The sequence below is a fragment of the Bradyrhizobium sp. WSM1253 genome (assembly GCF_000244935.1).
GTDB lineage: Bacteria > Pseudomonadota > Alphaproteobacteria > Rhizobiales > Xanthobacteraceae > Bradyrhizobium > Bradyrhizobium canariense.
In genome coordinates this window covers 5,467,053-5,524,723 of the sequence record NZ_JH600073.1, presented here as the reverse complement: position 1 = coordinate 5,524,723, position 57,671 = coordinate 5,467,053, and the positions used below count along the sequence as shown (strand labels likewise).

Genomic DNA, 57,671 nt, shown 5'->3' with positions numbered 1-57,671 from the left:
GGCGATCGAGAGCCAGCCCGTCGTCTCGATCCCGTTCGAGCCGCAGATCTTCGGCTCGGCGGCCAATAACGGCCAGATGATCGCGGAAATCTCGGCCAACCATAAGTCGATCGAGATGTTCCTTCAGATCGCCCAGCGCCTGACCGGCCGCAGCGAAACGAAGAAGCAAAAATCGTCCCTGCTTTCACCCCTGATTGACAAGTTGCGGGGAAAATAGGTCGCCGCATGGAGTTTTTAAGTGTTCGGTAAGCGTAGCGGAACAGACGCCGACGCCCGGGCCCCGAAGCCCGGTGCCGTGTCGCCAGAGCCTGCCCAGGCTCCGGCGCCCGCCGTGTCGCGCTTGCCGCAGCCGACAGTCTCGTCGCCGCCGCTTGCCCCGGCGAAGCCTGCGCCGACCATGGAAGCCCGCCGCTCGGACAATTATTACGAGGTCAAGGCGACCATCTTCGGCGCGCTGATCGAAGCCATCGACCTCGCCCAGCTCGCCAAGCTCGATTCGGAGTCCGCGCGCGAGGAAATCCGGGACATCGTCAACGAGATCATCGCGATCAAGAACATCGTGATGTCGATCGCCGAGCAGGAAGAGCTACTCGACGACATCTGCAACGACGTCCTCGGCTACGGTCCGCTGGAGCCGCTGTTGTCGCGCGACGACATCGCCGACATCATGGTCAACGGCGCCGACACCGTCTACATCGAGGTCGCCGGCAAGATCCAACGCACCGGTATCCGCTTCCGCGACAATCAGCAGCTCCTCAACATCTGCCAGCGTATCGTCAGCCAGGTCGGCCGGCGCGTCGACGAATCCTCGCCGATCTGCGACGCGCGCCTGGCCGACGGCTCCCGCGTCAACGCCATCGTGCCCCCGCTGTCGATCGACGGCCCCACGCTCACCATCCGCAAGTTCAAGAAGGACAAGCTGACGCTCGATCAGCTCGTCAAGTTCGGCGCAATCTCGCCGGAAGGCGCGGAAATCCTCCAGATCATCGGCCGCGTCCGCTGCAACGTGCTGATCTCCGGCGGTACCGGCTCGGGCAAGACCACGTTGCTCAACTGCCTGACCAACTACATCGAGCACGACGAGCGCGTCATCACCTGCGAAGACGCCGCCGAACTCCAGCTCCAGCAGCCGCACGTAGTGCGACTGGAAACCCGCCCGCCCAACATCGAGGGCGAAGGCCAGGTCACCATGCGCGAACTGGTGCGCAACTGCTTGCGTATGCGTCCCGAGCGCATCATCGTGGGCGAAGTCCGCGGACCCGAGGCGTTCGACCTGCTCCAGGCCATGAACACCGGCCATGACGGCTCGATGGGCACGCTGCACGCCAACAATCCGCGCGAGGCGCTATCGCGCTGCGAATCCATGATCACGATGGGCGGCTTCTCCCTGCCTTCACGCACCATCCGCGAGATGATCTGCGCCTCGATCGACATCATCGTCCAGGCAGCGCGGCTGCGCGACGGTTCGCGCCGCATTACCCACATCACCGAAGTGATGGGCATGGAAGGCGACACCATCATCACCCAGGACGTCTTCCTCTACGACATGGTCGGCGAGGACGCCAACGGCAAGATCATCGGCCGGCACCGGTCGACCGGAATCGGCCGCCCGAAATTCTGGGAACGCGCCCGCTATTACGGCGAAGAGAAGCGCCTTGCCGCGGCGCTCGACGCCGCGGAAGTGGCGCCGCCGACGTGAGCAGGTCAGCACAGCCATGAACATGCAAGTCCTTGCCCTCGCCTTCCTTGCCACCGCGACCGTCGGCGGCCTGGCCTGGGTCTTCCTTTATCCGATGCTGTCCGGGGAACGGAAGGCCGAGAGCCGCCGCGCCTCGATCTCGCGCGCCGAGGCGCCCACGGCCCGCGCCGCCGAGAAGACACAGCGCTCGCGCCGCGAGCAGGTCGAAACCTCGCTCAAGGATCTCGAGGCGCGGCGCCAGCAGGAGAAGAGCGTATCGCTCAGTGTTCGCCTGTCGCAGGCCGGCCTCGACTGGACGCCGCAGAAATTCTGGATCGCATCCGCCGTCGTGGCGGGCGTGCTGTTCGCAGTCGCCTTGTTCATCGGCGGCGGCCTGCTCGGTGCCGCCGGCTTCGCTTTTGCCGGCGGGCTCGGTCTGCCCCGCTGGGCGCTCGGCTTCCTGAAGAAGCGCCGCGAAAACAAGTTCCTGGCCGCCTTGCCCGATGCCGTCGACGTCATCGTCCGCGGCATCAAGGCGGGCCTGCCGCTGTTCGAATCGATCAAGGTGGTCGCCGCCGACGCGCCAGAGCCGCTACGCTCCGAGTTTCTGTCCATCATCGAGACGCAGGCGATCGGCATGCCGCTCGGCGAGGCCTGCACGCGACTCTACAATCGGATGCCGCTGCCCGAGGCCAATTTCTTCGGCATCGTCATCTCGATCCAGCAGAAATCGGGCGGCAACCTCTCCGAAGCGCTCGGCAACCTCTCCAAGGTGCTGCGCGACCGCAAGAAGATGAAAGAGAAGATCCAGGCGATGTCGATGGAAGCCAAGGCCTCGGCCGGCATCATCGGCTCGCTGCCGCCGATCGTGATGTTTCTCGTCTACCTCACGACGCCGGGATACATCTCGATGCTTTGGACTCATCCCACCGGCCAGCTCATGCTGGTCGGCTGCGTCGTCTGGATGTCGATCGGCATCATGGTGATGAAGAAGATGATCAATTTCGACTTCTGATGGTGCCTTATGGTAGAGTTCCTCGTTGCGAAACTTCACGACGTTCACTTCATGACGATGCTGCTGGCGGCCATCGCCGCCAGCGCCACCGTCTATACGCTGGTGATGCCGCTGTTCGCCGGCGAGGGCCTTTCCAAGCGCATGAAGGCGGTTGCGAACGAACGTGAGCGCATCCGGCAGCGCGAGCGCGAGCGCCTCCACAAGAGTGAAAAAGTCTCGCTGCGACAGACGCCGAAGCAGCTCGTCTCGAAGGTCGTCGATGACTTCAACCTGACCAAATGGCTCGCGCAGGAAGCTGCGCGGGACAAGCTCATCATGGCGGGCTATCGAGGCCAGGCGCCCTACATCACCTTCCTGTTCGCCCGCCTGGTTGCCCCGATCGTGCTATTCGTCGGTTCGGTCATCTACGTGTTCCTGATCGCGCACATGCAGCAGTCGTTGCCGATCAAGATCGGCATCTGCGTCGGTGCGGCCTATCTCGGACTTCAGGCGCCAATGCTGTTCCTCAGGAACGCGATCTCCAAGCGCCAGCTCTCGATCAAGCGCGCCTTTCCCGATGCGCTCGACCTGCTCCTGATCTGCATCGAATCCGGCATGTCGGTCGAGATGGCGTTCCGGAAGGTCGCGGTCGAAATCGTGAGCCAGTCGATCGCGCTGTCCGAGGAGTTCACCCTGACCACGGCCGAGCTGTCATATCTGCAGGATCGCAAGGTCGCCTACGAGAACCTCGCGCGGCGCACCGGGCTCGAGGGCGTCAAGTCGGTATGTCTCGCGCTCCAGCAGGCCGAGCGTTACGGCACCCCGCTCGGTCAATCCTTGCGAGTGATGGCGCAGGAAAATCGCGACATGCGCATGAACGAAGCCGAGAAAAAGGCCGCAGCACTGCCGCCGAAGCTGACGGTACCGATGATCCTGTTCTTCCTGCCGGTGCTGTTCGTCGTCATCCTCGGGCCGACGGGGATCAAGGTCACCGAGATGCAATGACGTTAGACGCGGACCGCGCACGGTCCGCGGGCGCCTTCAAGATTGGAAGATCAAGACTCGAAGATCACGTCTGATCAGTCGGGCTGGCCGAGCGAGGCGACCGGAATCCGCTTCGGCGCACCCCGCCGGACGTCGTTGCGGGTCAGCATTTCCTTGAGATAGGCGACGTTGGCCACAGCCTGGTCCGGCGGCAGGTCCGCTTTCACGATGGTCTCGGCTTCGGCGAAGCGGCCCTGGAGACCGACGACCAGACCGAGATTCTGCCGCACCCGCGCGTTTGCGCGCGGCGAGGCATAGGCTTGCCGCAGGGCGTCTTCGGCCTTCGGCAGGTCTCTCGACAACATATAGGACAGGCCGAGATTGGAGAGCACACCGGGATCGCCAGGCGCGATCTTGAGCGCGCTCGCATAATAGGAGCGCGCTTCCTCGTGACGGCCCATCTGATCGAGCGCCGTCCCCTGTACCGAGAGCAGGCGCCAATCCGGGTTATCGGGCGAATGCGCCTTCGACAACACGTCGAAGGCTTGCTGGAAATTGCCGTTGTCGGAGAGCGCGCGGCCGTATTGGGCCATCAGCGCCTTGTTGCCGGGATTGGCGATGGTCGCCTGCTCGAGCACGGCGGCGGCCTGGGCGTGCTGGCCGTTGGCGCGCAAGGCCTGACCGTAGGCGAGCGCCGCATCGGCGTCTTTGGGATTGGCACGATAGCGCTCGCCATAGACTTCGGCAGCACGCGCGGGATCGGTGGGAGCGGCTTCCGCTCGCGGCCCGACCGAGCCCGTGACGTCGGAGAGTTTCGACATCGCCGTGCAGCCGCCGAGGCCCATGGCCACCGCCGCGACCAGCGAGGTGGACGCGAAAAGCCGGGCAAGACTGAGCCGTCCAAGACTGAACCGTTCAAGACCGAACCGTTGACGCATGACGCTTTGACTCTCGAGCCGATTGATCGAGCCGAACGCGCCAGCAATAGACTGTTAACCCTAACGGCCGGTTAATTCCCCGGACCCGCGTCCCTCACTGCGGCGCCGGCGGCGGGACCTTGCCGCCGAGACCCGGATCGAGACCGAGCGCCTTTGCCTGCTCGTTCAGGTCTCGCAGCAATTGCAATCGTTGCCGCGTCTCGATCTCGAGATCGATACCCGGGCGCGCCACCCTCGGCAATTCGCGCCGAAGGTCGTCACGATTGACCAGACGCCTCGCGCGGAGCTCGTCGAGCTGAAAATCGTCGATGCCGAGCACATTTGCAGATTGTTCGATCAACCGACGCAGCAGCGATGTCACCGTGGCCGCGGCGTCGACCTCATGCTTGCGTGCGGATCTCGATAACTTGCTTTCGAGATCTGCCCAGACGTGGGAGGTGACGAGATAGACGTGGAGCAAATCGGCCCAATCCGCCTCGCCATCGGCATAGAAGGCGCGGCGCAGCAGGAGCCGGCGGGCGAATGCCGCGACCTGATCCCGTTTCAGCGTCGTGCATGCGTCGATCTCGATGCCCGACTGGACGGCCGGATCTCGGGAAAAATCCCGCCCGGCCGGCAGCCCGACGACGCCGTGCGGCAGGTTGGAATCGAGGAGCCTGAAGACACCATCCTTGCGCGGACGTGAGTAGCGGGCGATCGCGAAGCGATACTCGGTGCGGCCGCCATGGGACATCGGATGGGACATCGGGCCGAAATGGATGACGTTGAAGCCGGCGTCGTCACCGGCCTGCCCGGTCGATGACGGACAGGACAAGACGTAGATCGTGCGCCAGAATGCTTCATCGCTCTCGCTCGACATGGCGCGCGGATCGGGAATCGAATAGCGCGTCAACCCTTCGACATGCCGGTGTCCGTGCAGAACCAGATCGACGTTGAGCGATGTCGCCGCTTCGAGGAAGGTCGCGGGCGCGGCGAGATACATCAGCGGTTCGTCGGGCACGCCGAGAAACCGCTTTCCTTCTCCGGTCGCCTGCGGCAGTGGATGATGGTGCAGCGCCAGCACGCGCACGAGGTTTTCCACCGGCTCGGCATAATCGGCGCGGCCGCCCGAGCCGAGGCTGCCCGCGAGCTCGACGCTCAGCCGCGCGGAATCCGAAACCATGGCGTGATAGGCGCTCTGGTCGACGTTGCCGCTCGCGAGCGTCGTGAGGCTCGCGCGGTTGGAATCCAGCAGCACCAGATCGAGGCCGGCCTGACGGTAGTAGACGCTCTTCGAGGTCCGCGGCAAATGCAGGTAATCATAGACGTCGTAGCGGCCTGCACGCTGGCTCGAGCGCTTGACGTCGTGATTGCCGGCGATTGCCTGGATGTCGGTGAACAGCCCGGTCTGTCGGAAGGACGCGATGACTGCGAGCGCTTCGTCGAGCGCAGGCGGCGTCGGGTCGTCCACGATATCGCCAGTGATCAGCAGGATGCGATCGGGAATGTCCGCGAAGTCCGCCATCCTCTCGCGAATTGCGGCATTGAGCGTCTCGATCGTCGCAAGCAGTCGACCAGACCCGTCCAGATGCAGGTCGGAAATCTGTACGATGACGAACGATCTATCCATTTTGCGTCGCTCATTTGCGAATGTCGCGCCGCGCAAACGATGAGAGAAATGCCTTCGACGATCAGATTCAGGCCGGTTTCAACCCAGGCCGTGATGAGCCAGGTAGCAATGACTTTCGCCACGTGCAGAACCCGCACGACACAATCTAAAATATTGGCCAATAATGCCACAACCGCAGCGCTAGTAAAGCCCCGCGGCCGCTCGCGCGAACCGCGGATCTTGGCATGAGATACGGGGCCCGCCCGATGATGGTTTCGCACACTTGATCAATATTCGATGGCGAGCCGCTTGCGGATTTCGTCAATGCGCTTGTCCAGTGCATCGAACCGCGCGTGAACGGAGCGGTCGTGGAGATAGAAGGCGTAACCGCCGGCAAGGAACGCGAATATCCAATGATGATGCTCGACATAGCCAAAAATCGCCTCGACCGCCTGGCCGATGAATGTGACCACGCTCCACACAAATTCCATTGCATTTCCTCCCGGCCGGCTTTGTCGTCGGCCGCCGGAGATCTCCGCACCCGACGGCCGTTGCCGGAACCTAGCATGGCCCCCTTGCTGCGAGTAGCGGATCGCTGAACGGTGGCAGCAAAGCTGATTGCGGCGGCGGCAAAACTCTGCGAAATCTCGTCCGTTCGTATGACCCGCTCGATCTGGATCCGGACCCGCCAATGCCTTCTGTCTTCGAGACGTCGCCTACCGCCATCCCGATCACCTTCGTCACCAAGTCGAGCTGGGATCAGGTCGCCGAGGGGCTACCGGCGGCGCAACGCCAGTTCGCCATTGCGAGCGCCTTTACCGCAAAGCCGGGCGGCTATCTCGCGCTGCCCGCGCTCGATGGCGCGATCGCGCAAGTGCTGTTCGGGCTCGAGGACGAAGGTGCAAGATCGCGCGACCTGTTCCGACCGGGCGCCCTGCCCGGCCTGCTGCCGCCGGGCATCTATCGCTTCGCCAATGCACCGCACGATGCACGGCTCGCCGCACTCGCCTTCGCGCTCGGCAGCTACCGCTTCGCCCGGTACCGCAAGGCGGATCGCCCCGAGGTCCGCCTCGTGCCGCCCGACGGCGTCGACGCGACCGAGATCAACCGCATGGCGGACGCCGCAACACTGGCGCGCGACCTCATCAACACGCCGGCCAATGACATGGGGCCGGAGGAGCTGGCCGCGGCCGCGCAGGATCTCGCCGCCGAATTCGGTGCAAGCTTTGCCTGCACCATCGGTGACGACTTGAAGACGAATTTTCCGCTGATCCACGCCGTCGGCATGGCATCTAGCCGCGCGCCGCGGCTGATCGACATCGGCTGGGGCGACCCGGCCCATCCCAAGGTGACGCTGGTCGGCAAGGGCGTCTGCTTCGACACCGGCGGGCTCGACTTGAAACCGTCGAGCGGCATGCTGATCATGAAGAAGGACATGGGCGGCGCCGCCAACGTGCTGGCGCTGGCGCGCATGGTGATGGATGCGAAGCTGAAGGTGCGACTGCGCGTGCTGATTCCGGCCGTGGAGAACGCGGTCGCGGGCAATGCCTTCCGCCCGCTCGATATCTTCACCTCGCGCAAGCGCATCACGGTCGAGATCGGAAATACGGACGCGGAGGGACGGCTGGTGCTCGCCGACGCGCTGGCGCTGGCGGACGAGGAAAAGCCGGACCTGCTGATCGATCTCGGCACGTTGACGGGAGCGGCACGCGTCGCGCTGGGGCCGGATTTGCCGCCCTTTTACACCAATGATGAGGCGCTGGCCGCCGACGTCGCACGATGCGCGGCGAGGGAGAACGATCCGTTGTGGCGCATGCCACTGTGGCCGCCTTACGATGCGTGGCTGGACTCCAAGACGGCCACCATCACCAACGCACCGTCAGGCGGCTTTGCCGGCTCGATCATCTGCGCGCTGTTCCTGCAACGCTTCGTCGAACAGGCCAAGAGCTGGCTGCATGTCGACATCTACGGCTGGACGCCGTCGGCGAAGCCCGCACGCCCCGAGGGCGGCGAGTGCCAGGCCGCGCGCGCGATCTACACATTGTTGAGCGAGCGCTATGCGTGATCCGGGACGAGATCCAAGGCTGACACCGTCGCGAGGCGACCTCGCCGCGAAGTATCTCGAAGGCACGGTGCAGGCGGATCGCTTCGTCACGGGCGAGGAATTCGAGATGATCGAGGCGATCGCGCCCGTGCGCGAGCAGCCGTCGCCGAACGCGATGCTGATGACGCAAGCGTTGCGCGGCGAGCGCGTCACGGTCTACGACCGCAACAGCGAAGGCTGGGCATGGGGTCAGCTTTCCGGTGACGGCTATGTCGGCTGGCTGCCGGACGCAGCGCTCTTGAAGCCTGCGGCCGCGCCGACCCACATAGTCAGGGCTTTACGAACCTTTGCCTTCCCCGGCCCCTCGATCAAGCTGCCGCCGGCGGACACGCTGGTGATGGGATCGAAGATCGCGGTTGCACGCGAGGACGGCAGCTTCGCCGTGACGGGCGACCGACAATATCTGCCCAAGGCCCATCTCGCCCCGCTTGGCCATCGCGAGCCGGATTTCGTCGCAGTCGCCGAGCGTTTCGTCGGCACGCCCTATCTCTGGGGTGGCAAGAGCAGCCTCGGCGTCGATTGCTCCGGCCTCGTCCAGATCTCGCTGACATCAGCGGGCATCGGCTGCCCGCGCGACAGCGACATGCAGCAGGCCGGCCTCGGCCGCGCGCTGGAGCCGCATGAGCGGAGCAGCTTGCTGCGCGGCGATCTCATTTTCTGGAAGGGTCATGTCGCCATCGTCCGCGACGCCGACACTATGGTCCACGCCAATGCGCATCACATGGCAACGGCGATCGAGCCGATCGAGCCGGCCATCGCAAGGATCAAGCAAGCCGGCAGCGAGGTCACCGCGATCAAGCGGCTCTGACGGACGCTAAGTCGCCGCAGACCCATTCCCCGCCGTCTCCAGCCGGAACGCCGCCGCAAACAGCGCGCGCGTGTAATCCGTCTTCGGGTTCTTGAAGAGCTCGGCGGCCTGGCCTTCCTCGACCACCTTGCCGCCGCGCATCACGATCAGATGGCTGGCGAGCGAGGCGACGACGCGCAGATCGTGCGAGATGAACATGTAGGTGAGATCGCGCCGGCGCTGCAATTCACGTAGCAGATCGACCATTTGCGCCTGAATCAGCATGTCGAGCGCACTGGTCGGCTCGTCCAGCACGACGAAATCCGGCTCCAGCACCACCGCCCGGGCGATGCTGATGCGCTGGCGCTGGCCGCCGGAGAATTCATGCGGATAACGGTGGCGGGTATCCGGCTTCAGTCCGACGTCCTCGAGCGCCTTGACGACGCGCTCCTCACGCTCGCCGCGCGAGAGCTGCGGCTGATGCACGGTGAGGCCTTCGGCAACGATGTCGGCGACCGACATGCGCGGGCTGAGCGAGCCGAACGGATCCTGGAACACGATCTGCATGTCGCGCCGGAACGGCCGCATCTCCTTGAAGCGCAGGCCCTGGATATCCTTTCCCAGGAACACAATGCGTCCGTTCGACGAGATCAGCCGCAGCAATGCGAGCCCCAGCGTGGTCTTGCCCGAGCCGGACTCGCCGACGACGCCAAGCGTCTCGCCCTTGCGCACGGCGATGCTGACACCGTCGACCGCCTTGATGTGACCGACCGTCTTGCGCATCAACCCGCGTTTGATCGGAAACCAGACTTTCAGGTCGTCGGCCGACATCACCACCGGCGCATCCGGCTGCGGCGGCGCCGGATCCGGCTTCGGCTCCGCGGCAAGCAGGTCGCGCGTGTAAGGATGCTTCGGGGTCTTGAACACTTGCTCGACCGGCCCCTGCTCGACGATCTCGCCGCCCTTCATGACGCAGACCTGGTCGGCGATGCGGCGCACGATGCCGAGATCGTGGGTGATGAAGAGCAGGCTCATGCCGAGGCGACTGCGGATCTCCGCGAGCAGCGTCAGGATCTGCGCCTGCACGGTGACGTCGAGCGCCGTGGTCGGCTCGTCCGCGATCAAGAGGTCAGGCTCGTTGGCGAGCGCCATCGCGATCATCACGCGCTGACGCTGGCCGCCGGAGAGCTGGTGTGGATAGCTCTTCAGCCGCGTTTCAGGCTCGGGAATGCCGACCTGCGTCAGCAATTCCAGCGTCCGCCTGCGCGCCTCGGCATTGCTGGTCGGATTGTGCAGCTGGATGATCTCGCCGATCTGCGCCTCGATCGTGTGCAGTGGGTTGAGCGAGGTCATCGGCTCCTGGAAGATGATGGAGATGTCGCTGCCGCGAATCTCCCGCATCTCCTGCTCCGACCGGTCGATCAGTTCCTGGCCCTTGAAGTGGATGCTGCCCGAAGGATGCGAGGCGTTCGGATAGGGCAAGAGCTTGAGGATCGAGAGCGCGCTGACCGACTTGCCGGAGCCGGACTCGCCGACCAGCGCCACGCACTCGCCGCGCCTGATCTGGAACGAGATCTTGTCGACCGCGAGCGTGGTGACGCCGCCCTGGTGGAAGGCCACCGAGAGCTCGCGCACGCTGAGCAGGGGCTGGTTGATCGCGTCCATTGGCTTACCTGAACGTCTTGCGCGGATCGAACGCGTCGCGCACGGCCTCGCCGATGAAAATCAAGAGCGACAGCATGATGGCGACCGAGAAGAAGCCGGAGAAACCGAGCCAGGGCGCCTGCACGTTGGACTTGCCCTGCGACAGCAGCTCGCCGAGCGACGGCGAGCCGGGCGGCAGTCCGAACCCGAGGAAGTCGAGCGCCGTTAGCGTCATCACCGAACTCGACACGATGAACGGCAGGAACGTCATGGTCGCGACCATCGCGTTCGGCAACAGATGCCGGAACATGATGACCTTGTTCGACACGCCGAGCGCCCGCGCCGCCTGGATATACTCGAAATTGCGCCCGCGCAGGAATTCCGCGCGCACGAGTCCGACCAGCGACACCCAGGAAAACAACAGCAGGATGCCGAGAAGCACGAAGAAGCCGGGCACGAGCACCGACGACAGGATCAGCAGTAGATAGAGCGAAGGAATCGCAGTCCATATCTCGATGAAACGCTGGAACAACAGGTCGATCCAGCCGCCGAAATAGCCCTGCACCGCGCCGGCCGCGATACCGACGATGGAGGAGACGATGGTCAGGCAGAGGCCGAACAGCACCGAGATGCGGAAGCCGTAGATCAGCCGCGCCACCACGTCGCGGCCCTGATCGTCGGTGCCGAGCCAGTTGTATTCGAGATCGCGGCAGCTCTTGAGGCCTTTCTTCTCGACGACAGGCTTGCATTGCGCTTCCGTCAGCATCCAGGTCGGCTTCGACGGCGCCGGCGTCGGCAGATCGAGATTGTGGGTGTCGTAGGAATAGCGGATCAGCGGCCAGACGATGCTGCCACCCTTGTCCTTGATCAACTTCTGCAGATAGGGATCGCGATAGTCGGCCGCCGTTTCGAAATCGCCGCCGAAAGTGGTTTCCGAATAGGTGACGACGGAGGGCCAATAAAGGTGGCCATCATATTTGATCAGGAACGGCCGATCATTGGCGATCAGCTCGGCGAACAGCGACACCACAAACAGGATCAGGAAGATCCAGAACGACCAATAGCCGCGCCGGTTCGCCTTGAAATTCTGCCAGCGGCGCCTGTTGAGCGGCGACGGCACGAACGGTTTGCGCGTGATCGGCACGGCATTGCCGAGCGGCGACTTCGCAGTGGTTTCGATCGGCGTGGTGGGGGCGGCCAGCGTCATCAGACCTCCCGCGCCTCGAAATCGATTCGCGGATCGATCCACATATAGGTCAGGTCAGAGATCAGGTTGATCACGAGGCCGACGAGCGAAAAGATGAAGAGCGTGCCGAACACCACGGGGTAGTCGCGGTTGAGAACGCTCTCGAAACTGAGCAGTCCCAGTCCGTCCAGCGAGAAGATGGTCTCGATCAGAAGCGAGCCCGAGAAGAAAGCGTGAATGAAGGTCGAGGGAAAGCCGGCGATGACGATCAGCATCGCGTTGCGGAAGACGTGGCCATAGAGCACCCTATTCTCGCTGCAGCCTTTCGCGCGCGCGGTCATCACGTATTGCTTGCGGATCTCGTCCAGAAACGAATTCTTTGTCAGGAACGTCATGGTGGTGAACGCACCGAGCCCCATGGCGATCAGCGGCAGCGTCAAATGCCAGAAATAATCGATGATCTTCCAGTACCACGGAAATTGCGACCAGGCGTCTGACGTCAGTCCGCGCAGCGGGAACCAGTTGAAGAACGAGCCACCGGCAAACAGGATGATCAAGAGGATCGCGAACAGGAACCCGGGTATGGCGTAGCCGAGCACGAGCACGCTCGACGTCCAGGTGTCGAAGCGCGTCCCGTCCCTGACCGCCTTGCGGATGCCGAGCGGAATCGAGATCAGGTAGGTCAGCAGCGTCAGCCATATGCCGAGCGAGATCGAGACCGGCAACTTCTCCTTGACGAGTTGCAGCACGCTGACATCGCGAAAATAGCTCTTGCCAAAATCGAAGCGGGCGAAATTCCAGACCATCAGTGCGAAGCGCTCCGGGGCCGGCTTGTCGAAGCCGAACTGCACTTCCAGCTTTTTGATGAAATCGGGATCGAGGCCTTGCGCGCCGCGATATTTCGAATTGATAGCGTCGCCGCCAGCGCCTAACTGCCCCGGGGCGCGTTGCGCAAAGTCGCTGCCGCCCGAAATGCGCGAGGTCCCGCCGGTATCGGCGCCCGAGAGCTGCGCGATCACGCGCTCGACCGGCCCGCCCGGCGCGAACTGCACGACGATGAAGGAGACGAAGAGGATCCCGAGCAAGGTCGGGATCATCAGCAGGATGCGGCGGGCGATATAGGCGCTCATGGCTGTTTCGCCTGCTCGAGCCTGGCGGCTTTGCCGCCCTCGTACCACCAGATGTCGGGGGCACCGACGCCGTTGGCATAACGCGGCGGCTTCTGCGGATGACCGAATTGGTCCCAATAAGCAAGCCGGTGCGTCTTGTTGTACCATTGCGGCACCCAATAACGGCCGGCGCGGAACAGCCGATCGAAGGCCCGGCAGGCGACGGTCAAGTCCTCGCGATTGTCCGCCGCCATGATCTTCTCGATCATGGCGTCGATGGCCGGACTGGCGACGCCCGCGAGATTATAGGAGCCCTTGGTCGCCGCGACCTGCGAGGAAAAGAACGCGCGCATAGCATCGCCCGGTGTCGCCGACATGCTGAAGCGCTGGATCGTGATGTCGAAGTCGAAATCTTCCTGGCGCGCCTTGTATTGCACGGCATCGACGAGGCGCACGCTCGCTTCGATGCCAAGCGTCGCGAGATTCTTGATGTAGGGCGCATGGTGCGGCTGGAACGAAGCCTCGTCCAACAGGAATTCGATCCTGAAGATCTCGCCGTTTGGCAGCACCCTCTTGCCGTCCTTGATCGGCAGGCCGGCGTCGCTGAGCAGTTGCTGCGCCTTGCGCAGCAGGCTGCGGTCCTGCCCGGAGCCGTCCGAGACCGGCGGCGTGAACGGCGCAGCGAACACCTCGTCGGGAATCTGGCCGCGAAACGGCTCCAGCAGCTTCAGCTCTTCCGGCGGCGGAGGCCCGTCGCTCGCCATGAGGTCCGAGTTCTGAAATGGCGACACCGTGCGGGCATAAGCACCGTACATGATGGTCTTGTTGGTCCACTCGAAGTCGAAGGCGTCGATCAGTGCCTCGCGCACGCGGGGATCCCTGAACTTGTCGCGCCGCGTGTTGATGAACCATCCTTGCGCGCCGGAGGGCGTGTCGTCGGGCACGACCTCCATCTTGACGCGACCGTCCTTCACCGCAGGGAAGTCATAGCGGGTCGCCCAGATCCGAGAGGTGAACTCCTCGCGATAGAGATAGTTCTTACCGGTGAAACCTTCGAAGGCGACATCGCGGTCGCGGTAGAATTCGTAGCGCACGACGTCAAAATTGTAGCTGCCGCGACAGGGGGGCAGATCGGCAGCCCACCAATCCTTGACGCGCTCGTATTCGATGTAGCGGTTGACCTCGAACTTGCCGACCTTGTACGGCCCCGAACCCAACGGGATCTCCAGAGACGTTTCGTCGAACGAACGGGAGGCATAGTAGGCTTTCGAGAAGATCGGCAGACTCGCCACATAGAGTGGCACGTCGCGCGCGCGTCCCTTGGCGAAGGTCACAACAAGCGTCGCATCGTCAACAGCTTCCGCGCTGACCATATCGCGCATCTGCACGATGATCAGGGGATGGCCCTTCGTCTTCAGCGACGTCAGCGAAAACGCCGCGTCGTGCGCGGTCAGCTTGGTGCCGTCGTGGAACTTCGCCTCGGGCCGCATCGTGAAGCGATAAACCAGCCTGTCTGCCGATATATTTACAGACTTGGCGGCAAGCCCGTACATCCCGTCCGGTTCGTCATTGGCTCGCACCATCAGCGGCGCAAACGTCATGTCCATGCCCTGCGCGCCATCGCCTTTGAGGATGAAGGCATTGAGCGAGTTGAAGGTTTGGTAGGACTGGTTGTAGGCGCGCACCGACGGAATCAGCGAGAAGGTGCCGCCCTTCGGCGCGTCGACATTGACGTACTCGAAGTGATGGAAGTCGGCGGGATATTTGAGGTCGCCGAAGGCCGACATGCCGTGGGCCTCGGCGGGCATCTCGGACGCTGTCGCGCCCCGGAGCCAGGAGACGCCGAACGCGCCACCGGCACCCAAGGCCAGCACATGCCGGCGTGAAAGCTGCGCCATGCGGAGAATGTCCTTCACGACTTCTTTGCGATCCGCGCCGCCTTGTCCGCGTCGTACCACCAGATGAACGGAAAGCCGGACTGACCGTATTTGGGTAATTCCGCCGGCCGGCCGAACCGATCCCAGCGCGCGGTGCGGACCTTCGTATAAGTCCACTGCGGCACGACGTAGTGATTCCACAGGAGCACGCGGTCGAGTGCCTTGGTTGCCGCGACGAGATCGTCGCGACCCTTGGCGTAGATCACCCGCTCGATGAGCTTGTCGACAGCTGGATTCTTGATGCCGGTAATATTGCGTGAACCGGCGATGTCGGCCGTCTTCGAGGACCAGAATTCGCGCTGCTCGTTGCCCGGCGACTGCGACTCGCCCCAGGAGTTGGTGACGATGTCGAAATCCCACTCGCGCGTCCTGTTCTCGTACTGGGTGGGATCCACCGTCCGCACGCTGACGGCAATGCCGAGCCGTTCTAACGAGGGCTTATAGAACAGCGTGATCCGCTCGAAACTCGGATCCGAGTTCAGCAACTCCAGGGAGAACTGGGTGCCGGTCTTGACGTCGATCAGCTTGCGGTCGCGCACCTCGTAGCCGGCTTCCTTGAACAGGCGCAGCGCTTCGCGCAGATTGTCGCGCACGGCTTCCGGACTGCCGCCGACTGGATTGGTATAGGCCGTCGTGAAGACTTCGGGCGGAACCTCGGCGCGGACCGTCTCGAGAATCTCGAGCTCCTTGCCCTGCGGCAACCCGGTCGCCATCAGCTCATCGATGCCGTCGAAATAACTGCTGATGCGCTTGTACTGGCCGTAGAAGATCTGCTTGTTCATCTCCTCGAAGTCGAACGCGTAATTGAGCGCGCGTCGCACGCGCGGATCCTTAAACTTGGCGCGGCGCAGGTTCGGCACGAAGGCCTGCATGACACCCGAGCTGCGATTGGCGAACTCCTCGAGGATCACGCGCTTTTCGGTGACGGCCGGGAAGTCGTAGGCTGTCGCCCAGTTCTTCGCGCTGTTCTCGGTGCGCCAATCGACCTGATCGGCCTTGAAGGCCTCGATCGCCACGGTGGCGTCGCGGAAATACTCGTAGCGCAGCTCGTCGAAATTATTACGGCCCACATTGGCCGCGAGGTCGCGCCCCCAATAATCTTTTACGCGCTCCAGCGCGATCGACCGTCCGGCAACGAATTCCTTGACCCGGTAGGGGCCCGAACCCAGCGGCACTTCGAGCGTGGTGGCGGAGACATCGCGCTTGCGGCCCTGCGCGTCGGTGCCCTCCCACCAATGCTTCGGCAGGACTGTGAGCTGCCCGACGATCTGCGGCAGTTCGCGGTTGCCCGGCGCGTCGAACACGAATTTCACCTCGCGCTCGCCGACCTTCTCGGCCTTCACCACATGGCTGTAATACGCCGAGTACTGCGGGTGGTGCTTCTTGAAGGAATCGAGCGAGAAGATCACGTCATCCGCGGTAACCGGCTTGCCGTCGTGCCATTTGGCTTGCGGCCGCAAGCGGTAAGTCACGAAGGAGAAATCATCCGGATGGCTGACGGCCTCGGCCAGCGCGCCGTATTCGGTCGAGACTTCGTCGAGCGCGGCCGTCGTGAGGGATTCGTAGATGAATGCTACGGCGCCGGCGACTTGCCCCTTCACACCGGAGACGACGATGTTGAAATTGTCGAATGTGCCGACGGCGATCTGGCGCGCGACGCCGCCTTTTGGCGCTTCCGGATTGACGTAGTCGAAGCGCTTGAAGTCCGCGGGGTATTTGACCTGTCCGAACAGCGACAGAGCATGGCGCCAGGTGGGCTCGTTGGCGGATTGCGCGTGTGCCACGCCGACGGCGGGAAGGCCCGCTACGGAACCAAGGGCGGGGAGCGTTACGGCAGCAGTGCCAGTGAGCAGGAGATCGCGTCGGGTAAGGGCCAAATCAACATTCCTGTCTTGAAGGAGGCTACTCCTTTAAGTTCCCAATATAGGCGAGGTTTCGACGGAATATGTTGCTTTTTCCTCATCTTGGAAGGCCGGCTGGCCGATCGCTGCGGCCAAACGCCCCGATAACAACGCCGCGAGGCCCGGATAAGCAAACGGCCAGGCTTTTCAGCCTGGCCGCTTACGAAGAGCGAAGTCGATAGGCCTTACTTCGCCGCGGTGGGCAGCGGCTTCGGGCTGTCGGAGAGGCTGTTCAGGTAAGCGATCACGTCGGCGCGCTCGCTATCCTTCGGGATGCCGGCAAAGCCCATCGCGGTGCCCGGGACAGCCGCCTTGGGATTGGCGATGAATTTGTTGAGCGCATCGAAGTCCCACGTGCCGCCCTTGGCCTTCATCGCTGCCGAGAAGTTGAAGCCGCCGCGACCTTCGCCAACATGGTCGCCGACGACGCCATAGAGGTTCGGACCGACACGGTTCGGGCCGCCCTTCTCGAAGGTGTGGCAAGCGCCGCACTTCTTGGCGGCGGCGGCGCCCTTCTCGACCGAGGCGGTCTGGAGCAGCTTTTCGATCGGCTCGGCGGCCGCGGGGGCAGCGCCGCCTTCCTTGCCGTGGCCGGCGTCTTCCTTCACTGCGATCTCGAAGCCCGGCTTTTCCGGCATCTTGGGCGAGAACAACGCCTGGGCGGTGAAGCTCGTCACCAGCAGAAGGAGACAGGTGCCGAGCACGGCACCGAGAATCTTGTTCAGTTCGAAAGAGTCCATTTCCGGCCAGGCCCCACACCGCAAGAAGGATCGAGCGGCCCAATGCGGCCGCCAGGACGAGCCTCGGAGAATCAACGTTCCTTACTGTTTCCCCGAGTTTTGCCATTGAGATATCGGTTTGCCCGGGGTCTGGCAACCCGTATAAGCGAGCGGGCTTCACGCCCGTCCCCACCCATTTCTCGGCGCGGAAAACGCCTCGTTTCCAGGCCCTTGAACCCAGGCCCTTGAATCATGATCGATCCCCGCATCCTGGTGCTTATTCCGGCCCGCATGGCCGCCACCCGCCTGCCCGGCAAGCCGCTCGCCGATATCGCGGGGCAGCCGATGATCGTGCACGTCATGCGCCGTGCCGAAGCCGCCGGGATAGGCCGGGTCGCGGTCGCAACCGACACGGCGGAGATCGCGTCCGTCGTGACCGCCCATGGCGGCGAGGCCGTGATGACCCGCCCGGAGCACCCGTCCGGCTCCGACCGCATCCACGAGGCCATGCTGAAGCTCGATCCGGACGGCAAAGCCGAGATCGTGGTCAATCTGCAGGGCGATTTCCCGACCATCACGATCGACAACATCCGCGAGGTGCTGCCGCCGCTGCAAGACCCCGTCGTGGACATTGCAACGCTGGCTTCGCAGATCCACACCGAGGAGGAGGACCTCGCGCCGAGCGTCGTGAAGGCGATCGGGACCTCGCTCGGCGGCAGACGTATGCGCGCACTTTATTTCACCCGCGCAACCGCCCCGACCGGCGACGGACCGCGCTACCACCATATCGGTCTCTATGCCTATCGCCGTGCCGCGCTGGAACGCTACGTCCGGCTCCCGCCCTCGCCGCTGGAATTGCAGGAGAAGCTCGAGCAGCTCCGGGCGCTCGAGGCCGGAATGCGCATCGACTTCACCATTGTCGATACCGTGCCCCGCGGGGTCGACACGCCGGCGGACCTGGAAACCGCCCGCAGCATCCTTTCCAAATCCTGAGCCGCTGTTACAAGGCCGAGCATGAGCAAGCTGAAAATCGCATTCCAGGGCGAGCCTGGCGCCAATTCCCACATCGCCATCGTCGAGGCCTATCCCGACGCCGAGCCGATGCCCTGCGCCACCTTCGAGGACGCCTTGTCGGCGATCTCGTCCGGCGAAGCCGATCTCGGTATGATCCCGATCGAGAATTCGGTCGCGGGCCGCGTCGCCGACATCCATCATTTGCTGCCGGCCTCCGGCCTCTTCATCATTGGCGAATGGTTTCTGCCGGTCCGGCATCAGCTGATGGCGGTGAAGGGCACCCGGCTCGAAGACATCAAGAGCGTCGAAAGCCATGTGCACGCGCTCGGCCAGTGCCGGCGCATCATCCGCAAGCTCGGCATCAAGCCCATCGTGCACGCCGATACCGCCGGCAGCGCCCGCGACATCTCCGAGCGCAACGACAAGACGGTGGCCGCGATCGCCTCGCGCCTGGCCGCAAAGATTTACGGCCTCGACATTTTGGCCGAGGACATCGAGGACGAGGCCCACAACACCACGCGCTTCGTGGTGCTGGCGCGCGAACCGAAATGGGCCGCACAGGGCTCCGGTCCGCTGGTCACGACTTTTGTGTTCCGGGTGCGCAATTTGCCGGCCGCGCTCTACAAGGCGCTCGGTGGCTTTGCCACCAACGGCGTCAACATGACCAAGCTCGAGAGCTACATGGTCGACGGCAATTTCTTCGCCACCCAGTTTTACGCCGACGTCGACGGCCACCCCGAGGACAAGGGCCTCGCTTTCGCGATCGAGGAGCTGAAATTCTTCTCGCGCGAATTCCGCATCGTCGGCGTGTATCCAGGCCACCCGTTCCGCGCGACGATGGAATAGTCCCGTGTCCCGGACGCGCGAAGCGCGAGCCGGGGCACGAGAGCCTTATCCGACCGCCTTAAGTCCGAACGCCTCCGCCAGCAGCGAATACGATTTCTTGCGCGCCTCGTGATCGTACACGGCGGTGATCACCATCAACTCGTCCGGCTTGCTCGCGTCGATCAACGGCTGCAGTGTCTTCTGCACGGTTGCAGCGCTGCCGACGAACAGGCGCGAGCGGTTGCGCCGGATCGAGATGCGCTCCGAGTCGCTATAGGGATAGGCCAGCGCCTCTTCGACGCTCGGCAACGGAAGATACTGGCCGCGGTCGCGGCGCAGGCGGTTGAGGTCGAAAGACGCGGCGAGCTTTTCGGCTTCGTCATCGGTGTCGGCCGTGATGACGGCGACCGCGAGGATCGCGCGCGGACTCGCACTCCAGGCCGAGGGCTGAAAACGATTGCGATAGTGCACCATCGCATCGATCGCATCGTGGGACGCAAAATGATGGGCGAATGCGAAGCCCATGCCGACCTGCGCGGCGAGCTCCGACGAATAATCGCTGGAGCCGAGCAGCCAGATCGGCGGCAACGGCGTATCGTCGGGCATCGCGACGACGTTGTGGTAGGGATGGCCCGAGGGGAATTCCCGGGTCTGCCACAGGATCAATTCGTGCAGCCGCTCGAGGAAATCATCGCCTTCGCGGCGGTCGAGCCGGCTGCGCAGCGCATAGGCCGTGGCACCGTCAGTGCCGGGGGCGCGGCCGAGGCCGAGATCGATGCGGCCGGGAAACAACGCCTCCAGCATCTTGAAGCGCTCGGCCACGACCAGCGGCGCGTGATTTGGCAGCATCACGCCACCGGAGCCGACGCGGATGTGCTTCGTCACCGCCGCGATTTGCCCGATCATCACGTCGGGCGCCGGACTAGCGACAGAGGCGAGATTGTGATGCTCGGCGAGCCAGTAGCGGACATAGCCGAGCCCATCGACATGGCGCGCCAGGTCGATGCTGTTGCGCAGCGCCGCGGCGGGCTTTGTGCCGCTTGTGACGACGGAGAGGTCGAGGACTGAGAGCGGGATCATGGCGCGCTAACGTAGTGGAGAGCGGCGCAGCGGCAATGGGCCGGGCGCGCAGGTCTGACGTGCAGGCCGCGGACTCGCGGGACTTCGCCGCAGTGTTGGGACAGCGACCGCGCTAATAGTATCATTTTCATATTGCCCACCGATAAATTCGCGCCGAACGAACCACCCTCTTCTATTATATATCTGATATATCAGATATTTTATCTAAAATCGAACTTCCCACCTCGACCTCTTACCTCAGATGTTTCTTAATTTATACCCGTAAAGTGGGCAATTTCCCATCACTGATGGGCTGTCGAGTGCGGCCGCTTTGGCCTATCTTGACCTCTCCCAATCTAGACCTGACCGCCGGCCGCCAGCGACCCGGCGAGCCCTTGGAGTGAGTGGTGCCCATGACTGACGCGACGATGCCTGCCCACACCGACGGGCAAGACGGGTACCTGAAGCGGCCTGCGATCTCCTTCGAGTTCTTTCCGCCCAAGACGGAAGATATGGAGCGCAATCTCTGGGACACCATCAACCGGCTGGCCCCGCTCGACCCGAAATTCGTCTCGGTGACCTATGGCGCCGGCGGCTCGACCCGTGAGCGGACCCACGCGACCATCTCGCGCATCCTGAAAGAGACCGCGCTGCTGCCGGCCGCGCATCTGACCTGCGTCGGCGCCTCGCGCGGGGAGATCGACGAGATCGTCGACCGCTATCACGAGGTCGGCGTCCGCCACATCGTGGCTTTGCGCGGCGATCCCGCCGGCGGCATCGGCACGGCCTACTCCAGCCATCCCGACGGCTACCAGAGTTCCGCCGACCTCGTCGCCGGCATCAAGAAGCGGCACGGCGATATCGAGGTGTCGGTGTCGGCGTACCCCGAGAAGCATCCCGAGGCGCGCGACTTCGACGATGACATCGACACGCTGCAGGCCAAGGTCGATGCGGGCGCGACCCGCGCGATCACGCAGGTGTTCTTCGATAACGACCTCTACTTCCGCTATCTCGACCGCGTGCGGGCGCGCGGGATCAACATCCCGATCGTGCCGGGCATCATGCCCATGCACAATTTCAAGCAGGCTCGCAATTTCGTCACCCGCGCCGGCACCTCCGTGCCGGATTGGTTCGCCGCGAAATTCGAGGGCCTCGACGACGACGCCGAGACCCGCAAGCTGGTGGCGGCCACCGTCGCCGCCGGCCAGGTGCAGAAGCTGGCCAAGCACGGCGTCGACACCTTCCATTTCTACACCATGAACCGCGCCGATCTCGTGTTCGCGATCAGCCATTTGCTCGGCATCCGCGCCAAGAGCGCGCAGAAGGCGGCTTAAGACACCATGACCGTATCCACCTCTCCCAAGCGAACCGCCCTGCTCAACGCCGCGCGCGAGCGCATTCTCGTGCTCGACGGCGCCATGGGCACGATGATCCAGAACCTCCAGTTCGACGAAGCCGCCTTCCGCGGCGGGCGCTTCAAGAACTTCCATCGCGATTTGCGCGGCAACAACGACCTCCTGATCCTGACCCAGCCGCAGGCGATCGAGGACATCCACGCCGCCTATTTGCGTGCCGGCGCCGACATCGTCGCCACCAACACCTTCTCCACGACTTCGATTGCCCAGGCCGATTACGATCTCGCCGACATCGTCTACGAGATGGCGCGTGAAGGCGCCCGCCTCGCCGGCAATGCCGCACGCCGCGTCGAGGCCGAGGACGGCAAGCCGCGCTTCGTCGCGGGCGCCATCGGACCGACCAACCGCACCGCCTCGATCTCGCCCGACGTGTCCAATCCCGGCTACCGCGCCGTCACGTTCGACGATCTGCGCAAATCCTATGGCGAGCAGATCAACGGCATGCTCGACGGCGGCGTCGATCTGCTGCTGGTCGAGACCATCTTCGACACGCTGAACGCCAAGGCGGCGCTCTACGCGATCGCCGAGATCACCGAGGAACGCGGCATCGACATGCCCGTGATGGTGTCGGGCACCATCACCGACAAGTCCGGCCGCCTGCTGTCCGGCCAGTTGCCGGAAGCGTTCTGGCATTCGGTGCAGCACGCCAAGCCCGTCACCATCGGCTTCAACTGCGCGCTCGGCGCGGAAGATCTGCGCGCGCATATCGCCGATATCGGCCGCGTCGCCGACACGCTCGTTTGTGCCTATCCCAATGCCGGCCTGCCCAACGAGTTCGGCCAGTATGACGAGACCCCGGAATACATGGCGCGCCTGGTCGGCGAGTTCGCGCGTGATGGTTTGGTCAACATCGTCGGCGGTTGCTGCGGCACCACGCCGGACCATATCGCGGCGATTGCGGCTGCGGTCGCGCCGCACAAGCCGCGCATCGTGCCGGAGATCGAACCTCGCTTGCGGCTCTCCGGCCTCGAGCCGTTCATCCTGACCGACGCGATTCCTTTCGTGAATGTCGGCGAGCGCACCAACGTCACCGGCTCCGCCCGCTTCCGCAAGCTGGTCACTGCCGGCGACTACACCGCCGCGCTGCAAGTCGCGCGCGACCAGGTCGAGAACGGCGCGCAGATCATCGACGTCAACATGGACGAGGGTCTTCTGGACTCGGAAGCCGCGATGGTGACCTTCCTCAACCTCGTCGCCGCCGAGCCCGACATCGCCCGAGTCCCGGTGATGGTCGATTCCTCGAAATTCTCGGTGATCGAGGCCGGCCTGAAATGCGTGCAGGGCAAGCCGGTCGTCAACTCGATCTCGATGAAGGAGGGCGAGGAGAAGTTCGTTCACGAGGCCAAGATCGCCCGCCGCCACGGCGCGGCCGTCGTGGTGATGGCGTTCGACGAGGTCGGCCAGGCCGACACGTTCGCCCGCAAGACCGAGATCTGCAAGCGCGCCTACGACATCCTGGTGAACCGCGTCGGCTTCCCGCCGGAAGACATCATCTTCGATCCGAATATTTTCGCGATCGCAACCGGCATCGAGGAGCACAACAATTACGGCGTCGACTTCATCGAGGCGACGCGCTGGATCCGCAAGAATCTGCCGGGCGCGCACATTTCTGGCGGTGTGTCCAACCTGTCATTCTCGTTCCGCGGCAACGAGCCGGTGCGCGAGGCCATGCACTCGGTGTTCCTGTATCATGCCATCAAGGCCGGCATGGACATGGGCATCGTTAATGCCGGGCAGATGATCGTCTATGACGACATCGATCCCGAATTGCGCCAGGTGTGCGAGGACGTCATCCTCAACCGCGACCCCGGCGCCTCCGAGCGTCTGCTGGCGCTCGCGGAAAGATTCCGCGGCAACAAGACCCAGACCAAGGAAGCCGATCTCGCCTGGCGCGAATGGCCGGTGGCGAAGCGGCTGTCGCATTCGCTGGTGCACGGCATCACCGAATTCATCGAGCAGGATACCGAAGAGGCCCGCAAGGCCTCGACGCGCCCGCTCGACGTGATCGAGGGACCGCTGATGGCCGGCATGAACGTGGTCGGCGATCTCTTCGGCGACGGCAAGATGTTCCTGCCGCAGGTGGTGAAGTCGGCCCGCGTGATGAAGCAGGCGGTCGCCTGGCTTATGCCGTTCATGGAGGAAGAGAAGGCGCGCAATCTCGCCAACGGCATCGGCACGGAAGGCTCCTCGTCCGCCGGCAAGATCGTGCTCGCGACCGTCAAGGGCGACGTCCACGACATCGGCAAGAACATCGTCGGCATCGTGCTCCAGTGCAACAATTACGAGGTGATCGACCTCGGCGTGATGGTGCCGGCAGCCAAGATCGTCGAGACCGTGAAGGCGGAGAAGGCCGACATCGTCGGGCTGTCCGGCCTGATCACGCCCTCGCTCGACGAGATGGCGTTCTTCGCCGCAGAATTGCAGCGAGAAGGCCTCAAGCTGCCGCTGCTGATCGGCGGCGCCACCACGAGCCGTGTGCATACGGCGGTGAAGATCGACCCGAGCTATCGCGCCGGCCCCGTGGTGCATGTCAACGACGCCAGCCGCGCCGTTGGTGTTGCGTCTGCTCTGCTGTCGCCCGAGAGGCGCGAGGCCTATGCCGCCGAAGTCCGCGCTGAATACGCAAAGATCTCGGACGCGCATATGCGCGCCCAGGCCGACAAGAAGCGGCTGAAGCTGGCGACCGCCCGCGCCAACCGCGTGCCGGTCGACTTTGCCGCGAACAAGCCGGTGAAGCCGACCTTCCTCGGCACCAGGAGCTTCGACGACTACGATCTCGCCGAGCTGGTGCCCTATATCGACTGGACGCCGTTCTTCCAGACCTGGGAGCTCGCCGGGCGCTTCCCCGCCATCCTTAGCGATGCCAAGGTCGGCGAGGTCGCGCGCTCGCTCTACGACGACGCGCGGAAAATGCTCGACCTGATCGTCAAGGAAAAATGGTTCCGAGCGCGCGCCACCGTCGGCTTTTGGCCGGCCAATGCAGAGGGCGACGACATCGTGCTTTATGCCGACGAGAGCCGGACCAGGACGATCGCGACGCTGCACACGCTGCGCCAGCAGCTCGAGAAGCGCGAGGGCCGTTTCAACGCCGCGCTGTCCGACTTCGTCGCACCCGCCACCACCGGCGTGCCCGATTATGTCGGGGGCTTCGTCGTCACCGCCGGCATCGGCGAGGATGTGGTCGCCGACCGGTTCAAGATGGCCAATGACGACTACTCCTCGATCCTGTGCAAGGCGCTGGCCGACCGCCTCGCCGAAGCCTTTGCCGAGCGCATGCATGCCCGCGTCCGCCGCGAGTTCTGGGCCTATGCGCCCGACGAGGCGCTCTCGACCGACGAGTTGATCCTCGAAAAGTACCAGGGCATCCGTCCCGCCCCCGGCTATCCCGCGCAGCCCGATCACACCGAGAAGGCGACGCTGTTCGAGCTGCTCGACGCCGAGAACACCGCCGGCGTGAAGCTGACCGAGAGCTTTGCGATGTGGCCGGGCTCTTCGGTGTCGGGGCTCTATCTCGCTAGCCCCGAGAGCTATTATTTCGGCGTCGGCAAGATCGAGCGCGATCAGGTCGAGGATTATGCTGCGCGCAAGGGCATGAGCGTCGCCGAGGCCGAGCGCTGGCTCGCGCCGATCCTGAACTACATCCCGGCGCGAGAGAGCCCAGGCGACAAGGCGGCGTTCGCGGCAACGCCGGCGAACGACGAGACGTCGAAGGAGCTTGCCTCGCATCCGCCGGGCTGCACCTGCGCGGTGCACCTGGTCTGGCAGAAGAAGCGCGCGGGCGCGGGTTAGGCGCCCTCCAAACAAAAAGCGAGAAATCAACCCCATGCACAGTAGACATGGGGTTGAAAAAGCTCGATAAATTTCGGTCTTGCCGAAATGACTTGCGGCGTCGGGCAAAACACCTGTATGAATGCATGATCGCCGACCGCGCCCGTTTGACACTCGCTGCCTCGTCCGTCGCGATCATGCGCGCGTACCACACGTTCGGTGTCGTCCGTTCGGTGTCGTCTTGGCGAAGGCCAGGACCCATACCGCGTGATCCATCGGTGACCATCGCTGGTAATACCGAACGACCAATCTTCGCCAAATGACCCATTTGGGTCATGGGTCCTGGCTTTCGCCAGGACGACATTGGTGAAGCAAATGCTCAGCCTGTACCGGAACGACGCAGCACATCGAACAGCTGCGGATGCGCCCTCGCAAGAATCGGCCGCTTGTGAACTCGTTCACTTGTCCGCTCAACCTTGGTTCGCTACTCTCTCGGCCTACTACCTTCAACCGACGATTTGCTTGGGATCGAACAAATGAAGCAGTTCATTGCACCGTTCCTCGCCGCGATCGCTCTCGTCGTGCTGCCCACGATTGCCGCGGCGGACTGTCCGAAAGGCTATGTGCCATGCGGCGAGAAAAATCAGTTGTGCTGCCCGGGAAAATAGCAAGCCGCAAATGGCTTTGGCTTGGTAGCGGAGTCTTCGTCGCGATCGGCCTCGTGATGGTCGCGGTCTACGCCGGATTCCCGCGGAAGAAGCAGACGATCACGGCCATCCTCTCCGAGACCGGATATTTCGAGGTGGTGCCGCCAAGCACGTTCGGCGGCCCCGGCACGATCAACACCATCGAGTATCTGAGCAACGGCCGGCTGGAGCTGCATCCGACTTGTGATGTCGATCCAACGCTGCTGACCGGCAAGATCCAGAAATCGCGGACCGTCGACCGGGACCTGAAGCAGTCGCTCGAGAAGAGGCTCGACGTGTCGGCCCAGGTCAAGGACAAGCTGTCGGCCCTCGCCGGAATGCAGCAGGTCGAGGCCGTCAACCTCAAGCTCGAGAATGCCAGCATTCTGCTGATATCCGACGAGTCGCTGATCTCGGCCCGCAACGCCTTGCTGAAGGCCGAGTGTGAGGACGCGGTCACTCAGAACGTTTCGAGCGGCGGCGTCGTGTGCCAGACGCGGTCCGTGCTGGAGGCCGACGTCGTCTACGAAATCAAATATCACAACGCGATTTCGATGGAGGAGAGGGCCAAACTGACCTCCGAGATCGCGACGAAGCTCGATCTGGACGTCCATGAGGGGACGAACGACAAGGTCTCCGGCTCTCAATTGTTCTTTGGCATCAGACTGTCGCCCAATCCGATCGTGATGCACTCTGCCTCGGGCGAGATCAAGCCCTGCACGAGGAGATAGGATCGGCGCCGCACCCCTGCCATGAACGCAACCCGCGTTCGCTGCGACCAATGGCGGTCGCCGCCGAAGCGCAGGGGAATCGGATGCTGAACGCCCAACAATTGATGTGGACACAGATTGCCGCCGGCATCGCCGTGCTGCTGTTTGGATTGACGCTGTTCAACCTGGTCCGCATGCGCGGCCGGATGGTGGCCGCGCGGAGCTGGGACAAGGTGGAGGGCATCATCACGGTCTCCCGAGTCGACCAGCCGGCGGCGCATTCCTCGGACGATCGGAACGACGCCAAGCCCATCATCCGCTATCGCTATCAGGCCGGCGGCCAGGAGCTGGAAAGCGACAAGATCTTTGTCGGCGGCCCCGTCATCACGACGAGGGTCTTGGCCGCAAAACTGACCGGACGCTATCCGGTCGGCGCCCATGTCGAGGTCCATGTCGATCCGAAGCAACCGACCGAGGCGCTGCTGGAGCCCGCCGCCGCGCAGAACGTCGCGGCGCTGGTGGCGTTCACGTTGGTGTTCGGAATTATCGCCGCCACCCTGACCGCGCATTCGTTCGCAGGCCACGTGCTCTACGCCGACAAGGGCGTCCCGCTATTCGCGTTCGCGGTGCCGATCATCGTGCTCGTGGGCGGGGTGTTCTTCGCCGCCGATTATGTCCGGACGCGCCGGCTGGCGAGCGCCAGCCTGCGCTGGCCGACCGCGTCGGGCAGGGTCATCCATTGCGACGTGATCGAGGAAATCATCGAAGAGAAGACCGAGCACGACAATCGACCGACGACATCAAAGCTCGTCCACCGCTATCAGGTCGACCTGCGCTACGCCTACAGGGTCGGCAAGCGCGACTTCATCGGCACCGAAGTCGATTGGAACGGCACCATGATCTCCGGCCTGCGCGAGGTCGCCGAAGAGGGCGCTGCGAAATATCGGCCCGGGAAGAGCGTCCAGGTCTATTACGATCCGGACCAGCCGGGGCAGGCCGTGTTGGAGCCGGCACGCCGGGAGGGCGCGCTGGGGCCGCTGATCGGTGCCGCGGTCTGCGCGGTCGTCGGCGGCCTTTTCCTGATGATCCTGATCAAGGTCGGGTTCGCGTAGCGGCGCTTCTCGGTTCGCCTCTCCCCCCTGGCTGAAGGACAAACGCATATGACGTCTCAGCGGCGCCCGAGCGAGCGCCTCGTCCTTCGAGACGGCCGCTTCGCGGCCTCCTCAGGATGAGGCTCAGCTGCATCCATCCGCGTGAAGTGCTGCCGCATACGCATCCCTCATCCTGAGGGCCCGCCGCAGGCGGGCGTCTCGAAGGATGGCCGCAGCCGAGCTTCCAGCCATATGCTTCTTCATATGCGATGGCCCTACCGCCCGCGGGAGAGATTGAAAGAGCCTCACCCCTTCGGCGGTGCCAGCGGTTGCACGATCTCCCGGAACGGCGCCAGCGCCTCGCAAGCGTCGGCATGCGCCGATAGCGACGGATAGCGCGATGGCTCGAACAGAAGCGGGTGCGCCTCACGGGTGAAGCGGACGACGCAGGCGACCACAACGTCGGCGTGGCCGATACGATCGCCCAGCCAGTATGGCGTGGTCACCCTGGCGCGCTCGGCCTCCAGCGCTTTCAGCACGTCCGCGATCTGCGCCTGGCAGCGCTCGACCCACAGCGCAAGCTGCTCCTTCCGCAGCACGCGCTCGTAGAGCAGGCTGACCGCCTTGTCGCCGAGACCGGAGGCGAGCGCGCAGATGCGCAAATGACGCCGGCGCTCGGCGCCGGAGCGCGGCAGCATCGCCTTCTCCGGCCCTACCAATTCATCGAGATAATCGAGGATGACCGTGCTCTCGATCAGCGCCTCGCCATCGTCGAGCACCAGCGTCGGCACGCGGCGCAGCGGGTTATAGGGCGCGATTTTGTCGGCATCGCCAAAGGTCGACCACGGCTTGTGCTCGAAGGCGAGGCCGTAAAGCCGCAGCGCGATCGCGACGCGGCGGACGAAGGGGGAATCGTATTGGCCGATCAGGAACATGGTTTGGCAGCCTTTGTCATTGCTGGGCTTGACCCGGCAATCCATCTCTTCTCAGATTAGGAAGCGATGGATGCCCGGATCAAGTCCGGGCATGGCAGAGCTGGGCGCAGGAGCATGCATGACGCAACGACTTGCAACGGTCGCACTCGGGCTCTCCCTGCTGGCCGCGAGCCTCGCCCACGCGCAGGACCGTCCGATCGGCTTTCAGACGCCGTCGAAAAACATCGCCTGCCAGTTCTTCACTGACAATGGTCAAGGCGTGCTCCGCTGCGACATCATGAACCTGGACACGCGGCCGCGCCGTCCGGCCGATTGCGAGCTGGAATGGGGCAACGCCTTCGAGATGAGCGCGAAAGGCAGCGCAGGCCGCATCTGCGTCGGCGACACCATCATGGACCCGTCATTGCCGGTGCTGTCCTATGGCGAGGTCTGGCAGCGCGCGGGGTTTACGTGCCGGTCGGAGCCGACGGGGCTGACGTGCTTCAATGCGATGCAGCGCGGGTTCTCGCTGGCGCGGGCGAAGCAGGAGGTGTTTTGAGCGTGTAGCCCGCATGGAGCGGAGCGGAATGCGGGGACGCTGTGCCGGATTTCGCTCCGCTCCAACCGGGCTACGCTTCCGAGGCTTGATTGCTTGCGTCGCGTCAACTTGGGAGCGCGTAGCCCTAATGAAACGCGACGACAGCGCCACACTCCGTCCTTGCGAGCGCAGCGAAGCAATCCAGCCACCGATTTAGGGGAGGCTCAGTATCTTTCCACGGAAACAGTCTGGATTGCTTCGTCGCAATGGCTCCTCGCACTGACGGTCGGAAGGCAGCTGCGCACTAGCCGATGATCGGCACATGCTTGGCCGCGGTCCGTGGCGCGGTGCCATCGAGGCGCGGGTCGTCGGCGATCTCGATCTGGCGGCGGAACGGGCGGAAGCCCGAGCGCTGGTAGAACGCGACGGCCGACGGATGATCGAAGGTGCAGGTGTGCACCCAGACGCGGGACAGGTCGCGTGACCATGCGAGCTCAAGCGCGCGGTTCATCAGGAAGCGGGCGGCACCGCTCCCGATCAGTTTCGCGGTGACACCGAAATACACGAGCTCGCACTGGCCGGCCTCGCGAAAGTCCAGCTCCAGCAGGCCTTCATCGTGGCCGTCCACGACAAGCCCATAGACCTCGACGCCCGGTGCGTGGATGATTGCGGCGAGCTCGGCGTCGTTCATGCGCGCCCGCGAAAACCACAACCACTCCTCGCCAACGCGACGATGGAGGTCGCGATACCAATGAAGCGCGGGGGTATCGACCTTGCGCAGGGTCCAAAGACCTGATGGAGCGCCCGGCGGATCGGCGCGGCGCGCAGGGCGCGCGGTCATCTCGAGATGGGTGACGACGGCAACGATCTTGCCGGCGGGGATGTCGGAATAGCCGTCGGGGAGGATCATGGGATGCGTCCCGTTGAAGCTGAGCGCCGGCCACACATTCCGGGTCGTCCTGGCGAAAGCCAGGACCCATTACCACAGCTGGTCGCCGTTGCGGCAGGCTGGGGCCGACAGCGGTCAAAGGCAACTTAGCACGGTGGTTATGGGTCCTGGCTTTCGCCAGGACGACGGCGGAGTTTGTGGATACGCCTCGTTCATCGCGGCGTCAGGGTAATCGCTTCCAGAGAACCCCGGATTTCACTGCGCTCCATCCGGGCTACGAGATCGGCCTAACCCTCGCCCTCGTCGCTCGCCAGCACGCCCTTCACCGCCCTCGCCCAGCCCGCCAGCTTCCGCTCGCGCGTCGCCTGGCTCATGTTCGGCTTGAAGCGATGCTCGAGGCGCCAGTTGTCGGCGAACTTGGTCGGTTCGGGATAGACGCCGGCCTCGAGACCCGCGAGATAGGCGGCGCCCAGTGCCGTCGTCTCCTGGATCACGGGGCGGTCGACCGGCGCGTCGAGCAGGTCGGCGAGGCGCTGCATGGTCCAGTCGGATGCGGTCATGCCCCCATCGACGCGGAGGACCACGCTCGCCACCTCCGAGCTCGGCCAGTCGGCCCGCATCGCGGCCCAGAGGTCGAAGGTCTGGTAGCAGACGCTTTCCAGAGCGGCGTGGGCAAGCTCGGCCGGGCCGGTGTTGCGGGTGAGGCCGAACAGCGCGCCGCGCACGCGCGGATTCCAGTACGGCGCGCCCATGCCGACGAAGGCCGGGACGAGATAGACGCTCTGCATCGAATCCGATTGATCGGCGAGAGGTCCGGTCTCGGCGGCGTGCTTGATGATGCCGAGGCCGTCGCGCAGCCACTGCACCGCGCTACCTGCGACGAAGATCGAGCCTTCGAGCGCGTAGGTGCGTTTGCCACCGAGCTGGTAGGCGATGGTGGTGAGCAGCTTGTTCTTCGAGGCCACGGGCGTGGTGCCGGTGTTGAGCAGGGCGAAGCAGCCGGTGCCGTAGGTGGATTTCATCATGCCCGGACGGAAGCAGGCCTGGCCGATGGTCGCGGCCTGCTGGTCGCCGGCGATGCCGGAGATCGCAATCGCGCCGCCGAACAGATCCGGCGTGCTCTCGCCGAAGCGGGCTGAGGAATCCTTCACCTCGGGCAGCATCGAGCGCGGCACGCCGATGATCTCCAAGAGCTCGTCGTCCCACTGCCCGGTGTGGATGTTAAACAACAGCGTGCGCGAGGCGTTGGTGGCGTCGGTGGCATGCACCTTGCCGCCGGTGAGGCGCCACAGCAGATAGCAATCGACGGTGCCGAACATCAATTCGCCGCGCGCGGCACGCGCCCGCGCGCCGGGGACGTGGTCGAGAATCCAGGCGACCTTGGTGCCGGAGAAATAGGGATCGATGATCAGGCCGGTCTTCTGCGAGATCACGGGCTCGCGGCCGTCGGCTTTCAGTCTCGCGCAGATGTCGGCGGTGCGGCGGTCCTGCCAGACGATGGCGCGATGCACGGCCTGCCCGGTGGCGCGATCCCACACCACGGTCGTCTCGCGCTGGTTGGTGATGCCGATCGCGGCGATGTCCTTTGCGCTGATGCCGGCTTGCGCGATCGCCTCGCGGCAGACCGTCACGGTCGAGGTCCAGATGTCCTCCGGCTCGTGCTCGACCCAGCCCGAGGCGGGGAAATGCTGCGGAAACTCGGCTTGCGCCTTTGCCGCAATGGATATGTCGCCGCGAAACACGATCGCGCGCGAGGAGGTGGTGCCCTGGTCGATGGCGAGGACGAAAGACATGGCAGCTTGCCCTTGGCGTGTTCCCGTGAGGAGGGGTTGTTGTGTTGGGGCAGAGAAAACGGGATTGCCGGCAGCAGGTCAAGGCGCCGGCGTTGATCCTCCCCGGGGGGGGGCGGCGGCATCGGCAGTGCGCTCCCTCCCCCGCTTGCGGGGGAGGGCTGGGGTGAGGGCTGTCTCCGCAATGGGATTGTCAAGAATTGCGGAGGGAATCCCCAAGGGGTGAGAGCCCTCACCCGCCGCGCGCGGACGATGCTTCGCATCGCCCGGGGCGCGTCGGCCTCTCCCGCAAGCGGGAGAGGCGGAGCAAGCGGCGCGGTCCTTTTGAATTTCATATGCCACTGCCCTGGAGCGGGGGAGGACACCGGACTAGGACGGAGAATGCGAAAATGCTACATGCCGGGCGGGCAGATGGGGCGGCATGACCTTCACTTCTTTTCAGTTCGGCGTCTTCGTCGCGATCGTCTTTGGCGTCTATTACCTGCCTTCGCTGCGCAGCTTCCAGGTCCCGCTGCTCGTCCTCGCAAGCGTGTTCTTCTATGGCTTCGGCCAGCCCGAGCTGCTGCCGCTGCTGCTCGTTGCGGTGCTCGGCACCTATCTCTGCCTCGTGCTTGCGTTTGATAACCGAACTTTCTGGATGCCGGCCGGCATCGTCTTCAATCTCGGCCTGCTGGCGTTCTTCAAATACAAGTTCCTGTTCGTTGACGCCGCCGCGGCCCATCTGACCGGCTCCGCGCCGATCGACTTCCTGCTGCGGCTGCCGCTGCCGATCGGCATCTCGTTCTTCGTGTTCCACAACATCAGCCTGCTGGTCGATCTGACGCGCGAGAAGCGCACCGTGCGCTTGCGCGAGGTGTTCCTCTACATCATCTTCTTTCCGCAGCTGGTGTCCGGCCCGATCACGCGTGCGGCCCAGTTCATGCCGCAGATCGTTCCCAAGCGGATCGGCGACGTCGCCTTCGTCGAGGCCGCGAAGTGGATTCTGGTCGGCTATTTCTTCAAGCTGTATGTGGCGAACAATCTCAACGAGATGACGTCCTATATGGACTTCCCGCTCTACGAGACGCTGCGCACGCAGGACCGCTGGCTGCTGGTGTTCCTCTACAGCTACCAGATCTACGCCGACTTCTTCGGCTACTCGGCGATTGCGCTCGGCCTCGGCCTGCTGTTCGGCTATCGCCTGCCCGTGAACTTCAATTTGCCCTACATCTCGATTTCATTCTCGGAGTTCTGGACGCGTTGGCACATCTCATTGTCGAGCTGGCTCAGGACCTATTTGTACATTCCGCTCGGCGGCAACCGTCATGGACCGGCACGAACCACTCTCAACCTGATGATCGTGATGACGCTTGGCGGTCTCTGGCATGGTGCAAGCCTGAGCTACGCGCTGTGGGGGATGGCGCACGGGTTTCTGCTCGTGATCGAACGACCGTTCCTGAAGCTGCTGGGCGATCGAAGCCCCGCGGTGCGGGTGATCCGGATGGGCATCGTGTTCTTCTGCGTCACGATGCTCTGGATCTTCTTCAAGCTGCCGAACTTCGACCACGCGCTCAGCTATCTCAAGGGAATGTTCATGGCGACGGACGCGCCCAATCCACCAAAACTGTTCACCAATCTGGCTTTGCTTTACGCCTTGCCTGTTATCATCCAGCATATCGGCATCGGCGCGTTCGTCGAAGGCCGCTTGCGGCGATGGGAGCCGTATCTCTATGGCGCGCTCGCAGCGCTCGCCTGTCTCGAGGCGGGGCCCGACAGCACTTTCATCTACTTCCAGTTCTGACATGCAGCAGGATTTTTCGCTTTCATGGCTGATCAAGTGCGCGGTGGCGGCAGCCGCGCTGCTGCTGGCCTGCGCCTTCACCACGGCGCGCTTCGGCTCGGCCCTGCAGCAGCCGGCGGTCACGACCCGCGGCGGCAGCCTCGTCAGCCTCAACCGCTATGTGCGGGATCCCACGCCTGATATCGTGCTGGTCGGCAGCTCGGTCGCCTGGCGCCTCAAGGAGGAGTATTTCTCGCCGCCGCGCGTCCGCAATCTTTCGCTGGCGGGCGGCTCACCGGTGACGGGTCTCGAGATCGTCGCGAACCGACCGACCCCGCCGAAGATCGTGCTGATCGAGACGAATGTCCTGACGCGCGAGCCGGATAGCGCGCTGATCGAGAAATTTTCCGGCGGCGCGCGCACCGAAGCGCTGCTGCTGCGCCCGGTGCGAACAGCGGTCGCGGGCTATGAAAGCTGGAAACACGGTGAACCCGATCCCGCCCGGGCGCGCGCCGAGCGGGATCGCCTGCTCAGCCAGCCGCCGGGCACGTTCGACAACAAGGTCTATCTCGACCGCGCGCTGGAGCAGATGAACGAAGCTGACCCGACCGTGCCGGTACGCGCGAATGTGGTCCACGTCAGACAGCTCATCGAGGAACTGCAGCGGCGCGGCACCCGCGTGTTTCTGATTCACGTTCCGTTTGCGCCGGAGATCGAAGGCTCGCGCATGGTCCGGATCACCAACGAGATCGTCGACGAAGCCTTCCCGGATCGCGCGCTTTGGCTGCCGATCGATCCGCCGCGACGCGAGCTGCGTTGGGACGACGGCGTGCATCTCGACGAACGTTCGGCCCTGATCGTCGTACGCGCCATCGAGAGCGCCATCGAACGCACCTTGGCCGAGCGCCGCCCGTAGCGGAGGAGCGGCGGCTACGGCGCCGCCGTGGTCACGCCGCCGTCGATGACGATGGTCTGTCCGGTCATGAAGCTCGAAGCATCCGAGGCGAGGTAGGCCACCGCGCCTGCGATTTCGTCGGGTTCGCCGATGCGGCGCAGCGGGGTGGTGGCGGTGCGGCGCTTTAGATTTGCTTCGTCTTCCCACAGCGCGCGGGCAAAGTCGGTCTTGACGAGGCCGGGCGCGATGCAGTTGACGCGGACGCCTTTCGGGCCCCATTCGCCGGCGAGCGAACGACACAGCGCGAAGTCAGCGGCTTTCGAGATGCCGTAGGCGCCGATCACGGTCGAACCGCGCAGGCCCCCGATCGAGGAGATGATGACGACGGAGCCGTTGCCGCGCTCGGCCATCTGCGGGATCGCCAGCGCGGAGAGCCAGATGTTGCTCTTGACGTTCGAGCCCATGATCTTGTCGAAGGCTTCGTCGGTGATGTCGAGCAGCGGGCCGTAATACGGGTTGACGGCGGCGTTGCAGACGAGGATGTCGATCTTGCCGTAGTGCTTGATCGTGCCCGCGATCAGCGCCTCGACCTCTTGCTTGCGCGCAATGTTGCAGGGGATGACGGTTGCCTCGCCGCCGGCCGCCTTGATGCCGTCGGCGACGTCCTGGCAGGCATCGGCCTTGCGCGAGGAGACCACGACTTTGGCGCCGAGCTTTGCGAGCAGTTCGGCGGAAGAGCGGCCAATGCCGCGGCTGGAGCCGGTGACCACGGCGACCTTGCCGGTGAGATCGAACGGGGTGTTTTTCATTGTTGTTGCTCCGTTGAGGCCGCGTACTCCGTCATTGCGAGGAGCGTAGCGACGAAGCAATCCAGACCGTCTCCGCGGAAAGACTCTGGATTGCTTCGCTTCGCTCGCAATGACGGTGGAGAGCCCTAGATCAACCCGCCACCATCCGCCACGCGGCGCTGATGGTAGTCGGTGTCGCCGAACGAGTTCTCGATCATGGTCAGGCGCTTGAAGTAATGGCCGATCTTCGCCTCCATGGTCATGCCGATGCCGCCGTGGAGCTGGATCGCCTGCTGCCCCACGAACTTCAGCGACTTGCCGATCTGCACCTTGGCCGCGGCAACGGCGTTGCTGCGCTCCTTGGCGTCCTCGAAATCAGCAGCCATGGTCGCGAACATCGACATCGATCGCGCCTGCTCGGTGGCGACGAACATGTCGGAGGCGCGGTGCTGCAGCGACTGAAACGAGCCGATCGCGACACCGAACTGCTTGCGCGTCTTGATGTACTCGACCGTGGTCTTGAGCGACTCGTCCATCAGGCCGACCGCTTCGGCGCAGAGCGCGATGCGGGCTTCGTCGACCACACGCTCGATCAGCGCGAGCGAATCGTCGGGATTGCCGAGCGCCGCGTCGGCACCGACCTCGACGCCGGTGAAGGTGATGTCGGCGGCGTGCAGGCCGTCCTGGGTCGGATACGACTTCTTGGCGACGCCCTTGGCGTTGGCCGGCACCAGGAACACGCCGATGCCGCTCTTGTCGCGGCGCTCGCCCCTGGTGCGCGCGGTCACGATGAGGGTGTCTGCGTTCTCGCCGTTGAGCACGACGAACTTCTCGCCGTCGATGACCCAACCATCACCCCTCTTCTTCGCCGTCGTGGTGACGTCGAAGAGATCGTACCGCGAGTTCTTCTCGAGCTGCGCAAAGGCGAGCGTCTTGCTGCCGTCGACGATGCCGGGCACATGCGCGGCCTTCTGCGCATCGCTGCCTGCATGGCGCAGGAAGCCGCCGCCGATCACGACGGTCGCGAGATAAGGCTCGAGCACCAGCGCCTTGCCGAGCGCTTCCATCACGATCATGGTCTCGACGCCGCCGCCGCCGAAGCCGCCATCGGCCTCCGCGAAGGGCAGACCGAGCAGGCCCTGCTCGGCGAGTTTGCCCCAAACGGCTTTGCTCCAGCCGCCCTTTTCCTTCATGTACTTCTTGCGGCTCTCGAAATCGTAGGAATCGGTCAAGAGGCCGTCGATGCTTTCCTTGAGAAGCCGCTGCTCCTCGTTCAGATCAAAATCCATGTCTCTCTCCAAATCGGCGGGATTGCCCTGCCGTCGCCTCACCCTCAAATGTCATCCCCGCCTTGTGCGCAATTGCGCACTGGGGCGGGGATCCAGTAAACGCAGCGGCCCGTCGTACTCATGACCGCCGCGGCGTACTGGGTCCCCCGCCTTCGCGGGGGACGACAGCGTCCTGTATTCAATCGATCACAGCCCCAGCACCGCCTTGGCGATGATGTTGCGCTGGATCTCGTTGGAGCCGCCGTAGATCGAGACCTTGCGGTTGTTGAAGTAGCTCGGCGCGATCTGGGCGGTCCAGTCCATGGCTTCGTTCGAGCCGTCGTCGCCGTGCACGTCGTAGGGTGCCGCGAACGGGCCGATCACTTCCATCAGCAGTTCGGTGGTGGTCTGCTGGATCTCGGAGCCCTTGATCTTCAGCACTGACGACGCCGGATTGGGCTTGCCCTTGCCATGCTTGCCTTCGTCGGCGACGACGCGGAGCTGCGTCAGCTCGAGCGCCTTGAGCTCGATCTCGCAGGCCGCGAGCTTGTCGCGGAAGGCCGCGTCCTGGATGATCGGCTTGCCGCCGGATTCGACCTTGCCGGCGAGGTCGCGGATGCGGCGCAGCCGCTCCTTGGAGACGCCGACGCGGGCGATGCCGGTGCGCTCATTGCCGAGCAGGAATTTCGCGTAATCCCAGCCCTTGTTCTCCTCGCCGATCAGGTTCTCGTAGGGCACTTCGACGTCGTCGAAGAACACTTCGTTGACCTCGGCGCCGCCGTCGATGGTCTGGATCGGGCGCACGGTGACGCCCTTCGACTTCATCGAGAACACGATGAAGGAGATGCCCATCTGCTTCTTGGCGGACGGGTCGGTGCGGCAGAGGCAGAAGATCATGTCGGCGTGCTGGGCGAGCGTGGTCCAGGTCTTCTGGCCGTTGATGATCCACTTGTCGCCCTTGCGCTCGGCCTTCGTCTTCAGCGAGGCGAGGTCGGAGCCGGAGCCGGGCTCGGAGAAACCCTGGCACCACCAATCGTCGACATTGGCGATGCGGGGCAAATACCGCTTCTTCTGCTCTTCATTGCCGAAGGTGTAGATCACGGGACCGACCATGCTGACGCCGAAGGCGAGCGGCTGCGGCGCCGGATAGGACTGCAGCTCCTCGTTGAAGATGTAGTGCTGCACGGAGGTCCAGCCGGTGCCGCCATATTGCTTGGGCCAGTGGCTGACGCCCCAGCCCTTCTTGTTGAGGATGCGCCACCACGTCACCATCTCGTCCTTCGAGAGGTGGCGGCCCTCGACCAGCTTGCGCCGGGTATCCGGCGGCACGTTGTCGCGGAAGAATGACCGCACTTCCTCGCGAAACGCCTGCTCTTCTTTCGTGAATGCGAGATCCATCGGATCCTCCTGTTTCCTCGTCGTCCTGGCGAAAGCCAGGACCCATTACTACCGGCCTTCGTTATGCGAAGGCTGTCTGAGCACCACACTCCGGCTGCGGAGTATGGGTCCTGGCTTTCGCCAGGACGACGGCTACTGCAACACCTCAAAAAGCCCCGCCGCGCCCATGCCGCCGCCGACGCACATGGTGACGACCGCGTACTTCGCCTTGCGGCGGCGGCCTTCGATCAGAGCGTGGCCGGTGAGGCGCGCGCCCGACATGCCGTAGGGATGGCCGACCGCAATCGCGCCACCGTCGACGTTGATCTTGTCGGGGTCGATGCCGAGCTTGTCGCGGCAATACAGCACCTGCACCGCGAAGGCTTCGTTGAGCTCCCACAGGCCGATGTCGTCGACGGTGAGGCCATGACGCTTGAGCAGGCGCGGCACCGCGAACACCGGGCCGATGCCCATCTCGTCCGGCTCGCAGCCGGCGGAGACGAAGCCGCGGAAGATGCCGAGCGGGTTCAGCCCGCGCTTCGCCGCTTCCTTGTCGCTCATGATCACGCTCGCGCTGGCGCCATCCGAAAGCTGGCTGGCATTGCCGGCGGTGACCGAAAATCCCTCGCCGCGCACGGCCTTGAGGCCGGCGAGACCTTCAGCGGTGGTCTCGGGGCGCGGGCCCTCGTCCTGCGAGAGCGTGACGTCCTTGAACGAGACTGCACCGGTCGCCTTGTCGGTCACCGCCATCCTGGTGGTGATCGGCGCGAGTTCGTTCCTGAACTTGCCGCCCTGCTGGGCCGCGGCCGTGCGGCGCTGGCTCTCCAGCGAATATTCGTCCTGCTTCTCGCGCGAGATGCCGTAGCGCTTGGCCACGATTTCGGCGGTGTCGATCATTGGCATGTAGACCTCGCCTTTGATCTCGAGCAGCGCCGGGTCCTGCGCATGGAAGCCGTTCATCTTGTCGTTCTGCACCAGTGAGATGGACTCGCCGCCGCCGCCGACGGCGATCTCGACGCCGTCGAAGATCACCGAACGCGCGGCGAGCGCGATCGCCTGCAGGCCCGAGGCGCATTGCCGGTCGATGGTGGTGCCGGCGACCGTGACGGGGAGACCGGCACGGAGCAGCGCCTTGCGCGCGATGTTGCCGCCGGTCGCGCCCTGTTGCAGCGCTGCGCCCATCACGACGTCCTCGACCTCTTTGGGGTCGATCTTGGCGCGCGCGACGGCTTCGCCGATGGCGTGGCCGAGCAGGGTTGCGCCCTCGGTGGCGTTGAGCGCGCCGCGATAGGCCTTCCCGATCGGGGTGCGGGCGGTGGAAACGATGACGGCGTCGGTCAAGAGCGATCTCCTGATGCAAGTCGGGTGACAAGTTGGGCGGATTGTGATGGTTTCTGCTGCTGGCGCAACTCATGGCGCGACAGCTTTCCGACCGGCGTGCGCGGCAGATCGTCGACGAATTCGACCTCCGCCGGCAATTCGTGCCTGCCGAGCTTGCCGGCGAGCTGCGCGCGCAGCTCGTCGAGCGAGAACGGCTTTGCGCCGGGCCTGAGCTTGATGAAGGCTTTTGCGGCCTCGCCGCGATACGAGTCGGGAATGCCGAGCACGATCACCTCGTGCACGCCTGGTAGGGTGTAGATCGCCTGCTCGATCATTTGCGGATAAACGTTGAAGCCGCCGGAGATGATCATGTCCTTCTTGCGGTCGACCAGGAAGAAATAGCCGTCGCTATCGACATAGCCGATGTCGCCGGTGACGAAGCGGCCGTCGACGAAGGCCTCCGCGGATCCCTCGGGCTTGTTCCAGTAGCCCATGGTGACGTTCGGGCCCTTGATGCGGATCTCGCCGACTTCGCCCGGCGGCAGCACTTTTGTGGGATCTTCCAGGGAAACGACGTCGAGCTCGATGCCGGGCAGCATCAGGCCGATCGAGCCCGGCTTGTCAGGGCCTGTGGGCGGATGGCCGGTGCCGGGCGAGCAGGTCTCGGTCATGCCCCAGCCGCTCTTGAGCTTCTTGCCGACCTTGCGCTCGAAGAAACTCGCAATCTCCACCGGCAGCGGCGCGCCGCCGGAGCCAATGGTGCTGAGCGAGGAGAAGTCGCGCTTGTCGAGATCCGGGAGCGCTGCAATCGCGATCCACATCGTCGGCACGCCCGGGAAATAGGTCGCGCGCTTGACCTCGATGTCGCGCATCACGGCTTCGACATCGAAGCGCTGATGCAGCGAGATCAGATAGCCGCGGCGGAGCGAGCACAGCAGCACGAGGGTCAGCGCATAGATGTGGAACAGCGGCAGCACGCCGATCACGCGCTCGACCACGTCGCCACGCGCGGCTCGGGACGGCTTGCCCCAGATGTCGAAGATCGACACCGCCGAGGTGAGGTTGCCGTGCGTCAGCATGGCGCCCTTGGGCAGACCGGTGGTGCCGCCGGTATATTGCAGCAGCGCGACGTCGTCGATCGTCACGGATGGCCACTGCGCCGGTGCGGTCGCGCCCTCGACAAAGGCCTTGAAGGTGACGATGCGGGGATCATTGGGGATCGCGGCCTGCGGCGTGCCGACCTTGCCCCAACTGTCCTCCTCGCAGACGACCAGGCGGTCGATCAGGCCCTTTTCCAGGAATTTCAGCGCGGTCGGCAGCAGCGCCGCGAGGTTGGTGGTGACGAGCAGGCGCGAACCGGAATCGGAGACCTTGTGGGTCAGCGCGATCTCGCCGTCGAGCGGTGAGAGATGCGCGACACGGGCGCCGGCCTTCAGCGCGCCGAAGAAATTGACGGGGTGGTCCGGCGTATTGCCGAGGAACAGCGCGATGGATGTGTGCTTGCCGCAGCCGGCGCGCAGGAACGCGGCAGCCGCACGCTCCGCCATCGCGGCGAGTTCGGTGTAGGTGATCGGACGATCCCGGAATTCCAGCGCGGTGCGCGGTCCGTACTCTGCCGCGGCTTTTGCCAGCAGTTCAGGCAGCGGGCCCTGGACGATGGTGTCGTCCCAGCGCACGCCTTCGGGATAAAACTGTTCGCCGGGATGGGTCATCAACGATCAATGCTCTGCAAACGTAAGGCGGGTACGGACAGACGGGCTCCCTTCCCCCTTGTGGGGAAGGGTTGGGGAAGGGGGTGCCACGAACTCGGACCTCGCCCGGGGCTACCCCCCTCCCTGACCCTCCCCCACAAGGGGGGAGGGAACGGAGAGAGCGTTGCCCTGGCGAAGGTGTTCGCGGTCACCGAGCCCAATCCAATCACGCCGCCTTTGATGTCGCGGCCAATGACGCGAAGGTCTTGCCTTCGGCCGCGAGCTTCTTCAGCAGCGGCGCGGGCTCGAGGCTGGGGTCGTTGGTCTCCTTGGCATAGAAAGAGAGACGATCGGCGATGTGCTTGAGGCCGACGGTGTCGGCCCAGAACATCGGGCCGCCGCGGTAGATCGGCCAGCCGTAGCCATAGAGCCAGACCACGTCGATATCGGACGGGCGCGCGGCAATGCCTTCTTCCAGGATCTTCGCGCCCTCGTTGATCATCGGATACATCATGCGCTCGAGGATCTCGTCGTCGCTGACGACGCGCTTCTTGCGGCCCAAACGAAGCAGCGTCTCGTCGATCAGCTTCTCGACTTCGGGATCGGGCAGCGCCGAACGGGAGCCGGCTTCGTATTTGTAATAGCCCTTGCCGGTCTTCTGGCCGAAGCGCCCGGCTTCACAGAGCGCATCCGCGATCTCCGACTTGATGCCGCGGTCCTTGCGCGAGCGCCAGCCGATGTCGAGGCCGGCGAGGTCGCCCATCGCGAACGGCCCCATCGGCATGCCGAACTTCGTCACGACGGCGTCGACCTGCTGCGGCAGCGCGCCTTCGAACAGCAGTTTCTCCGACTGCTTGCCGCGCTGGGCCAGCATGCGGTTGCCGACAAAGCCGTCGCAGACACCGACCACGGCCGGCACCTTTGCGATTTTGCGTGCGATCGAGACAGCCGTGACGAGGGCATCGGGCGCGGTCTTGTCGGCGCGCACGATCTCGCACAGTTTCATGACGTTGGCGGGCGAGAAGAAGTGCATGCCGAGCACGTCCTGCGGCCGCTTGGTCGACTTCGCGATCTCGTCGATGTTCAGGTACGAGGTGTTGGAGGCGAGCACGGCGCCCGGCTTGACGTACTGGTCGAGCTTGCCGAACACTTCCTTCTTCACTGCCATGGTCTCGAACACGGCTTCGATGACGAGGTCGGCGTCGCCGACGTTCTCGATGCCCACGACGCCGTTGATCAGCGCCATGCGCTTGGCGGGCGCGTCCGCCGGGATGCCGCCGCGCGCCGCGGTCGCTTCCCAGTTCTTCTGCATGATGCCCATGCCGCGCTTGAGCTGCTCCTCGCCGGTCTCGATCAGAGTGACGGGAACGCCGGCATTGGCAAAGGACATCGCGATGCCGCCGCCCATCGTGCCGGCGCCGAGGATGGCGACGCGGTTCACGGGCCGCGGCTTGGTCCCCTCAGGAACGCCGGCGATCTTGCTGGCCTCGCGCTCGGCGAAGAAGGCATAACGCTGCGCCTTGGACTGATCGCTGGCGACGAGCTTCAGGAAGCCCTCGCGCTCCTTCTTCAGCCCTTCATCGAATGGCAGGTCGATGGCGTAGCCGACGGCGTCGGCCGCCGCAAACGGCGCTTCCAGGCCGCGTGACTTCTTGGTCATGGCCGCGACCGCATTGGTGAAGATCGAGCGGTCGGCCTTGGCCGCCGCGATCTTGGAGTCGTCGTCACGCAGGCGGCGCAGCGGACGCTTTTCAGCCAGCAGCTTTCGTACGAAGGCTTCGCCTCCGGCGGCGGGGCCCTCGACGATCTCCTCGATCAGACCGTTCTTCAGCGCTTCCGCAGCGCCGATCGGATCACCGCCGACGATCATCTTGACCGCGAGCTCCGGTCCGACTGCGCGCGGCAGGCGCTGGGTGCCACCGGCGCCCGGCAGCAGGCCGAGCTTCACCTCGGGCAGGCCGAGCTTGGCTTCCTTCACCGCAACACGGAAATGACAGGCGAGCGCGACCTCGAGGCCGCCGCCGAGCGCGGTGCCGTGGATCGCGGCGACGACCGGCTTCGGTGAATTCTCGATCTCGGAAAGCACGTCGTTGAGGGCGGGCGGCTTCGGCGGCTTGCCGAATTCGGTGATGTCGGCGCCTGCGATGAAGGTACGGCCGGCGCAGGTCAGCACGATGCCCTTGATGGCGGGATCGGCGACCGCGGCCTTGATGCATTCCAGAATTCCGCCGCGAACCGCGGCGCTCAGCGCGTTGACCGGAGGGCTGTCGACCGTGACGATCCCGACTTCGTCATGACGCTCAAACTTGACCACTTCGCTCACGGTGTCCCTCCTTGGTGGGGTAACTTTTGTTCAATTTCGCACTGCGGAATTTAATTCCGCATCTTGACGGCAGGGTTATTTTGAAGCACGTGGCTTGTCAACGACTCCGCGCAAGAAGCAGATCAGGGATGAAGCGTACAGGAAAGAAGACAGCGACCGATCGGAATTTCGTCGTCGCGCTTTCCCGCGGGCTAGACGTATTGCGCGCATTCCAGCCCAGCGACGGACTTCTTGGCAATCAGGAAATCGCGGCCCGTACCAATTTGCCCAAACCGACCGTTTCGCGGCTGACCTATACGTTGACGAAGCTCGGCTATCTGACGCCGGTTCCCCGCTTCGAGAAATATCAGCTTGCGCCGGCCGCGATGGCGCTCGGCTACGCCGCGTTGTCCAATCTCGGCGTTCGGCATTTGTCCGAACCGTTCCGCGAGGAAATGATGCGCGCGACCGGCGGAGCCGTTGCCGTCGGCGGCCGCGACCGTCACAGCATGATCTATTTCGGGCAAAGCCGCGGCAGCGAGACGGTCGGCGTTCAACTTGACGTCGGCTCCCGCGTGCCGATTGCAACCAGCGCGATGGGCCGCGCCTATTTTTGGGCGCTCGAGGAAAACGATCGGGCGGAACTGTCTCGTGTCTTGCGCGAACATTACGGCAGCCGCTGGCCCAAGATGCGCGACGGTTTGGAACGCTCCGGCGAGACGGTCGCGAAATACGGATTTGCGATTTCGGTCGGCGACTGGCACGACGATATCGGCGCCGCCGGCGTCGCGCTCAGGCTCAACGACGGAACCGGTCCTTACGCATTCAATTGCGGCGCGCCGGCATTCCGCTTCACGGAAGAGCGTTTGATCAACGACATTGGACCGCGTCTGCTTGCGATGGTAAGGAACATCGAAGCGGCACTTGGGGGTCTGATGCCGCATTCCAAAAAAGACGTCAGCAAAAAGCTGAAATCAGGAGGGAAAGTTGCGCGTGTGGCCGAGGGGATCAGATAGCCTTTGTCGTCATCGGGAGCGGTTCACATCGCCCCTTCGCTCACTGAACACAGTGGGCGAGACGAGATGACGCAGGCACAGCTCGCGCAGGGGACATCGCCCCTGCTCGCGGTTCGCGACGTCAGCGTCGTGTTCGGCGGCATCGTCGCGCTCAACGGCGTGTCCTTTGACATGCACAAGGGCCAGATCCTCGGCTTGATCGGCCCTAACGGCGCCGGCAAGACCACGCTCTTCAACTGCCTCTCGCGGCTGTACCAGCCGTCGTCCGGCGACATCCTGATGGAGGGCGCGAGCATCCTGACGCGCCCGCCGCACCGAATCGCGGAGATCGGCATCGGCCGCACCTTCCAGAACGTGGCGCTGTTTCCGAATTTGTCGGTGATGGACAATGTCCGCGTCGGCACCCATGCCCGCACCTCCAGCGACATCATCAGCGACTCGCTGCGGCTGGCCTGGGTTCGCCGCAGCGAGAGCGACGTCAACAAGAAGGTGCATGAGATCCTCGCCTATCTCGACCTCGAGGATGTCGCCCACACCGTCGTGTCGGGCCTGCCGTTCGGCACGCAGAAGCGCGTCGAGCTGGCGCGCGCGCTCGCTGCCGATCCGAAGATCCTGCTGCTCGACGAGCCCGCCGGCGGCCTCAACCACGAGGAAGTCTACGTGCTCGGCGACCTCATCCGCCGCATCCGCGACGAACGCCATATGACCGTGCTGCTGGTCGAGCATCACATGGGCCTCGTGATGTCGATCGCCGACCACGTCGTCGCGCTGAATTTCGGCAAGAAGCTCGCGGAAGGCACGCCGGCCCAGGTGCAGGCGGATCCCGACGTCATCAAGGCCTATCTCGGGAGCAAGGACCAATGACGACGCTGCTCAACGTCAAGGACCTGCGCGCCTATTACGGCCAGGTCCAGGCGCTCCACGGCCTGTCCTTCTCGCTCAGCGAGGGATCGCTGACCACGCTGCTGGGGGCCAACGGCGCCGGCAAGACCACCACGCTGCGCGCGATCTGCAACATGGTGCGCTCGACCGGCGGCATCGAGTTCGACGGCAAGCCGCTGAACAACCGCTCCACCGAGAGCATCGTGCGGTTCGGCATCGCCCATGTGCCGCAGGGCCGCGGCACCTTCACCACCATGACGGTGGAGGAAAACCTCCAGCTCGGCGCCATCACTCGCAAGGACAGCGCCGGCATCGTCTCCGACATCGAGCGCATGTATGCGCATTTCCCGGTGCTCAAGCAGCGGCATACGCAGCAGGCCGGCACGCTCTCGGGCGGCGAGCAGCAGATGCTCGCGGTCGCCCGCGCCCTGATGCTGCGGCCGCGGCTAATGCTGCTGGACGAGCCCTCGTTCGGACTGGCGCCGCTAGTCGTGCGCGACCTGTTCGGCATCCTCGGCAAGATCAATCGCGAGGACAAGGTGTCGATCCTGGTGGTCGAGCAGAACGCCCAGCTCGCGCTCGAGCTCGCCGACCAGGCCTATGTGATCGAGACCGGGCGCATCGTGATGTCGGGCAACGCCAAGGACATCGCGAACAACGAAGAAATCCGCAAATCCTACCTGGGTTACTGAGGAGCCGGCGCGATGGAGCTGTTCACCAACCAAGTGCTGGCCGGTATCGCCACGGGCGCGATCTACGCCTGCATGGCGCTCGCCGTGGTCATGATCTATCAGGCGATCGACCATCTCAACTTCGCCCAGGGCGAGATGGCGATGTTCTCGACCTTCATCTCCTGGCAGCTGATGCAATGGGGCATCCCGTATTGGGCCGCCTTCGTGATCACGCTGGCGTTGTCCTTTGTCGGAGGCATCGCAATCGAGCGCATCCTGTTCAAGCCGCTCGCCAAGGCGCCGGTGCTGACCAACGTCGCCGGCTTCATCGCGCTGTTCGCGATCATCAACTCCTCGGCCGGTCTGATCTGGGACTTCACCATCAAGCAGTATCCGACCCCGTTCGGCTCCTCGCCGTTCCTCGGCAGCCAGCTGATCTCGACCCACCAGGCCGGCATGATTGGCGTCACCGTGCTGCTGCTGCTCGGCCTCTACTTCTTCTTCCAGTACACCAAGATCGGCCTCGCCATGCGCGCGGCCGCCTCCGTGCCTGAATCGGCCCGGCTGGTCGGCATCAACACCAGCTGGATGATCGCGCTGGGCTGGGGCATGGCGTCCGCGATCGGTGCGATCGCCGGCATGCTGATCGCACCGGTCGTGTTCCTCGAGCCCAACATGATGGGCGGCGTGCTGATCTACGGCTTCGCCGCGGCGGTGCTCGGCGGATTGACCAGCCCGTTCGGCGCCGTGGTCGGCGGCTTCCTGGTCGGCGTCTTCGAAAACCTCGCCGGCACCTACATTCCCGGCGTCGGCAACGAGCTGAAGCTTCCGATCGCGCTCGCGCTGATCATTTCCGTCCTGGTCGTCAAACCCGCTGGCCTGTTCGGCCGGCAAATCGTCAAGCGAGTTTGATCATGAGCGCTGCAGAAGACGTCGTCACGGAAGCCCCGGCCGTCGAGGCGGTTCCGAAGCGGGCGATGACGCTGGGCACGGGCACCTCCCTGCTAGTGCTGGCGGTGCTGTTGATCGTGCCGATGTTCGTCAAGAACTTCATCATCTTCCAGATGACGATGCTCCTGATCTACGGGCTCGCGGTGCTGGCCTTGAACATTCTGACGGGCGGCTCCGGCCAGTTCTCGCTCGGCCAGAGCGCCTTCTATGCCGTGGGCGCTTATACGTCGGCGGTGCTGATGGAGTACTTCAACGTCAACTATGCGCTGACAATTCCGGTTTCCGCCGCGGTCTGCTTCGCCTTCGGCTACCTGTTCGGCAAGCCGGCACTGCGGCTGTCGGGCGTCTATCTCGCGCTCGCGACCTTTGCGCTTGCCACCGCGATGCCGCAGCTGCTGAAGCTGAACTTCCTCGAGCACTGGACGGGCGGCGTGCAGGGCCTCGTCGTCACCAAGCCCGACGCGCCGTTCGGGTTGCCGATGTCGCAGGACACATGGCTCTACTACTTCTCGCTCGCGGTCGTGCTCGCGATCTACATCTTCTCTGTCAACCTGCTGCGCTCCCGCTCGGGCCGCGCCTTCATGGCGATCCGCGACAACGAGATCGCGGCCTCCTCGATGGGCGTCAACGTCGCACTGTACAAGACACTGGCCTTCGGCGTGTCCGCCGGCATCACCGGCGTTGCCGGCTCGCTTGGCGCCATCGCCGTGCAGTTCGTCGCGCCCGACAGCTACACGATCACGCTGGCGATCTCGCTGTTCCTCGGCATGGTCGTCGGTGGCGTCGGCTGGCTGCCCGGCTCGTTCGTCGGCGCAGCCTTCATCATCTTCGTGCCGAACATGGCAGAGGGCATCTCCAAGGGCCTCTCCGGCGCCGTATTCGGCGTACTCCTGTTCGCCGTCATCTACCTGGTGCCGCACGGCGCGAGGCAGATCGCGATCATGGGCCAGCAACTCGTCGGCCGGCTCAGAAAGAACTGACAACCCGTTGATTAAGCCAAGGAGACCCGAATTGTTTTTTGAAAGAACACTGCGAACCGCTGCGCTGGTGACGGCAACGGCGGTCATCACTCTCACCTCCGGCGCCGCATTCGCCCAGAAAAAATACGACACCGGCGCGTCCGACACCGAGATCAAGATCGGCAACATCATGCCGTACAGCGGTCCGGCCTCGGCCTATGGCATCATCGGCAAGACCGAAGAAGCCTATTTCAAGATGATCAACGACAAGGGCGGCATCAACGGCCGCAAGATCAACTTCGTCACCTATGACGACGGCTATTCGCCGCCGAAGGCCGTGGAGCAGGTCCGCAAGCTGGTCGAGAGCGACGAAGTGATCGTCGTGTTCAACCCGCTCGGCACGCCCTCGAACAGCGCGATCCAGAAGTATTTGAACGCCAAGAAGATCCCGCAGCTGTTCGTCGCCACCGGCGCCACCAAGTGGAACGACCCGAAGAACTTCCCCTGGACCATGGGCTGGCAGCCCTCCTACCAGAGCGAAGCGCAGATCTACGCGAAATGGCTGTTGAAGGAAAAGCCCGACGCCAAGATCGCGATCCTCTATCAGAACGACGATTTCGGCAAAGACTACCTCAAGGGCACCAAGGACGGCTTGGGCGCCAAGGGCGCGTCCATGATCATCATGGAAGAAAGCTACGAGGTGTCCGAGCCCTCGATCGACGGTCACATCGTCAAGATCAAGGCGGCCAATCCCGACGTCCTGCTGATCTACGCGACGCCGAAATTCGCGGCCCAGACCATCAAGAAGACCGCCGAGCTGAGCTGGAAGCCGCTGCAGATCCTCACCAACGTGTCGATCTCGGTCGGCAGCGTGATGAAGCCGGCCGGCTTCGAGGCCTCGCAGGGCGTGCTGTCGGCGGCCTATGCCAAGGACTCCACGGACCCGCAGTGGGCCAACGACCCCGGCATGAAGAAGTGGAACGAGTTCGTCGACAAGTACATGCCGGGTGCCGACAAGTCCGACACCAGCATGGTCTATGGCTACGGCGCAGCGTCGACGCTGGCCAAGGTCCTGGAGATGTGCGGCGACGATCTGACCCGGGCCAACATCATGAAGCAGGCGGCCTCGTTGAAGGATTTCGCACCGGACACCTTGCTGCCCGGCGTCAAGATCAACACCGGCCCCACCGACTTCGCCCCGATCGCGCAGCTCCAGATGCAGCGCTTCAAGGGCGAGAAGTGGGAACTCTTCGGCGAGATCATCAGCGGCGACATCGCCACCGAGTGACGCTCTGACGCAATAGTCCGACACCTCGAGAAGCCCCCGCGAACGATCGCGGGGGCTTTTTGTTGACGTCCCGCATCAATCTTGTTCAATGCGGCGGCGATCCGTTCCGGGTGGAGAAAGATGACTGCCGTTCGATTTCAGGTTGCGGGCGTACTGGCCGCATTCGCATTGTGCACTGCGATGGGCAGCCCGGCACTGGCGCAGAAGAAATACGACAGCGGCGCTTCCGATACCGAGATCAAGATCGGCAACATCATGCCCTATAGCGGCCCGGCCTCCGCCTACGCGGCGATCGGCAAGGCCGAGGAAGCCTATTTCAACAAGATCAATGCCGAGGGCGGCATCGGCGGCCGCAAGATCAAGTTCATCTCCTACGACGACGGCTATTCGCCGCCGAAGACGGTGGAGCAGGCCCGCAAGCTGGTCGAGAGCGACGGGGTGCTGCTGATCTTCGGCTCGCTCGGCACCTCCACCAACGGCGCCATTCGCAAATACATGAACGAGAAGAAGGTGCCGCAATTGTTCGTGGCGAGCGGCGCTTCGAAGTGGAACGATCCGAAGCAATATCCCTGGACCATGGGCTGGCAGCCGAGCTACGCGAGCGAGGCGCGCATCTACGCCAAGTACATCATGAAGGAGAAGCCGGACGGCAAGATCGGCGTGCTCTACCAGAACGACGATTTCGGCAAGGACTATCTCAAGGGGCTGAAGGACGGCCTTGGGCCCAAGGCCTCGATGATCGTGCTGGAAGATGGCTACGACACCTCGGAGCCGGCGATCGACGAGCACGTCGTGAAATTGAAGGCCTCCGGCGCCGACATCTTCGTCAGCATCACCACGCCGAAATTTGCAGCGCAAGCGATCAAGAAGGCGGCCGAGATCGGCTGGCATCCGGTCCACATCATCTCCAACGTCTCGGCTTCCGTCGGCGGCGTGCTCGAGCCGGCGGGGCTCGAGATCTCGCAAGGCATCCTGTCGGCGAGCTACACCAAGGACGGCTCCGACCCGCAATGGAATGCCGATGACGGCATGAAGAAGTTCTACAACTTCCTCGCCAAATACGATCCCAAGGCCAACAAGCTCGATGCCGGCGTGGTGTTCGGCTATGCCGCCGCGCAGACCATGGTGAAGGTGCTGCAAATGTGCGGCGACGACCTCACCCGCGACAACGTCATGAAGCAGGCGGCAAGCCTGAAGGATTTCGAGCCCGACACCCTGTTGCCCGGCATCAAGATCAACACCGCAGCCGATAATTTCGCCCCGATCGAGCAGCTCCAGATGATGCGGTTCAAGGGTCGGAAATGGGAGCTGTTCGGGGACATCATCTCGAGCGAGCTCGGCCACTGAAGCCACGCAACTCAAACTCGCTCCAGATCGGTTCGTCAACTCAGACGGATGCACCTTCTCGCAGTCGCACACGAGCGCGCGGGCGCCCCTGACTACTAAAGAAGCAGCCCCTGCGCCCCCGCCGCAGGGGCTTTCTGTTGAAGGCGTCCGGTAAATCGTATTGAATTGCGGCTGCGTCACCAAAAACAGGCAACACAAGAAAAGGGACGCGCACACACCAAGAAAATAGGGAGATAGGAATGCCCGCTGTCACCGGCAAACTTGCGGCCGCGTCACTCGCGCTCGCGCTCATTGCGGCCTCGGCCTCCACTGCATCGGCCCAGAAGAAATACGATACCGGCGCGACCGATACCGAGATCAAGATCGGCAACATCATGCCCTACAGCGGACCGGCCTCCGCCTACGGCATCATCGGACGGACGGAAGCGGCCTATTTCAAGAAGATCAACGACGAAGGCGGCATCAACGGCCGCAAGATCAACTTCATCAGCTACGATGACGCCTACTCGCCGCCGAAGACGGTGGAGCAGGCGCGCAAGCTGGTCGAGAGCGACGAGGTGCTGTTCATCTTCAACTCGCTCGGCACGCCGCCGAACTCCGCGATTCACAAATACATGAACTCGAAGAAGGTGCCGCAGCTCTTCGTCGCGACCGGCGCCACCAAGTGGAACGACCCGAAGGATTTCCCCTGGACCATGGGCTGGCAGCCCAATTACCAGAGCGAGACGCAGATCTACGCGAAATGGCTGCTCAAGAACAAGCCGGATGCCAAGATCGCCGTGCTGTTCCAAAACGACGATTACGGCAAGGATTATCTCAAGGGCCTGAAGGACGGCCTCGGCGCCAAGGCCGCGTCGATGATCGTCATGGAGGAGAGCTACGAGACCTCCGAGCCGACCATCGACAACCACATCGTCAAGCTGAAATCGACCGGCGCCGACGTCTTCATGAACATCACGACGCCGAAATTCGCGGCGCAGGCAATCAAGAAGAATGCCGAGATCGGCTGGAAGCCGCTGCACTTCCTCAACAACGTCTCGGCGTCCGTCGGCAGCGTGCTCAAGCCCGCCGGGTTCGAGAACTCGCAGGACATCATCTCCGCCGACTACCTGAAGGACATTTCGGATCCGGCGTGGAACAGCGATCCCGGCATGAAGGACTTCGTCGCGTTCATGAACAAGTACTTTCCGGACGGCGACAAGCTCGACCATGGCACCATCGTCGGCTACGGCGTGGCGCAGACCCTGGTCCAAGTCCTCAAGCAGTGCGGCGACGATCTCACGCGCGCGAACGTCATGAAGCAGGCCGCCAGCCTGAAGAACTTCCGCACCGAAGTGCTGCTGCCGGGCGTGCAGATCAACACCTCTCCGACCGACTTCGCGCCGATCAGCCAGCTCCAGCTCGAGAAGTTCAAGGGCGACAAGTGGGAGCTGTTCGGTGACGTGATCAGCGCCGACGTCGGCGGCTAACCGCCTGATACCCACGACGATGAAAACCCCCTGCGAACCATCGCAGGGGGTTTTTGCTTGCGCGTCGATTATGATCACGCGATTGCACAATCGAATGATGGTGAAGCCGGCTTACGCTTTGGCGCATGATGCGGTAGGCAGGTGAGCGGCGCGTTTGCCGCCAGTCTTTCCTGTCCGCTCAAGGCCCTTCGTCATGTCCGATCGACGCCCCCTGCTCCGCGCGCTCTACGACGCCGCCGTTGCCGCCGCTCATCCGAGCACGATTCTGGCGCCGCACCTGCGGCCCGCGCCAAGGGGACGCGTGATCTGTCTCGCCGCCGGCAAGGGCGCGGCCGCGATGGCCGCCGCCGCCGAGCGGCATTATCTCGACGCGCTCGGGCTCGCACCGGAACGCCTGGTCGGCATTGCCACCACGCGCCACGGCTACGGCGTGCCGACCCGCCGCATCCGCGTGGTCGAGGCCGGTCATCCCGTGCCTGACGAAGCCGGCCTGAAGGGCGCGGCCGATACGCTCGCGCTCGCAGCCGAGGCAGGGCCGGACGATTTGCTCCTGGTGCTGCTCACCGGCGGCGGCTCCGCGAACTGGATCGCGCCCGTGGACGGCATCAGCTTCGCGCAGAAGCAGGCGGTCAACAAGGCGCTGCTTCGCTCCGGCGCGCCGATCGGCGAGATGAATGTCGTGCGCAAGCATCTGTCGCGGATCAAGGGTGGGCGGCTGGCGCGCGCGGGCAAAAATGCCGCCGAGATCGTGACGCTCGCGATCTCCGACGTGCCGCATGACGATCCCTCCGCGATCGCCTCCGGTCCGACCGTGCCCGATCCGACCACGCTCAATGATGCGCGCGCCATCGTCACCAAATACAAGCTCGATATCGACGATGCCGTCCGCCGCGCGCTGGATGACCCCGCCAACGAAAGCTGCAAGCCCGGTGATGCCGCCTTCGCGCGCGCGCATTTCGAATTGATCGCACGCCCGAAGCAATCGCTCGACGCCGCGGTGAAACTCGCGCAGGAGGCCGGTTACGAGACGATCGATCTCGGCGCCGACCTCGAAGGCGAGGCCCGCGACGTTGCCGCCGCTCATGCCAGGCTGGCGCTTCAGGCCCGCGCGGAAGGCAAGCGCGTGGCGATCCTCTCCGGCGGCGAGCTCACGGTCACCGTGCGCGGCCAGGGCCGCGGCGGCCCGAACCAGGAATACGCGCTGGCGCTCGCCGGCCTCTTGAAGGACACGCCTGACATCTCCGCGCTCGCCGGCGACACCGACGGCGCCGATGGCGGCGCCGGCCACCCCACCGACCCCGCCGGCGCGCTGATCGACGCGGCGACGTTCGCGAAGATGAGGGCGCAGGGGCTGCAGCCGCAGGCCTATCTCGACAACAACGATGCGACGACGTTCTTCGAGGCGACGGGCGACCTGTTGCTGCCGGGTCCCACGCTGACCAATGTGAACGATATCCGGGTGATCCTGGTCGACTGATCGGGCGGCATCGCCATCCCGCCGGCACCGCGCGCGGTTCGGCGGGACGACATGGTTAACGATCTCTGAATTCTTGTCGGCGTCCTCTTTTCCAGGGGGCGGGCATCGCCGCCCTTAACCTCGCGTTCGCCCAGTTTCAGGAACATGTCCCGAAACTGGGCGAATTGTTGGGCTGATTCACCACCGCCTGCTCTAATCGGGTCGTTTCGGGGGCAAGGCGCATGGCGGAGAATGATCAGGAGGTCGCAAGCATTGATCCGCTCGTGCTCGGCGAGCTGCTCAAGTGCGCCGCCAATAATCTGTGGCTCGGGATCATCCTGTTCGGCAGCGACCGCAGGGTCATTTTCTGCAATCCGCGCTACCGCGAGATGTACGCGCTCTCGCCCGAGCAGGTGCACCCGGGCACGCCGATCAAGGACCTGATCCAGCATCGGCTCGAACTGGGCCTGAACATCGGCGGAGAAGCCGGCGCCTATGTCCGTGCCCGCACCGAGGGTTCGGTCGTCAGCGAGCAGACGGTTCAGCAGTTCGCCGACGGACGAATCATCGCCTACACCATCCATCCCCTGCCCGACGGCGGCGGCATGGCGACGCACGAGGACATTACAGAGCGCGAAGAGCTCAGTGCGCGGCTACAGGAACGCAATTTCCAGTTCGACATCGCGATCAACAACATGTCGCAGGGACTTTGCTTCTTCAGCGCCGACCATCGGCTGCTGGTCTGCAACACGCACTATATCGAAATGTACGGCCTGCCGCCCGACCGCGTTCGTCCGGGCACGCCGCTCCAGGAGATCCTCGACCTGCGCTTCGAAGCCGGCAGCGTGCCGACAATGACGCGGGAGGAATACGCCACATGGCGGACCGATGTCGCCACGTCGGCCGAGGCCATGGACAGCATCGTCGAGATGCGGAACGGGCGGACCTTCAAGATCAGGCACCGACCGATGCCCGATCTCGGATGGGTCGCGACCCACGAAGACATCACCGAGCAGCGCAAGGCGGAATTGCAGATCGCGCATATGGCGCACCACGACGCGCTGACGGACCTCGTCAATCGCGCCCTGCTCGGTCAGCGCCTCAAGCAGGCGCTCGAACAGGGTGGGATGTTCGCGATCCACCACATCGATCTCGACAAGTTCAAGGCCGTCAACGACACCCTTGGCCACCAGGCCGGCGACATCCTGCTGCAGGATGTCAGCCGCCGCCTCAAGCAGCTCGCCCGCGACAGCGATACCGTCGCGCGTATGGGTGGCGATGAATTCGTCATCCTCCAGTCGCCGATCTCCGATTCGAACGAAGCGGACACGCTGGCGCGTGATGTTGTCATCGCCCTGAGTGCTCCGTTCGGGCTCGACGGACATCAGGCTATTGTGGGCGCGAGCGTCGGGATCGCCATTGCGCCCGGCGACGGCTCGACGCCCGAGCAACTCCTGCACAATGCCGATCTGGCCCTGTATCGCGCGAAAAGCGACGGCCGCGGCATGCACTGCTTCTTCGAACCGGCCATGGGCGAAGAGGCGCAAAGCCGCCGCGCGCTGGAGCAGGACCTGCACAACGGCCTTGCCGCCGGCGAGTTCGAACTGCACTACCGGCCGGTCGTGAAGACCGACGGCGGCGAGATCAGCGGCTTCGAAGCCTTGATCCGCTGGCGACATCCACGACGCGGACTGGTCGCGCCGAACAGCTTTATCCCGCTTGCGGAAGAGATCGGCCTGATCGTGCCGATCGGTGAGTGGGTGATCCGGCAGGCCTGTGCCACTGCAAGCCGGTGGCCGGACCATCTGCACGTCGCCGTCAATATCTCGGCGGTGCAATTCCGCCAGCCGGGCCTGACCGAGGTGATCGTCGGCACCCTGGCGGCCTCTGGCCTCGATCCGCGGCGGCTGGAGATCGAGATCACGGAAAGCGTTTTGCTGCAGGACAGGCATGGGACGCTGACGACGCTGCACCAGCTCCGGGCGCTCGGCATCAAGGTCGCCATGGACGATTTCGGCACCGGTTATTCGTCATTGACCTATCTGCAATGCTTCCCCTTCGACAAGATCAAGATCGACCGGTCGTTCGTCAGCGGCGTGGAAAACAATGCGGCATCCCTCAGCATCGTGCGCGCGGTGGCGGCGCTGGCGCGCGGAATGGGCATGACGACGACGGCGGAGGGCGTGGAGACCGCGGAGCAACGGGACCGGATCGCAGCGGAGGGCTGCACCGAAATGCAGGGCTATTTGTTCGGCCCGCCCTTGCCCGCCCTGGAAATCGAGCGCCGCTTCCTGTCCGCGAAAACACCTGCCATGCCCGACCGGTTCGCTGCGGCGTAACCGCCGCCAGCCCGCCCGCGCTTCCGGGTTTGATGCCCGGTCGCCGGGGCAATCAACCGTCAAAACTCGTTGGCGATCTTCGAGAGCATCCCGAGCAGGGCTGCGCGATTGGACGGCCCGAGCAGCTCGTTCAGCCGAGCCTCGTGCTTGGTGGCGACGAGCTTCTTGGCGCGGGCCAGCACGGCCTTGCCCTTGTCGGTCAGCACCAGGATGTGCGAGCGGCGGTCGTTGGTGGAGCGGATCCGCGCGCAAAGGTCGCGGCTCTCGAGATTGTCGAGCATCGCCACGAAGTTCGGGCGCAGGATGCCGAGGGTGGAGGCGATCTCGGTCTGGTTACGGCCGGGGTTTTTCTCGACCAACAGCAGCACTGAGAACTGCGCCGGCGTGAGCTGGAGCGAGGCCATGCAGCGCAGGAAGTTCTCGAACACCTTGAGCTGTGCCCGCTTCAGGACATAGCCGAGCTGCTCCGAGAGCTCGCCGAGCTGGAGGGCTTCGCCAGGCCCGTCGGCCGCGTCCTTGCGGCCCTTGGCGGTCTCGGCGGGTTTTTCAGAGGACTTTTCAGCGGTTTTGGAAACGGTCATCGCCTCATGCTCGCAATCCCGTTAAGTTCGGGAGGATCGTTCGCCACTCTTGATGTTATATTTGATAATTGTTATGGACCATATCAAATATCGTCAGCGCTGTTCAATGGCTGTGAGCGGACCGTCCACCACAATCAGGGGACCGGTCCTGAATCTTTGAGGGGGAGCGTCCGGTCTTGAATACCACCATCATGCTGTTCCTGCTGCAGGACGGCATCACCAATGGCGCGATTTATGCGCTGCTCGGCCTGGCGCTGGTGCTGGTGTTCGCCGTCACCCGCGTCATCCTCATCCCGCAGGGCGAATTCGTCACCTATGGCGCGCTGACCTATGCCTCGCTGGCCGCGGGCCAGATGCCGGGTACGGCGAAACTCGCGCTCGCCCTGGGCCTTGGCGCCTTCGCGTTCGACCTGTTCGCCGCGCGCAAGGCGTTGCACGGGCGCCTGGTGCTGCGCAGCATCCTGACCAACATCGTGCTGCCGGCCATCGTGCTGGCGCTGACTGTCTACTACACCGCTCAGAAGCCGCCGGTTGCGGTCTGCATCGCGCTGTCGCTGGTGATCGTGGCGATGATCGGCCTGTTTCTCTACCGCATCGCATTCCAGCCGCTGGCGCACACTTCGGTGCTGGTGCTGCTGATCGCCTCGGTGGGCGTCCACCTCGCACTTCAGGGTTTGGGCCTATTGTTCTTCGGCGCCGAAGGTCAGCGCGGACCTGCCGTACTGTCGGGATCTTTCACCACCGGCGCGCTGCGCTTCACAGGCCAGAGCATCACGGTCTACGGCATTACCATCGCCTTCATCGTCGGGCTGTGGCTGTTCTTCGGGCTGACACTCTACGGCAAGGCGCTGCGCGCGACCGCCGTGAACCGGCTCGGTGCCCGGCTCGTCGGCATCCGCACCACGCTATCCGGGCAGATCGCCTTCCTGCTGGCGTCCGTCATCGGCGCACTGTCGGGCATCATGATCGTGCCGATCACGACGCTCTATTACGACTCGGGCTTCCTGATCGGCCTGAAGGGCTTTGTCGCCGCGATCATCGGCG

General features: G+C 64.1%; 47 protein-coding genes (2 of these 47 cut by a window edge). 27 read left to right on the top strand and 20 right to left on the bottom strand.

From position 1 onward, the window contains the following. The 4 genes in view from BRA1253DRAFT_RS27440 to BRA1253DRAFT_RS27425 are tightly spaced (at most 21 nt apart) and all read left to right on the top strand, a layout consistent with a single transcriptional unit that may run on beyond the window. On the top strand, positions 1–217 hold the final stretch of the coding sequence (locus BRA1253DRAFT_RS27440; protein ID WP_007599774.1) for an AAA family ATPase. 1,052 nt of this gene lie to the left of the window's left edge; only the last 217 of its 1,269 coding nucleotides appear in the window; its start codon lies beyond the left edge, outside the window; the stop codon is at positions 215–217. 21 nt (positions 218–238) lie between these two features. Continuing rightward, entirely contained in the window at positions 239–1,699 is a 1,461-nt protein-coding gene (locus tag BRA1253DRAFT_RS27435) for a CpaF family protein (protein ID WP_007599772.1), read from the top strand. Positions 1,700–1,715: 16 nt separating this feature from the next. Continuing rightward, positions 1,716–2,693 carry a type II secretion system F family protein gene (locus tag BRA1253DRAFT_RS27430; RefSeq protein WP_007599770.1) on the top strand — a complete coding sequence of 326 codons (978 nt, stop codon included), beginning with the start codon at positions 1,716–1,718 and terminating at the stop codon, positions 2,691–2,693. A gap of 9 nt (positions 2,694–2,702) precedes the next feature. Further along, positions 2,703–3,677, top strand: a complete 975-nt coding sequence (locus tag BRA1253DRAFT_RS27425) for a type II secretion system F family protein (protein WP_007599767.1) — start codon at positions 2,703–2,705, stop codon at positions 3,675–3,677. 74 nt (positions 3,678–3,751) lie between these two features. On the opposite strand, the gene BRA1253DRAFT_RS27420 is transcribed toward BRA1253DRAFT_RS27425, so the two are convergent. The 3 genes from BRA1253DRAFT_RS27420 to BRA1253DRAFT_RS27410 all read right to left on the bottom strand — a co-directional run bounded on the left by BRA1253DRAFT_RS27420 (position 3,752) and on the right by BRA1253DRAFT_RS27410 (position 6,673). Continuing rightward, positions 3,752–4,594: a tetratricopeptide repeat protein gene (locus BRA1253DRAFT_RS27420; RefSeq protein ID WP_007599765.1), complete on the bottom strand. Its 843-nt coding sequence runs from the start codon at positions 4,592–4,594 to the stop codon at positions 3,752–3,754. A gap of 94 nt (positions 4,595–4,688) precedes the next feature. Further along, on the bottom strand, positions 4,689–6,203 hold the full coding sequence (locus BRA1253DRAFT_RS27415) for a metallophosphoesterase (protein WP_007599764.1): 1,515 nt from the start codon (positions 6,201–6,203) through the stop codon (positions 4,689–4,691). A gap of 266 nt (positions 6,204–6,469) precedes the next feature. Next, positions 6,470–6,673, bottom strand: a complete 204-nt coding sequence (locus tag BRA1253DRAFT_RS27410) for a hypothetical protein (RefSeq protein WP_007599763.1) — start codon at positions 6,671–6,673, stop codon at positions 6,470–6,472. Between the two features lie 200 nt (positions 6,674–6,873). Between BRA1253DRAFT_RS27410 and BRA1253DRAFT_RS27405 the strand changes: the two genes are divergently transcribed. After that, positions 6,874–8,247, top strand: a complete 1,374-nt coding sequence (locus BRA1253DRAFT_RS27405; protein ID WP_007599762.1) for a M17 family metallopeptidase — start codon at positions 6,874–6,876, stop codon at positions 8,245–8,247. Then, complete coding sequence (locus BRA1253DRAFT_RS27400) at positions 8,240–9,094, top strand: C40 family peptidase (RefSeq protein WP_007599759.1); 855 nt, start codon at positions 8,240–8,242, stop codon at positions 9,092–9,094. The genes BRA1253DRAFT_RS27405 and BRA1253DRAFT_RS27400 overlap by 8 nt, the downstream gene beginning before the upstream one ends. Positions 9,095–9,100: 6 nt before the next feature. Here the strand turns inward: BRA1253DRAFT_RS27400 and BRA1253DRAFT_RS27395 are convergent, their stop codons facing one another. The 6 genes from BRA1253DRAFT_RS27395 to BRA1253DRAFT_RS27370 all read right to left on the bottom strand — a co-directional run bounded on the left by BRA1253DRAFT_RS27395 (position 9,101) and on the right by BRA1253DRAFT_RS27370 (position 17,590). After that, positions 9,101–10,738 carry an ABC transporter ATP-binding protein gene (locus BRA1253DRAFT_RS27395; protein WP_007599757.1) on the bottom strand — a complete coding sequence of 546 codons (1,638 nt, stop codon included), beginning with the start codon at positions 10,736–10,738 and terminating at the stop codon, positions 9,101–9,103. Positions 10,739–10,742: 4 nt separating this feature from the next. Beyond that, positions 10,743–11,924 carry an ABC transporter permease gene (locus BRA1253DRAFT_RS27390; protein WP_007599755.1) on the bottom strand — a complete coding sequence of 394 codons (1,182 nt, stop codon included), beginning with the start codon at positions 11,922–11,924 and terminating at the stop codon, positions 10,743–10,745. Then, positions 11,924–13,033 carry a microcin C ABC transporter permease YejB gene (locus BRA1253DRAFT_RS27385; protein WP_007599754.1) on the bottom strand — a complete coding sequence of 370 codons (1,110 nt, stop codon included), beginning with the start codon at positions 13,031–13,033 and terminating at the stop codon, positions 11,924–11,926. Before BRA1253DRAFT_RS27385 ends, BRA1253DRAFT_RS27390 begins: the two co-directional genes overlap by 1 nt. Next, a complete protein-coding gene (locus tag BRA1253DRAFT_RS27380; RefSeq protein ID WP_007599752.1) occupies positions 13,030–14,910 on the bottom strand; it encodes an extracellular solute-binding protein in 1,881 nt (626 codons plus the stop codon). The genes BRA1253DRAFT_RS27385 and BRA1253DRAFT_RS27380 overlap by 4 nt, the downstream gene beginning before the upstream one ends. Positions 14,911–14,924: 14 nt before the next feature. After that, the gene (locus BRA1253DRAFT_RS27375) at positions 14,925–16,826 is read right to left on the bottom strand and encodes an extracellular solute-binding protein (RefSeq protein ID WP_007599751.1); all 1,902 of its coding nucleotides are present in this window, start codon (positions 16,824–16,826) and stop codon (positions 14,925–14,927) included. A gap of 209 nt (positions 16,827–17,035) precedes the next feature. Beyond that, positions 17,036–17,590 (bottom strand): cytochrome c family protein, encoded by a 555-nt coding sequence (locus BRA1253DRAFT_RS27370; protein ID WP_007599749.1) that lies wholly within the window; start codon positions 17,588–17,590, stop codon positions 17,036–17,038. Between the two features lie 231 nt (positions 17,591–17,821). Between BRA1253DRAFT_RS27370 and BRA1253DRAFT_RS27365 the strand changes: the two genes are divergently transcribed. After that, complete coding sequence (locus BRA1253DRAFT_RS27365) at positions 17,822–18,562, top strand: 3-deoxy-manno-octulosonate cytidylyltransferase (RefSeq protein ID WP_007599748.1); 741 nt, start codon at positions 17,822–17,824, stop codon at positions 18,560–18,562. Positions 18,563–18,583: 21 nt separating this feature from the next. Next, positions 18,584–19,429, top strand: coding sequence for a prephenate dehydratase (locus BRA1253DRAFT_RS27360; RefSeq protein WP_007599747.1), 846 nt, complete (start codon positions 18,584–18,586; stop codon positions 19,427–19,429). 45 nt (positions 19,430–19,474) lie between these two features. On the opposite strand, the gene BRA1253DRAFT_RS27355 is transcribed toward BRA1253DRAFT_RS27360, so the two are convergent. Next, a complete protein-coding gene (locus BRA1253DRAFT_RS27355; RefSeq protein WP_007599746.1) occupies positions 19,475–20,488 on the bottom strand; it encodes an LLM class flavin-dependent oxidoreductase in 1,014 nt (337 codons plus the stop codon). Positions 20,489–20,880: 392 nt separating this feature from the next. Here BRA1253DRAFT_RS27355 and metF point away from each other — a divergent pair, with 392 nt between their 5' ends. From metF to BRA1253DRAFT_RS27335, 5 genes are all read left to right on the top strand, one after another. Next, entirely contained in the window at positions 20,881–21,801 is a 921-nt protein-coding gene (gene metF, locus BRA1253DRAFT_RS27350) for a methylenetetrahydrofolate reductase [NAD(P)H] (protein ID WP_007599745.1), read from the top strand. Positions 21,802–21,807: 6 nt separating this feature from the next. Then, on the top strand, positions 21,808–25,671 hold the full coding sequence (gene metH / locus BRA1253DRAFT_RS27345; RefSeq protein WP_007599744.1) for a methionine synthase: 3,864 nt from the start codon (positions 21,808–21,810) through the stop codon (positions 25,669–25,671). A gap of 515 nt (positions 25,672–26,186) precedes the next feature. Continuing rightward, positions 26,187–26,318, top strand: coding sequence for a hypothetical protein (locus BRA1253DRAFT_RS45895; protein ID WP_007599743.1), 132 nt, complete (start codon positions 26,187–26,189; stop codon positions 26,316–26,318). Then, positions 26,300–27,067, top strand: coding sequence for a hypothetical protein (locus tag BRA1253DRAFT_RS27340; protein ID WP_245285966.1), 768 nt, complete (start codon positions 26,300–26,302; stop codon positions 27,065–27,067). Before BRA1253DRAFT_RS45895 ends, BRA1253DRAFT_RS27340 begins: the two co-directional genes overlap by 19 nt. A gap of 83 nt (positions 27,068–27,150) precedes the next feature. Then, positions 27,151–28,158: a DUF3592 domain-containing protein gene (locus BRA1253DRAFT_RS27335; protein WP_088941392.1), complete on the top strand. Its 1,008-nt coding sequence runs from the start codon at positions 27,151–27,153 to the stop codon at positions 28,156–28,158. Between the two features lie 284 nt (positions 28,159–28,442). Here BRA1253DRAFT_RS27335 and BRA1253DRAFT_RS27330 read toward each other — a convergent pair whose 3' ends face one another. Beyond that, positions 28,443–29,072, bottom strand: coding sequence for a glutathione S-transferase family protein (locus BRA1253DRAFT_RS27330; RefSeq protein ID WP_035995420.1), 630 nt, complete (start codon positions 29,070–29,072; stop codon positions 28,443–28,445). 118 nt (positions 29,073–29,190) lie between these two features. Between BRA1253DRAFT_RS27330 and BRA1253DRAFT_RS27325 the strand changes: the two genes are divergently transcribed. Further along, entirely contained in the window at positions 29,191–29,610 is a 420-nt protein-coding gene (locus BRA1253DRAFT_RS27325) for a DUF6636 domain-containing protein (protein ID WP_007599735.1), read from the top strand. A 283-nt stretch (positions 29,611–29,893) separates the two neighbouring features. Here the strand turns inward: BRA1253DRAFT_RS27325 and BRA1253DRAFT_RS27320 are convergent, their stop codons facing one another. After that, positions 29,894–30,499, bottom strand: coding sequence for an N-acetyltransferase (locus BRA1253DRAFT_RS27320; RefSeq protein ID WP_007599733.1), 606 nt, complete (start codon positions 30,497–30,499; stop codon positions 29,894–29,896). 266 nt (positions 30,500–30,765) lie between these two features. After that, entirely contained in the window at positions 30,766–32,271 is a 1,506-nt protein-coding gene (gene glpK, locus BRA1253DRAFT_RS27315; RefSeq protein ID WP_007599731.1) for a glycerol kinase GlpK, read from the bottom strand. Positions 32,272–32,689: 418 nt separating this feature from the next. Between glpK and BRA1253DRAFT_RS27310 the strand changes: the two genes are divergently transcribed. Further along, on the top strand, positions 32,690–34,048 hold the full coding sequence (locus BRA1253DRAFT_RS27310; protein WP_007599729.1) for an MBOAT family protein: 1,359 nt from the start codon (positions 32,690–32,692) through the stop codon (positions 34,046–34,048). 1 nt (position 34,049) lies between these two features. Beyond that, positions 34,050–34,943, top strand: coding sequence for a hypothetical protein (locus tag BRA1253DRAFT_RS27305; protein ID WP_007599727.1), 894 nt, complete (start codon positions 34,050–34,052; stop codon positions 34,941–34,943). 14 nt (positions 34,944–34,957) lie between these two features. Here BRA1253DRAFT_RS27305 and BRA1253DRAFT_RS27300 read toward each other — a convergent pair whose 3' ends face one another. The 6 genes from BRA1253DRAFT_RS27300 to BRA1253DRAFT_RS27275 all read right to left on the bottom strand — a co-directional run bounded on the left by BRA1253DRAFT_RS27300 (position 34,958) and on the right by BRA1253DRAFT_RS27275 (position 43,689). Beyond that, positions 34,958–35,731 carry an SDR family NAD(P)-dependent oxidoreductase gene (locus BRA1253DRAFT_RS27300; RefSeq protein ID WP_007599725.1) on the bottom strand — a complete coding sequence of 258 codons (774 nt, stop codon included), beginning with the start codon at positions 35,729–35,731 and terminating at the stop codon, positions 34,958–34,960. A 125-nt stretch (positions 35,732–35,856) separates the two neighbouring features. Beyond that, positions 35,857–36,999, bottom strand: coding sequence for a pimeloyl-CoA dehydrogenase small subunit (gene pimD, locus BRA1253DRAFT_RS27295; protein WP_007599724.1), 1,143 nt, complete (start codon positions 36,997–36,999; stop codon positions 35,857–35,859). Between the two features lie 186 nt (positions 37,000–37,185). Beyond that, positions 37,186–38,376 (bottom strand): pimeloyl-CoA dehydrogenase large subunit, encoded by a 1,191-nt coding sequence (pimC, locus tag BRA1253DRAFT_RS27290; protein ID WP_007599723.1) that lies wholly within the window; start codon positions 38,374–38,376, stop codon positions 37,186–37,188. Between the two features lie 132 nt (positions 38,377–38,508). After that, a complete protein-coding gene (locus tag BRA1253DRAFT_RS27285; protein ID WP_007599722.1) occupies positions 38,509–39,696 on the bottom strand; it encodes an acetyl-CoA C-acyltransferase in 1,188 nt (395 codons plus the stop codon). Beyond that, entirely contained in the window at positions 39,693–41,387 is a 1,695-nt protein-coding gene (gene pimA, locus BRA1253DRAFT_RS27280; RefSeq protein WP_007599717.1) for a dicarboxylate--CoA ligase PimA, read from the bottom strand. Before pimA ends, BRA1253DRAFT_RS27285 begins: the two co-directional genes overlap by 4 nt. A gap of 205 nt (positions 41,388–41,592) precedes the next feature. Further along, positions 41,593–43,689 carry a 3-hydroxyacyl-CoA dehydrogenase NAD-binding domain-containing protein gene (locus tag BRA1253DRAFT_RS27275; RefSeq protein WP_007599715.1) on the bottom strand — a complete coding sequence of 699 codons (2,097 nt, stop codon included), beginning with the start codon at positions 43,687–43,689 and terminating at the stop codon, positions 41,593–41,595. Positions 43,690–43,817: 128 nt separating this feature from the next. Between BRA1253DRAFT_RS27275 and BRA1253DRAFT_RS27270 the strand changes: the two genes are divergently transcribed. The 10 genes from BRA1253DRAFT_RS27270 to BRA1253DRAFT_RS27225 all read left to right on the top strand — a co-directional run bounded on the left by BRA1253DRAFT_RS27270 (position 43,818) and on the right by BRA1253DRAFT_RS27225 (position 56,046). Further along, the gene (locus BRA1253DRAFT_RS27270) at positions 43,818–44,684 is read left to right on the top strand and encodes an IclR family transcriptional regulator (protein WP_007599713.1); all 867 of its coding nucleotides are present in this window, start codon (positions 43,818–43,820) and stop codon (positions 44,682–44,684) included. Positions 44,685–44,750: 66 nt separating this feature from the next. Then, the gene (locus BRA1253DRAFT_RS27265; RefSeq protein ID WP_007599710.1) at positions 44,751–45,548 is read left to right on the top strand and encodes an ABC transporter ATP-binding protein; all 798 of its coding nucleotides are present in this window, start codon (positions 44,751–44,753) and stop codon (positions 45,546–45,548) included. Further along, positions 45,545–46,258, top strand: coding sequence for an ABC transporter ATP-binding protein (locus tag BRA1253DRAFT_RS27260; protein WP_007599709.1), 714 nt, complete (start codon positions 45,545–45,547; stop codon positions 46,256–46,258). Before BRA1253DRAFT_RS27265 ends, BRA1253DRAFT_RS27260 begins: the two co-directional genes overlap by 4 nt. 12 nt (positions 46,259–46,270) lie before the next feature. Next, positions 46,271–47,149: a branched-chain amino acid ABC transporter permease gene (locus BRA1253DRAFT_RS27255; protein ID WP_007599708.1), complete on the top strand. Its 879-nt coding sequence runs from the start codon at positions 46,271–46,273 to the stop codon at positions 47,147–47,149. Positions 47,150–47,151: 2 nt separating this feature from the next. After that, complete coding sequence (locus BRA1253DRAFT_RS27250) at positions 47,152–48,168, top strand: branched-chain amino acid ABC transporter permease (protein WP_007599707.1); 1,017 nt, start codon at positions 47,152–47,154, stop codon at positions 48,166–48,168. Positions 48,169–48,199: 31 nt separating this feature from the next. Next, on the top strand, positions 48,200–49,435 hold the full coding sequence (locus BRA1253DRAFT_RS27245) for an ABC transporter substrate-binding protein (RefSeq protein ID WP_007599706.1): 1,236 nt from the start codon (positions 48,200–48,202) through the stop codon (positions 49,433–49,435). A gap of 120 nt (positions 49,436–49,555) precedes the next feature. Continuing rightward, positions 49,556–50,782 carry an ABC transporter substrate-binding protein gene (locus BRA1253DRAFT_RS27240; protein WP_007599705.1) on the top strand — a complete coding sequence of 409 codons (1,227 nt, stop codon included), beginning with the start codon at positions 49,556–49,558 and terminating at the stop codon, positions 50,780–50,782. Positions 50,783–51,021: 239 nt separating this feature from the next. Next, positions 51,022–52,251, top strand: a complete 1,230-nt coding sequence (locus BRA1253DRAFT_RS27235) for an ABC transporter substrate-binding protein (protein WP_007599704.1) — start codon at positions 51,022–51,024, stop codon at positions 52,249–52,251. 193 nt (positions 52,252–52,444) lie between these two features. Next, entirely contained in the window at positions 52,445–53,728 is a 1,284-nt protein-coding gene (locus BRA1253DRAFT_RS27230) for a glycerate kinase (RefSeq protein ID WP_007599703.1), read from the top strand. A gap of 221 nt (positions 53,729–53,949) precedes the next feature. Next, positions 53,950–56,046, top strand: coding sequence for a bifunctional diguanylate cyclase/phosphodiesterase (locus tag BRA1253DRAFT_RS27225; RefSeq protein WP_007599702.1), 2,097 nt, complete (start codon positions 53,950–53,952; stop codon positions 56,044–56,046). A gap of 59 nt (positions 56,047–56,105) precedes the next feature. On the opposite strand, the gene BRA1253DRAFT_RS27220 is transcribed toward BRA1253DRAFT_RS27225, so the two are convergent. Continuing rightward, on the bottom strand, positions 56,106–56,627 hold the full coding sequence (locus BRA1253DRAFT_RS27220) for a MarR family winged helix-turn-helix transcriptional regulator (RefSeq protein ID WP_007599701.1): 522 nt from the start codon (positions 56,625–56,627) through the stop codon (positions 56,106–56,108). Positions 56,628–56,803: 176 nt separating this feature from the next. Between BRA1253DRAFT_RS27220 and BRA1253DRAFT_RS27215 the strand changes: the two genes are divergently transcribed. Continuing rightward, positions 56,804–57,671: the 5' portion of a branched-chain amino acid ABC transporter permease gene (locus BRA1253DRAFT_RS27215; protein WP_007599693.1), read on the top strand. The gene runs 173 nt beyond the window's last position; only the first 868 of its 1,041 coding nucleotides appear in the window; it begins with the start codon at positions 56,804–56,806; its stop codon lies beyond the right edge, outside the window.

What these genes read in the sequence shown, in the direction of transcription:
- BRA1253DRAFT_RS27330 (WP_035995420.1), bottom strand. Translation starts at nt 29,072, where the DNA reads ATGTTCCTGATCGGCCAATACGATTCCCCCTTCGTCCGCCGCGTCGCG.
- glpK (WP_007599731.1), bottom strand. Translation starts at nt 32,271, where the DNA reads ATGTCTTTCGTCCTCGCCATCGACCAGGGCACCACCTCCTCGCGCGCG.
- BRA1253DRAFT_RS27380 (WP_007599752.1), bottom strand. Translation starts at nt 14,910, where the DNA reads ATGGCGCAGCTTTCACGCCGGCATGTGCTGGCCTTGGGTGCCGGTGGC.
- BRA1253DRAFT_RS27220 (WP_007599701.1), bottom strand. Translation starts at nt 56,627, where the DNA reads ATGACCGTTTCCAAAACCGCTGAAAAGTCCTCTGAAAAACCCGCCGAG.
- BRA1253DRAFT_RS27360 (WP_007599747.1), top strand. Translation starts at nt 18,584, where the DNA reads ATGAGCAAGCTGAAAATCGCATTCCAGGGCGAGCCTGGCGCCAATTCC.
- BRA1253DRAFT_RS27255 (WP_007599708.1), top strand. Translation starts at nt 46,271, where the DNA reads ATGGAGCTGTTCACCAACCAAGTGCTGGCCGGTATCGCCACGGGCGCG.
- BRA1253DRAFT_RS27370 (WP_007599749.1), bottom strand. Translation starts at nt 17,590, where the DNA reads ATGGACTCTTTCGAACTGAACAAGATTCTCGGTGCCGTGCTCGGCACC.
- BRA1253DRAFT_RS27300 (WP_007599725.1), bottom strand. Translation starts at nt 35,731, where the DNA reads ATGAAAAACACCCCGTTCGATCTCACCGGCAAGGTCGCCGTGGTCACC.
- BRA1253DRAFT_RS27395 (WP_007599757.1), bottom strand. Translation starts at nt 10,738, where the DNA reads ATGGACGCGATCAACCAGCCCCTGCTCAGCGTGCGCGAGCTCTCGGTG.
- BRA1253DRAFT_RS27400 (WP_007599759.1), top strand. Translation starts at nt 8,240, where the DNA reads ATGCGTGATCCGGGACGAGATCCAAGGCTGACACCGTCGCGAGGCGAC.
- BRA1253DRAFT_RS27415 (WP_007599764.1), bottom strand. Translation starts at nt 6,203, where the DNA reads ATGGATAGATCGTTCGTCATCGTACAGATTTCCGACCTGCATCTGGAC.
- pimD (WP_007599724.1), bottom strand. Translation starts at nt 36,999, where the DNA reads ATGGATTTTGATCTGAACGAGGAGCAGCGGCTTCTCAAGGAAAGCATC.
- BRA1253DRAFT_RS27250 (WP_007599707.1), top strand. Translation starts at nt 47,152, where the DNA reads ATGAGCGCTGCAGAAGACGTCGTCACGGAAGCCCCGGCCGTCGAGGCG.
- BRA1253DRAFT_RS27260 (WP_007599709.1), top strand. Translation starts at nt 45,545, where the DNA reads ATGACGACGCTGCTCAACGTCAAGGACCTGCGCGCCTATTACGGCCAG.
- BRA1253DRAFT_RS27320 (WP_007599733.1), bottom strand. Translation starts at nt 30,499, where the DNA reads ATGATCCTCCCCGACGGCTATTCCGACATCCCCGCCGGCAAGATCGTT.
- BRA1253DRAFT_RS27230 (WP_007599703.1), top strand. Translation starts at nt 52,445, where the DNA reads ATGTCCGATCGACGCCCCCTGCTCCGCGCGCTCTACGACGCCGCCGTT.
- BRA1253DRAFT_RS27385 (WP_007599754.1), bottom strand. Translation starts at nt 13,033, where the DNA reads ATGAGCGCCTATATCGCCCGCCGCATCCTGCTGATGATCCCGACCTTG.
- BRA1253DRAFT_RS27325 (WP_007599735.1), top strand. Translation starts at nt 29,191, where the DNA reads ATGACGCAACGACTTGCAACGGTCGCACTCGGGCTCTCCCTGCTGGCC.
- BRA1253DRAFT_RS45895 (WP_007599743.1), top strand. Translation starts at nt 26,187, where the DNA reads ATGAAGCAGTTCATTGCACCGTTCCTCGCCGCGATCGCTCTCGTCGTG.
- BRA1253DRAFT_RS27425 (WP_007599767.1), top strand. Translation starts at nt 2,703, where the DNA reads ATGGTAGAGTTCCTCGTTGCGAAACTTCACGACGTTCACTTCATGACG.
- BRA1253DRAFT_RS27390 (WP_007599755.1), bottom strand. Translation starts at nt 11,924, where the DNA reads ATGACGCTGGCCGCCCCCACCACGCCGATCGAAACCACTGCGAAGTCG.
- BRA1253DRAFT_RS27365 (WP_007599748.1), top strand. Translation starts at nt 17,822, where the DNA reads ATGATCGATCCCCGCATCCTGGTGCTTATTCCGGCCCGCATGGCCGCC.
- BRA1253DRAFT_RS27355 (WP_007599746.1), bottom strand. Translation starts at nt 20,488, where the DNA reads ATGATCCCGCTCTCAGTCCTCGACCTCTCCGTCGTCACAAGCGGCACA.
- BRA1253DRAFT_RS27270 (WP_007599713.1), top strand. Translation starts at nt 43,818, where the DNA reads ATGAAGCGTACAGGAAAGAAGACAGCGACCGATCGGAATTTCGTCGTC.
- BRA1253DRAFT_RS27265 (WP_007599710.1), top strand. Translation starts at nt 44,751, where the DNA reads ATGACGCAGGCACAGCTCGCGCAGGGGACATCGCCCCTGCTCGCGGTT.
- BRA1253DRAFT_RS27310 (WP_007599729.1), top strand. Translation starts at nt 32,690, where the DNA reads ATGACCTTCACTTCTTTTCAGTTCGGCGTCTTCGTCGCGATCGTCTTT.
- BRA1253DRAFT_RS27420 (WP_007599765.1), bottom strand. Translation starts at nt 4,594, where the DNA reads ATGCGTCAACGGTTCGGTCTTGAACGGTTCAGTCTTGGACGGCTCAGT.
- BRA1253DRAFT_RS27240 (WP_007599705.1), top strand. Translation starts at nt 49,556, where the DNA reads ATGACTGCCGTTCGATTTCAGGTTGCGGGCGTACTGGCCGCATTCGCA.
- BRA1253DRAFT_RS27235 (WP_007599704.1), top strand. Translation starts at nt 51,022, where the DNA reads ATGCCCGCTGTCACCGGCAAACTTGCGGCCGCGTCACTCGCGCTCGCG.
- BRA1253DRAFT_RS27410 (WP_007599763.1), bottom strand. Translation starts at nt 6,673, where the DNA reads ATGGAATTTGTGTGGAGCGTGGTCACATTCATCGGCCAGGCGGTCGAG.
- BRA1253DRAFT_RS27305 (WP_007599727.1), top strand. Translation starts at nt 34,050, where the DNA reads ATGCAGCAGGATTTTTCGCTTTCATGGCTGATCAAGTGCGCGGTGGCG.
- pimC (WP_007599723.1), bottom strand. Translation starts at nt 38,376, where the DNA reads ATGGATCTCGCATTCACGAAAGAAGAGCAGGCGTTTCGCGAGGAAGTG.
- metF (WP_007599745.1), top strand. Translation starts at nt 20,881, where the DNA reads ATGACTGACGCGACGATGCCTGCCCACACCGACGGGCAAGACGGGTAC.
- pimA (WP_007599717.1), bottom strand. Translation starts at nt 41,387, where the DNA reads ATGACCCATCCCGGCGAACAGTTTTATCCCGAAGGCGTGCGCTGGGAC.
- metH (WP_007599744.1), top strand. Translation starts at nt 21,808, where the DNA reads ATGACCGTATCCACCTCTCCCAAGCGAACCGCCCTGCTCAACGCCGCG.
- BRA1253DRAFT_RS27405 (WP_007599762.1), top strand. Translation starts at nt 6,874, where the DNA reads ATGCCTTCTGTCTTCGAGACGTCGCCTACCGCCATCCCGATCACCTTC.
- BRA1253DRAFT_RS27430 (WP_007599770.1), top strand. Translation starts at nt 1,716, where the DNA reads ATGAACATGCAAGTCCTTGCCCTCGCCTTCCTTGCCACCGCGACCGTC.
- BRA1253DRAFT_RS27335 (WP_088941392.1), top strand. Translation starts at nt 27,151, where the DNA reads ATGCTGAACGCCCAACAATTGATGTGGACACAGATTGCCGCCGGCATC.
- BRA1253DRAFT_RS27225 (WP_007599702.1), top strand. Translation starts at nt 53,950, where the DNA reads ATGGCGGAGAATGATCAGGAGGTCGCAAGCATTGATCCGCTCGTGCTC.